This window comes from Pyrobaculum organotrophum (assembly GCF_055384425.1).
Genome location: NZ_AP042430.1, coordinates 1,544,762 through 1,597,827, shown reverse-complemented (window position 1 = coordinate 1,597,827; position 53,066 = coordinate 1,544,762). Strand labels below are relative to the sequence as shown.

General features: G+C 56.2%; 62 protein-coding genes, 1 tRNA gene, 1 rRNA gene and 1 CRISPR repeat array (2 of these 65 running past the window's edge). Of the genes, 30 read left to right on the top strand and 34 right to left on the bottom strand.

Annotated features, from left to right (window positions below):
• Positions 1-307: the 5' portion of a signal peptidase I gene (locus ACZ49R_RS09755; protein WP_053240517.1), read on the bottom strand. It extends 236 nt beyond the left edge of the window; the window shows 307 of its 543 coding nt (coding positions 1-307); its start codon is at positions 305-307; its stop codon lies off the left edge, out of view.
• Between the two features lie 85 nt (positions 308-392).
• Positions 393-1,300: a CRISPR direct-repeat array (repeat unit 25 nt; unit sequence GTTTCTACTATCTTTTGATTTCTGG).
• 274 nt (positions 1,301-1,574) lie between these two features.
• On the opposite strand from ACZ49R_RS09755, the gene ACZ49R_RS09750 reads away from it, so the two are divergent.
• Complete coding sequence (locus tag ACZ49R_RS09750; RefSeq protein ID WP_464732935.1) at positions 1,575-1,940, top strand: hypothetical protein; 366 nt, start codon at positions 1,575-1,577, stop codon at positions 1,938-1,940.
• Here ACZ49R_RS09750 and hemB read toward each other — a convergent pair.
• Both hemB and ACZ49R_RS09740 read right to left on the bottom strand, forming a co-directional pair.
• The gene (gene hemB / locus ACZ49R_RS09745) at positions 1,937-2,947 is read right to left on the bottom strand and encodes a porphobilinogen synthase (protein WP_464732934.1); all 1,011 of its coding nucleotides are present in this window, start codon (positions 2,945-2,947) and stop codon (positions 1,937-1,939) included. The two genes, ACZ49R_RS09750 and hemB, sit on opposite strands and share 4 nt — an antisense overlap.
• 20 nt (positions 2,948-2,967) lie before the next feature.
• Complete coding sequence (locus ACZ49R_RS09740) at positions 2,968-3,393, bottom strand: hypothetical protein (RefSeq protein ID WP_464732933.1); 426 nt, start codon at positions 3,391-3,393, stop codon at positions 2,968-2,970.
• 136 nt (positions 3,394-3,529) lie between these two features.
• Between ACZ49R_RS09740 and ACZ49R_RS09735 the strand changes: the two genes are divergently transcribed.
• Positions 3,530-4,264 (top strand): hypothetical protein, encoded by a 735-nt coding sequence (locus tag ACZ49R_RS09735; protein ID WP_464732932.1) that lies wholly within the window; start codon positions 3,530-3,532, stop codon positions 4,262-4,264.
• Here the strand turns inward: ACZ49R_RS09735 and ACZ49R_RS09730 are convergent, their stop codons facing one another.
• Positions 4,265-5,167 carry a fumarylacetoacetate hydrolase family protein gene (locus tag ACZ49R_RS09730; protein WP_464732931.1) on the bottom strand — a complete coding sequence of 301 codons (903 nt, stop codon included), beginning with the start codon at positions 5,165-5,167 and terminating at the stop codon, positions 4,265-4,267.
• Positions 5,168-5,257: 90 nt separating this feature from the next.
• On the opposite strand from ACZ49R_RS09730, the gene ACZ49R_RS09725 reads away from it, so the two are divergent.
• From ACZ49R_RS09725 to ACZ49R_RS09695, 7 genes are all read left to right on the top strand, one after another.
• Positions 5,258-5,683, top strand: a complete 426-nt coding sequence (locus tag ACZ49R_RS09725) for a PadR family transcriptional regulator (protein WP_011761799.1) — start codon at positions 5,258-5,260, stop codon at positions 5,681-5,683.
• Positions 5,684-5,726: 43 nt separating this feature from the next.
• Positions 5,727-6,413: an ATP-binding cassette domain-containing protein gene (locus ACZ49R_RS09720; RefSeq protein ID WP_464732930.1), complete on the top strand. Its 687-nt coding sequence runs from the start codon at positions 5,727-5,729 to the stop codon at positions 6,411-6,413.
• A complete protein-coding gene (locus ACZ49R_RS09715; protein ID WP_464732929.1) occupies positions 6,391-7,587 on the top strand; it encodes a SufD family Fe-S cluster assembly protein in 1,197 nt (398 codons plus the stop codon). Before ACZ49R_RS09720 ends, ACZ49R_RS09715 begins: the two co-directional genes overlap by 23 nt.
• 219 nt (positions 7,588-7,806) lie before the next feature.
• Positions 7,807-8,235: a hypothetical protein gene (locus ACZ49R_RS09710; protein ID WP_464732928.1), complete on the top strand. Its 429-nt coding sequence runs from the start codon at positions 7,807-7,809 to the stop codon at positions 8,233-8,235.
• Entirely contained in the window at positions 8,232-8,882 is a 651-nt protein-coding gene (locus ACZ49R_RS09705; RefSeq protein ID WP_464732927.1) for a 7-carboxy-7-deazaguanine synthase QueE, read from the top strand. Before ACZ49R_RS09710 ends, ACZ49R_RS09705 begins: the two co-directional genes overlap by 4 nt.
• Positions 8,883-8,910: 28 nt before the next feature.
• Entirely contained in the window at positions 8,911-9,045 is a 135-nt protein-coding gene (locus ACZ49R_RS09700; protein WP_464732926.1) for a hypothetical protein, read from the top strand.
• On the top strand, positions 9,045-9,968 hold the full coding sequence (locus ACZ49R_RS09695) for a dipeptidase (protein ID WP_464734121.1): 924 nt from the start codon (positions 9,045-9,047) through the stop codon (positions 9,966-9,968). The genes ACZ49R_RS09700 and ACZ49R_RS09695 overlap by 1 nt, the downstream gene beginning before the upstream one ends.
• Here ACZ49R_RS09695 and trm10 read toward each other — a convergent pair.
• Both trm10 and ACZ49R_RS09685 read right to left on the bottom strand, forming a co-directional pair.
• On the bottom strand, positions 9,960-10,895 hold the full coding sequence (gene trm10, locus ACZ49R_RS09690) for a tRNA (adenine(9)-N1)-methyltransferase Trm10 (protein ID WP_464734120.1): 936 nt from the start codon (positions 10,893-10,895) through the stop codon (positions 9,960-9,962). The two genes, ACZ49R_RS09695 and trm10, sit on opposite strands and share 9 nt — an antisense overlap.
• 333 nt (positions 10,896-11,228) lie before the next feature.
• Positions 11,229-12,383 (bottom strand): cobalamin-independent methionine synthase II family protein, encoded by a 1,155-nt coding sequence (locus tag ACZ49R_RS09685; protein ID WP_464732925.1) that lies wholly within the window; start codon positions 12,381-12,383, stop codon positions 11,229-11,231.
• 72 nt (positions 12,384-12,455) lie between these two features.
• On the opposite strand from ACZ49R_RS09685, the gene ACZ49R_RS09680 reads away from it, so the two are divergent.
• Genes ACZ49R_RS09680 through ACZ49R_RS09670 form a run of 3 tightly spaced genes read left to right on the top strand, consistent with a single transcriptional unit; the run spans position 12,456 to position 15,369 of the window.
• Positions 12,456-13,664, top strand: coding sequence for an acetyl-CoA C-acetyltransferase (locus tag ACZ49R_RS09680; RefSeq protein WP_464732924.1), 1,209 nt, complete (start codon positions 12,456-12,458; stop codon positions 13,662-13,664).
• A 29-nt stretch (positions 13,665-13,693) separates the two neighbouring features.
• On the top strand, positions 13,694-15,094 hold the full coding sequence (locus ACZ49R_RS09675) for an ABC transporter substrate-binding protein (protein WP_464732923.1): 1,401 nt from the start codon (positions 13,694-13,696) through the stop codon (positions 15,092-15,094).
• Positions 15,095-15,153: 59 nt separating this feature from the next.
• Positions 15,154-15,369, top strand: coding sequence for a hypothetical protein (locus ACZ49R_RS09670; RefSeq protein WP_464732922.1), 216 nt, complete (start codon positions 15,154-15,156; stop codon positions 15,367-15,369).
• Here ACZ49R_RS09670 and ACZ49R_RS09665 read toward each other — a convergent pair.
• The 3 genes from ACZ49R_RS09665 to ACZ49R_RS09655 are packed head-to-tail and all read right to left on the bottom strand — an operon-like array spanning position 15,366 to position 17,328.
• Positions 15,366-15,623, bottom strand: a complete 258-nt coding sequence (locus ACZ49R_RS09665) for a winged helix-turn-helix domain-containing protein (RefSeq protein ID WP_464732921.1) — start codon at positions 15,621-15,623, stop codon at positions 15,366-15,368. The two genes, ACZ49R_RS09670 and ACZ49R_RS09665, sit on opposite strands and share 4 nt — an antisense overlap.
• Positions 15,596-16,138 carry a hypothetical protein gene (locus ACZ49R_RS09660; RefSeq protein WP_464732920.1) on the bottom strand — a complete coding sequence of 181 codons (543 nt, stop codon included), beginning with the start codon at positions 16,136-16,138 and terminating at the stop codon, positions 15,596-15,598. Before ACZ49R_RS09660 ends, ACZ49R_RS09665 begins: the two co-directional genes overlap by 28 nt.
• A complete protein-coding gene (locus ACZ49R_RS09655; RefSeq protein WP_464732919.1) occupies positions 16,135-17,328 on the bottom strand; it encodes an ABC transporter permease in 1,194 nt (397 codons plus the stop codon). The genes ACZ49R_RS09660 and ACZ49R_RS09655 overlap by 4 nt, the downstream gene beginning before the upstream one ends.
• A gap of 81 nt (positions 17,329-17,409) precedes the next feature.
• On the opposite strand from ACZ49R_RS09655, the gene ACZ49R_RS09650 reads away from it, so the two are divergent.
• The gene (locus tag ACZ49R_RS09650; protein WP_464732918.1) at positions 17,410-19,491 is read left to right on the top strand and encodes a COG1361 family protein; all 2,082 of its coding nucleotides are present in this window, start codon (positions 17,410-17,412) and stop codon (positions 19,489-19,491) included.
• On the opposite strand, the gene ACZ49R_RS09645 is transcribed toward ACZ49R_RS09650, so the two are convergent.
• Positions 19,466-19,696 carry a hypothetical protein gene (locus ACZ49R_RS09645; protein WP_464732917.1) on the bottom strand — a complete coding sequence of 77 codons (231 nt, stop codon included), beginning with the start codon at positions 19,694-19,696 and terminating at the stop codon, positions 19,466-19,468. The genes ACZ49R_RS09650 and ACZ49R_RS09645 overlap by 26 nt on opposite strands.
• 160 nt (positions 19,697-19,856) lie before the next feature.
• On the opposite strand from ACZ49R_RS09645, the gene amrS reads away from it, so the two are divergent.
• Positions 19,857-20,939 (top strand): AmmeMemoRadiSam system radical SAM enzyme, encoded by a 1,083-nt coding sequence (gene amrS, locus ACZ49R_RS09640; protein ID WP_464732916.1) that lies wholly within the window; start codon positions 19,857-19,859, stop codon positions 20,937-20,939.
• On the opposite strand, the gene ACZ49R_RS09635 is transcribed toward amrS, so the two are convergent.
• Both ACZ49R_RS09635 and ACZ49R_RS09630 read right to left on the bottom strand, forming a co-directional pair.
• Positions 20,936-21,853, bottom strand: a complete 918-nt coding sequence (locus ACZ49R_RS09635) for an MBL fold metallo-hydrolase (protein WP_464732915.1) — start codon at positions 21,851-21,853, stop codon at positions 20,936-20,938. The genes amrS and ACZ49R_RS09635 overlap by 4 nt on opposite strands.
• A complete protein-coding gene (locus tag ACZ49R_RS09630) occupies positions 21,853-22,725 on the bottom strand; it encodes a helix-turn-helix transcriptional regulator (RefSeq protein ID WP_464732914.1) in 873 nt (290 codons plus the stop codon). Before ACZ49R_RS09630 ends, ACZ49R_RS09635 begins: the two co-directional genes overlap by 1 nt.
• An 84-nt stretch (positions 22,726-22,809) precedes the next feature.
• On the opposite strand from ACZ49R_RS09630, the gene ACZ49R_RS09625 reads away from it, so the two are divergent.
• Positions 22,810-23,796, top strand: coding sequence for a hypothetical protein (locus tag ACZ49R_RS09625; RefSeq protein ID WP_464732913.1), 987 nt, complete (start codon positions 22,810-22,812; stop codon positions 23,794-23,796).
• A 582-nt stretch (positions 23,797-24,378) separates the two neighbouring features.
• Here ACZ49R_RS09625 and ACZ49R_RS09620 read toward each other — a convergent pair.
• Positions 24,379-24,813 carry an RNA 2'-phosphotransferase gene (locus ACZ49R_RS09620; RefSeq protein WP_464732912.1) on the bottom strand — a complete coding sequence of 145 codons (435 nt, stop codon included), beginning with the start codon at positions 24,811-24,813 and terminating at the stop codon, positions 24,379-24,381.
• A gap of 15 nt (positions 24,814-24,828) precedes the next feature.
• Positions 24,829-25,008, bottom strand: a complete 180-nt coding sequence (locus ACZ49R_RS09615) for a hypothetical protein (RefSeq protein WP_464732911.1) — start codon at positions 25,006-25,008, stop codon at positions 24,829-24,831.
• A 39-nt stretch (positions 25,009-25,047) separates the two neighbouring features.
• Between ACZ49R_RS09615 and ACZ49R_RS09610 the strand changes: the two genes are divergently transcribed.
• Positions 25,048-25,962 carry a PP-loop family protein gene (locus ACZ49R_RS09610; protein ID WP_464732910.1) on the top strand — a complete coding sequence of 305 codons (915 nt, stop codon included), beginning with the start codon at positions 25,048-25,050 and terminating at the stop codon, positions 25,960-25,962.
• On the opposite strand, the gene ACZ49R_RS09605 is transcribed toward ACZ49R_RS09610, so the two are convergent.
• Entirely contained in the window at positions 25,885-26,823 is a 939-nt protein-coding gene (locus tag ACZ49R_RS09605; protein WP_464734119.1) for a pyridoxal phosphate-dependent aminotransferase, read from the bottom strand. The genes ACZ49R_RS09610 and ACZ49R_RS09605 overlap by 78 nt on opposite strands.
• Positions 26,824-26,875: 52 nt before the next feature.
• Here ACZ49R_RS09605 and ACZ49R_RS09600 point away from each other — a divergent pair, with 52 nt between their 5' ends.
• Genes ACZ49R_RS09600 through ACZ49R_RS09590 form a run of 3 tightly spaced genes read left to right on the top strand, consistent with a single transcriptional unit; the run spans position 26,876 to position 29,553 of the window.
• Entirely contained in the window at positions 26,876-27,874 is a 999-nt protein-coding gene (locus ACZ49R_RS09600) for a zinc ribbon domain-containing protein (RefSeq protein ID WP_464732909.1), read from the top strand.
• On the top strand, positions 27,871-28,713 hold the full coding sequence (locus ACZ49R_RS09595; protein WP_464732908.1) for a TFIIB-type zinc ribbon-containing protein: 843 nt from the start codon (positions 27,871-27,873) through the stop codon (positions 28,711-28,713). Before ACZ49R_RS09600 ends, ACZ49R_RS09595 begins: the two co-directional genes overlap by 4 nt.
• Before the next feature lie 39 nt (positions 28,714-28,752).
• The gene (locus tag ACZ49R_RS09590) at positions 28,753-29,553 is read left to right on the top strand and encodes a hypothetical protein (protein ID WP_464732907.1); all 801 of its coding nucleotides are present in this window, start codon (positions 28,753-28,755) and stop codon (positions 29,551-29,553) included.
• On the opposite strand, the gene ACZ49R_RS09585 is transcribed toward ACZ49R_RS09590, so the two are convergent.
• The 3 genes from ACZ49R_RS09585 to ACZ49R_RS09575 are packed head-to-tail and all read right to left on the bottom strand — an operon-like array spanning position 29,550 to position 31,731.
• On the bottom strand, positions 29,550-30,470 hold the full coding sequence (locus tag ACZ49R_RS09585; RefSeq protein ID WP_464732906.1) for a DUF1152 domain-containing protein: 921 nt from the start codon (positions 30,468-30,470) through the stop codon (positions 29,550-29,552). The genes ACZ49R_RS09590 and ACZ49R_RS09585 overlap by 4 nt on opposite strands.
• Positions 30,467-30,763 (bottom strand): hypothetical protein, encoded by a 297-nt coding sequence (locus ACZ49R_RS09580; RefSeq protein WP_464732905.1) that lies wholly within the window; start codon positions 30,761-30,763, stop codon positions 30,467-30,469. The genes ACZ49R_RS09585 and ACZ49R_RS09580 overlap by 4 nt, the downstream gene beginning before the upstream one ends.
• Positions 30,760-31,731: an SPFH domain-containing protein gene (locus ACZ49R_RS09575; RefSeq protein ID WP_011761771.1), complete on the bottom strand. Its 972-nt coding sequence runs from the start codon at positions 31,729-31,731 to the stop codon at positions 30,760-30,762. Before ACZ49R_RS09575 ends, ACZ49R_RS09580 begins: the two co-directional genes overlap by 4 nt.
• Before the next feature lie 47 nt (positions 31,732-31,778).
• Here ACZ49R_RS09575 and ACZ49R_RS09570 point away from each other — a divergent pair, with 47 nt between their 5' ends.
• A complete protein-coding gene (locus ACZ49R_RS09570) occupies positions 31,779-32,525 on the top strand; it encodes a ZIP family metal transporter (RefSeq protein WP_464732904.1) in 747 nt (248 codons plus the stop codon).
• Positions 32,526-32,684: 159 nt separating this feature from the next.
• On the opposite strand, the gene ACZ49R_RS09565 is transcribed toward ACZ49R_RS09570, so the two are convergent.
• Positions 32,685-33,029: a hypothetical protein gene (locus ACZ49R_RS09565; RefSeq protein ID WP_464732903.1), complete on the bottom strand. Its 345-nt coding sequence runs from the start codon at positions 33,027-33,029 to the stop codon at positions 32,685-32,687.
• A 10-nt stretch (positions 33,030-33,039) separates the two neighbouring features.
• Between ACZ49R_RS09565 and ACZ49R_RS09560 the strand changes: the two genes are divergently transcribed.
• Positions 33,040-34,293: a zinc ribbon domain-containing protein gene (locus tag ACZ49R_RS09560; protein WP_464732902.1), complete on the top strand. Its 1,254-nt coding sequence runs from the start codon at positions 33,040-33,042 to the stop codon at positions 34,291-34,293.
• Positions 34,294-34,359: 66 nt separating this feature from the next.
• Here the strand turns inward: ACZ49R_RS09560 and ACZ49R_RS09555 are convergent, their stop codons facing one another.
• The 3 genes from ACZ49R_RS09555 to ACZ49R_RS09545 are packed head-to-tail and all read right to left on the bottom strand — an operon-like array spanning position 34,360 to position 36,186.
• Positions 34,360-34,950, bottom strand: coding sequence for a hypothetical protein (locus tag ACZ49R_RS09555; protein WP_464732901.1), 591 nt, complete (start codon positions 34,948-34,950; stop codon positions 34,360-34,362).
• Positions 34,951-34,979: 29 nt separating this feature from the next.
• Complete coding sequence (locus tag ACZ49R_RS09550) at positions 34,980-35,261, bottom strand: hypothetical protein (RefSeq protein ID WP_464732900.1); 282 nt, start codon at positions 35,259-35,261, stop codon at positions 34,980-34,982.
• Positions 35,262-35,283: 22 nt separating this feature from the next.
• Positions 35,284-36,186, bottom strand: a complete 903-nt coding sequence (locus tag ACZ49R_RS09545) for an NAD-dependent epimerase/dehydratase family protein (RefSeq protein ID WP_464732899.1) — start codon at positions 36,184-36,186, stop codon at positions 35,284-35,286.
• Between the two features lie 44 nt (positions 36,187-36,230).
• Here ACZ49R_RS09545 and ACZ49R_RS09540 point away from each other — a divergent pair, with 44 nt between their 5' ends.
• Together ACZ49R_RS09540 and rrf are read left to right on the top strand one after the other, a co-directional pair.
• Positions 36,231-36,854 (top strand): hypothetical protein, encoded by a 624-nt coding sequence (locus ACZ49R_RS09540; RefSeq protein WP_464732898.1) that lies wholly within the window; start codon positions 36,231-36,233, stop codon positions 36,852-36,854.
• Between the two features lie 128 nt (positions 36,855-36,982).
• Positions 36,983-37,103 (top strand): 5S ribosomal RNA (rrf, locus tag ACZ49R_RS09535).
• A 90-nt stretch (positions 37,104-37,193) separates the two neighbouring features.
• Here rrf and ACZ49R_RS09530 read toward each other — a convergent pair.
• Together ACZ49R_RS09530 and ACZ49R_RS09525 are read right to left on the bottom strand one after the other, a co-directional pair.
• Positions 37,194-37,910, bottom strand: a complete 717-nt coding sequence (locus tag ACZ49R_RS09530) for an SAM hydrolase/SAM-dependent halogenase family protein (protein WP_464734118.1) — start codon at positions 37,908-37,910, stop codon at positions 37,194-37,196.
• Positions 37,911-37,995: 85 nt separating this feature from the next.
• Entirely contained in the window at positions 37,996-38,361 is a 366-nt protein-coding gene (locus tag ACZ49R_RS09525; protein WP_464732897.1) for a hypothetical protein, read from the bottom strand.
• Positions 38,362-38,860: 499 nt separating this feature from the next.
• On the opposite strand from ACZ49R_RS09525, the gene ACZ49R_RS09520 reads away from it, so the two are divergent.
• The gene (locus ACZ49R_RS09520; RefSeq protein WP_464732896.1) at positions 38,861-39,829 is read left to right on the top strand and encodes an Lrp/AsnC family transcriptional regulator; all 969 of its coding nucleotides are present in this window, start codon (positions 38,861-38,863) and stop codon (positions 39,827-39,829) included.
• Here the strand turns inward: ACZ49R_RS09520 and ACZ49R_RS09515 are convergent.
• The gene (locus ACZ49R_RS09515; protein WP_464732895.1) at positions 39,826-40,719 is read right to left on the bottom strand and encodes a substrate-binding domain-containing protein; all 894 of its coding nucleotides are present in this window, start codon (positions 40,717-40,719) and stop codon (positions 39,826-39,828) included. The two genes, ACZ49R_RS09520 and ACZ49R_RS09515, sit on opposite strands and share 4 nt — an antisense overlap.
• Before the next feature lie 32 nt (positions 40,720-40,751).
• On the opposite strand from ACZ49R_RS09515, the gene ACZ49R_RS09510 reads away from it, so the two are divergent.
• From ACZ49R_RS09510 to ACZ49R_RS09500, 3 genes are read left to right on the top strand one after another with little or no spacing between them, the layout of a single operon-like run.
• Positions 40,752-41,681, top strand: coding sequence for an ABC transporter substrate-binding protein (locus ACZ49R_RS09510; RefSeq protein ID WP_464732894.1), 930 nt, complete (start codon positions 40,752-40,754; stop codon positions 41,679-41,681).
• Complete coding sequence (locus ACZ49R_RS09505; protein ID WP_464732893.1) at positions 41,671-42,315, top strand: ABC transporter permease; 645 nt, start codon at positions 41,671-41,673, stop codon at positions 42,313-42,315. The genes ACZ49R_RS09510 and ACZ49R_RS09505 overlap by 11 nt, the downstream gene beginning before the upstream one ends.
• Complete coding sequence (locus ACZ49R_RS09500; protein WP_464732892.1) at positions 42,312-42,911, top strand: ATP-binding cassette domain-containing protein; 600 nt, start codon at positions 42,312-42,314, stop codon at positions 42,909-42,911. The genes ACZ49R_RS09505 and ACZ49R_RS09500 overlap by 4 nt, the downstream gene beginning before the upstream one ends.
• On the opposite strand, the gene ACZ49R_RS09495 is transcribed toward ACZ49R_RS09500, so the two are convergent.
• From ACZ49R_RS09495 to ACZ49R_RS09485, 3 genes are read right to left on the bottom strand one after another with little or no spacing between them, the layout of a single operon-like run.
• Entirely contained in the window at positions 42,897-43,232 is a 336-nt protein-coding gene (locus ACZ49R_RS09495; RefSeq protein ID WP_464732891.1) for a HEPN domain-containing protein, read from the bottom strand. The two genes, ACZ49R_RS09500 and ACZ49R_RS09495, sit on opposite strands and share 15 nt — an antisense overlap.
• A 7-nt stretch (positions 43,233-43,239) precedes the next feature.
• Entirely contained in the window at positions 43,240-44,145 is a 906-nt protein-coding gene (hemC, locus tag ACZ49R_RS09490) for a hydroxymethylbilane synthase (RefSeq protein WP_464732890.1), read from the bottom strand.
• Positions 44,142-45,275 carry a radical SAM protein gene (locus ACZ49R_RS09485; RefSeq protein WP_464732889.1) on the bottom strand — a complete coding sequence of 378 codons (1,134 nt, stop codon included), beginning with the start codon at positions 45,273-45,275 and terminating at the stop codon, positions 44,142-44,144. The genes hemC and ACZ49R_RS09485 overlap by 4 nt, the downstream gene beginning before the upstream one ends.
• A 90-nt stretch (positions 45,276-45,365) precedes the next feature.
• Here ACZ49R_RS09485 and ACZ49R_RS09480 point away from each other — a divergent pair, with 90 nt between their 5' ends.
• A complete protein-coding gene (locus tag ACZ49R_RS09480) occupies positions 45,366-46,712 on the top strand; it encodes a ribonuclease FAU-1 family protein (protein ID WP_464732888.1) in 1,347 nt (448 codons plus the stop codon).
• On the opposite strand, the gene ACZ49R_RS09475 is transcribed toward ACZ49R_RS09480, so the two are convergent.
• From ACZ49R_RS09475 to ACZ49R_RS09465, 3 genes are all read right to left on the bottom strand, one after another.
• A complete protein-coding gene (locus tag ACZ49R_RS09475) occupies positions 46,678-46,953 on the bottom strand; it encodes an ATP cone domain-containing protein (RefSeq protein ID WP_464732887.1) in 276 nt (91 codons plus the stop codon). The two genes, ACZ49R_RS09480 and ACZ49R_RS09475, sit on opposite strands and share 35 nt — an antisense overlap.
• 18 nt (positions 46,954-46,971) lie before the next feature.
• Complete coding sequence (locus ACZ49R_RS09470; RefSeq protein WP_464732886.1) at positions 46,972-47,868, bottom strand: homoserine kinase; 897 nt, start codon at positions 47,866-47,868, stop codon at positions 46,972-46,974.
• 420 nt (positions 47,869-48,288) lie between these two features.
• The gene (locus ACZ49R_RS09465; RefSeq protein WP_464732885.1) at positions 48,289-49,575 is read right to left on the bottom strand and encodes an APC family permease; all 1,287 of its coding nucleotides are present in this window, start codon (positions 49,573-49,575) and stop codon (positions 48,289-48,291) included.
• 59 nt (positions 49,576-49,634) lie between these two features.
• Here ACZ49R_RS09465 and ACZ49R_RS09460 point away from each other — a divergent pair, with 59 nt between their 5' ends.
• Positions 49,635-50,660, top strand: a complete 1,026-nt coding sequence (locus ACZ49R_RS09460) for a glycosyltransferase family 2 protein (RefSeq protein WP_464732884.1) — start codon at positions 49,635-49,637, stop codon at positions 50,658-50,660.
• 58 nt (positions 50,661-50,718) lie between these two features.
• On the opposite strand, the gene ACZ49R_RS09455 is transcribed toward ACZ49R_RS09460, so the two are convergent.
• The 3 genes from ACZ49R_RS09455 to ACZ49R_RS09445 form a co-directional block, all read right to left on the bottom strand.
• Positions 50,719-50,790 (bottom strand) — tRNA-His (locus tag ACZ49R_RS09455).
• Between the two features lie 112 nt (positions 50,791-50,902).
• Positions 50,903-51,556 (bottom strand): ATP-binding cassette domain-containing protein, encoded by a 654-nt coding sequence (locus tag ACZ49R_RS09450; protein ID WP_464732883.1) that lies wholly within the window; start codon positions 51,554-51,556, stop codon positions 50,903-50,905.
• The gene (locus ACZ49R_RS09445) at positions 51,541-52,242 is read right to left on the bottom strand and encodes an ABC transporter permease family protein (RefSeq protein WP_464732882.1); all 702 of its coding nucleotides are present in this window, start codon (positions 52,240-52,242) and stop codon (positions 51,541-51,543) included. Before ACZ49R_RS09445 ends, ACZ49R_RS09450 begins: the two co-directional genes overlap by 16 nt.
• A 223-nt stretch (positions 52,243-52,465) precedes the next feature.
• Between ACZ49R_RS09445 and ACZ49R_RS09440 the strand changes: the two genes are divergently transcribed.
• On the top strand, positions 52,466-53,066 hold the 5' portion of the coding sequence (locus ACZ49R_RS09440; protein WP_464732881.1) for an ABC transporter substrate-binding protein. It continues 401 nt past the right edge of the window; only the first 601 of its 1,002 coding nucleotides appear in the window; its start codon is at positions 52,466-52,468; its stop codon lies beyond the right edge, outside the window.

Here is a 53,066-nt window from a genome sequence, read left to right as displayed (position 1 = left end):
CCGGGTTGTTGTCACCCCACGTGATCAAGCCACAGCCACCACGGTCAACCTTTTGATACACCCTGTGGATAATCCAACTCCCCACCCACAGGGGGTTCCTAGCCACGTAGACCACAACATCCCCCGGAGAAACGCTCTGACAGCTGGCACCCACCAGAAAGATGAAGTCTCCCACTCTCAACGTCGGTTCCATAGAGTAGGAAGAAACAACCGCAATAGGCCACGCCACGCCAGCTACCACAGAATACACCACCAAAGCCACCACAATAGCGACAAGCCACAAAAACTCCCTAACCCAGCCCCCCATACCACCAAAGACACAGCCAGTATATAACAATAACTCCAAAAGCCGCAACACACCAAGCACCCCACAGACCAGCGTATCACTCAGAATTCTTACTATCTTTTGATTTCTGGATGTTGGCACCCTGCTGCCCAGAGAGCCAACTCGTAGCAGTGCTGTTTCTACTATCTTTTGATTTCTGGGCTGTGCTAAGACAAGCGCGACATATATCAGCGCGTACGCGAGTAGTTTCTACTATCTTTTGATTTCTGGAGAGGCACACTTGTCCTCGCTGGTGTCCACATGCCATTTGCAGGTTTCTACTATCTTTTGATTTCTGGTGAGATGATGTCAGTCATGCGCACTCTATACTGAACTCTCCATCTTCGTGTTTCTACTATCTTTTGATTTCTGGTAGGGTGACCAACAGCATTTTCGGCTCAAATATTGGAATGTTTCTACTATCTTTTGATTTCTGGGCCGGTAAGGACAACTGGGCTTATCAGATGCTGGGCTGGGAGGAGTTTCTACTATCTTTTGATTTCTGGGTCCCGACGACAAGACGGCAATACTTGACGCCGTCTTAGCGGGTTTCTACTATCTTTTGATTTCTGGGCCACCGGCGGCATGACAATGATGAGTGCTTCGTCCGACACGCCGTTTCTACTATCTTTTGATTTCTGGGCGAACCGCAACGGCGCGCGGTACGGCAGAAGACGAAAAGAGAGGTTTCTACTATCTTTTGATTTCTGGAGACCCAAACGCCTCTGTGACTCCGCTTATGCCGAATGTAGTTTCTACTATCTTTTGATTTCTGGAACTGTTATAAGCCTGGGAAAATAGAGGGGCATGGCAGAACGTTTCTACTATCTTTTGATTTCTGGCCAGACGAGCTGTACTACCGCCTGGTGGAGCTCGTGGCGAGGTGGTTTCTACTATCTTTTGATTTCTGGCTGTAGATAGTTGTCAATTCGTCTCTTGAGACGGCCGTAGTTTCTACTATCTTTTGATTTCTGGGGCTTGTTTGTATGGATCTTTTGGGTTTTTAAGTTTTTTCGTGGTTTTTTGTCTGGCCGGCGGTCGCTTTCCAGCCCCTCTTTACATTCATACATTCTCCTGTCTGGGTGTAGGCGTACGCCATTCTTCGCCTTTACGATTGTGACAACGCCTAGCCGAAGGGAGAACCCAACGCCATTCTTCGCGTTTGGCTGTCTAGCCCCTTGTCTAAAGTATATTGTGTTCTTTACCGACATATATGGGAATGTTTTAATGTGTGGGTGTTGTGGCTGGTGTGTATCTCTATTTTGGCCGGGTTAGGGTTGGGCCTCTCGTTGGCTACCTGTGGCTGTTGGGCCGTAGGCTGTATCTGAAGGTGGGCTGGCGTCCTCGCGATACCGTCTATCTGGGCTCTGTGGACGATCTTCTGGGCGTCGCCGTGAGGGTTAGGCGGCTCGTGCCGAGGCCCCTGCCCGTTAGGCAGCTGGTGGCTGCGCTGGTTGACGCCCTAAGGAAGGCGTATTACGTCGCCAGCCGGTGCCGCGACTCGCCGCGTTGGAAAATACGCGCCTGGGAGGCGGCAATGGCCATAGAATACGCCGCCTCCGCCCTCGCCATGTACTGGCCAAGCGCGGCGAAGAAGATACTAGACGACGGCTAGAATGGGGTGCCGTCTTTTAGCCATTTTGCGGCTTCTGGGGCGTGGTAGGTGAGGATTAGGTCTGCGCCTGCTCTTTTTATTGCGGTTAGGATTTCTAGTGTGACGACCCTCTCGTCTATGTATCCGGCAGCTGCGGCGGCTTTTACCATGGCGTATTCTCCGGAGACGTTGTAGGCGGCTAGGGGGGCCCAGGGGTAGTGCTGTTTTACTAGGCGGATTACGTCTAGGTATGCGAGGGCCGGCTTTACCATGACTATGTCTGCGCCCTCCTCCAGATCCATGGCGACTTCTTTGAGGGCTTCGTGGGCGTTTCTGGGGTCCATCTGGTATGTCCTCCTGTCGCCGAATTTGGGCGCTGAGGCGGCGGCCACGCGGAAGGGGCCGTAGAAGGCTGAGGCGTATTTGGCGCTGTATGCCATGATCCCCACGTGGTGGAAGCCGTGGGCGTCTAGGGCTTTTCTAATCTCGGCCACCTGGCCGTCCATCATGCCGCTTGGGGCGACGAAGTCAGCGCCGGCGTCTGCGTACACGAGGGCCTCCTTGGCGTATAGCTTTATAGTTTCGTCGTTGTCAATGTGCCACCTGCCCCCCGTGGTCTTTACTACGCCGCAGTGTCCGTGGTCTGTGTATTCGCAGAGACAGACGTCTGCGAAGAGGAGTATCTTGTCACCAAAGGTCTCTTTTAGGAGGCGGAGGGCCTTGGGGACGGGGCCCTCTGGGTCGTAGCCCCTGGAGCCGTGGGGGTCTTTCTGCTCCTCTGGCACCACGCCGAATAGGATAAACTTGTTGACTCCTAGGGCGAGGGCCTCCTCTACGTGTTTAATTAGCTCCTCGCCGACGGGCCACCGGTGTTGGCCGGGCATGGTGGGTATGGCCTCTCGGCCGGGGCCCTCCTTGACGAAGATGGGGTAGATGAAGTCGCTGGGGTCGAGGGCAGTTTCGGCAACGGCGTCTCTAATGATTTTGTTTGTCCTGAGGCGGCGGGGTCTGACAGTTGGGAATTTCATATCGTAAGTGGCGTGCGGCCTTATATCTTTTTGCCTTCGCAAAGCGCTTTGAGTTTAGCCGCCGTCTTTCCGTCTAATTTTCTATAGCTGGGGGGCGGCCTCAGGCTTATCTCTGTCAGTTTGACAGGCGTTAGACAGCGGGCTGGGCCTCTGGCCTCTATTAACATAGAGTAGCGGGCGCCCTCGACGTATTTTAAATCTTCTTCTCCAACGCCGCAGCCCCCCAGCTCAGAGAGTAGTTTAGATAGGTTGTGGGTGGGGACTATGAAGACTAGGCCTGCGGTGAAATATCCAACTACAGCCGCCGTGGGTTTTGTAAAGTATAGATACACCACGTCGTTTGGCTGTATCAAAGGCCCCACTAGCTTCCTCAATTCACATTTTTTCGCCCCGCCGAGTATCTCTTCGCCAAATTTCGGCTTGATAGACATGAGATACACTGCCATAAATAACATCGGCCTCTGGGTTATAAAGGTGGGGCGGGTGTTCCTCAACAGTCGGGGGTACTCCGGCTCTTCACCTATCTGACGTATAGATCTGCCCACTTGCTTATATTTTTAAAGCCGCGTAGATGAGGCGGCTGTGAGGTGTTTCTGTGGGAGGCCTGCAAGAGAGAGCGGCTTTTGTCCATACCACGACCCCAACTGTGTTAAAGACCCGGCTTGCCGGCGGAAGTTAGTTTTTACAGCCGACTGCGAGAGGTGCCACCTGCCGGGGGGCGAGGTGTCAGATGTCGCGCCTAGGCTGAGGGAGGCTAGAGTCCACGGCCCGCTCTTTATATACTATGTAACTGGCGACGTAGACCTCCGTGGGGCTGGGGGCATAGATCTTTTTATCTACAGCGTGAGGGGGAATATATATCTCGAGGGGGCTAGATTCCGCCATGTATACATAGACCAAGTCGTCGGCGATGTAGATTTTAGAGGGGGGAGGGCTGAGCTCTTCGCCGTGTTTTCAGTACGTGGCGAAATCTCGGCGGCTGGCGCAAAAATTGGGGGCCATCTACAAGTGGTAGAGTCCTCGGGGCGTCTTGATTTAACTGGGGCGGGGGTGGTCGGCGAAATTATTGTCGAGAGGTTTAGAGGGGGTGTTGTAGCTAGGGCGGGGGCCTACTCTATAACAATATGTGGGTCTAGGGGAGATGTAGATCTGTCGGGGGCGCGTACTACTGGAGATATAGCGCTTGTAGAGTCGGAGGGGGGCCGTCTCGATTTGTCTGGAGTAGAAGTGGGCGGCAGGGTGTTTATCTTGGCCTCTAAGTTTGGCGGAGTTAGAATCGACCGGCCTGAGGTAGTGAAGAAAATTGTCGTGTTGTAGCTACTCCTCAATTATATACGCTCTGAGACGGCCTATAGACTCCACCTCGGCCTCTACGATGTCTCCCCCCTTTAAGAACTTCCCCTTGGCCCAGCCCACTCCGGGCGGCGTCCCTGTGAAAATGAGGTCGCCGGGGCGGAGGGTTATGCCTTGGGATGCCCAGTATATCAACTGTTGGATGTTGAAGATGAGCTGGGAGGTGTTTCCCTCCTGTTCTAGCTGGCCGTTTACCCAAAGCCTCAGCCCCAGTCTGTTGGGGTCTGGCACCTCGTCTCTTGTCGCAATGTACGGGCCCACAGGCGCTGCGGTGTCCATAGTCTTGCCCCATATCCAGTTCTTTCCGTACTGTCTGGCGGTCTTCTCGTCTGGGTTCTGCCAGTCGCGCATAGACATGTCTAGCCCGACGGTGTAGCCGAAGACGTAGTCCAGCGCCCTCTCTGGCTCTATGTATTTGCCGGGGCGCCCCATTACGACGACGAGCTCTACCTCCCAGTCTAGCTTCTGTACCACCCTGTGTTTCACTACATAGCCCTCGTGGCCCACTAGGGCGTTTGGGAACTTGGGGAAGAAGTAGGGCTTGTCGGGGGGCTCTATCCCAGTCTCGGCGCCGTGTGCCCTGTAGTTGACGGCTACGCAGAGTATTTTCTCTGGGTTTGGCACAGGCGGCTCCCACTTTATCTCCTCTGGCTTGTAAAACGGCCCACTGGCTTTCTCGTTTAACTTCTTAACTATCTCAAGCGCAGGCTCGCCTAGTGCAATAAGACGTCTCATGTCGTATAGAAAATCTGGCGCCTCCTCTGTGTTAAACGCCGCTTTGTACGCCTCGGGCAAGTCTAAAATCCTGCCGTTTTTAAAAAGCCCAACTTTTCTAACCTCCCCCCTTCTAAATGTAAGTAGTTTCATAACGTAACGTTGGCCGTCGTTTATATACATTAGCATTTCGATTTCGATATCGAAATCGAAAAGTTTAAAAATACGAGAGGTGTTATACACATGGCGCCTCCGCCCTGGGCGTTTATATCGAGGAGAGGGCTGAGGGAGGTAGTGCTCTGGTTGCTCTCAGACAAGCCTATGAACGGCGCCGAGGTTATAAGAGCTGTGGAAGAGCTCACGTGGGGCTTTTGGAAGCCGTCTCCCGGCTCGGTCTACCCGCTGTTGAAACAACTTGAGGCGGAGGGTCTGGCCAAGAGGAGAGAAGACGGGCGGTACGAGCTGACGGAGGCCGGCAGACGCGCCGTCAAGCTCATACCCTGGGCTAAAATACCTAGGCCCGGCGCCCCGCGGAATATCGAAGAAGTTGTCGAAGAGTTGGAGAGCTGGTCGATGTATCTCGCCGACGTCGCTACTACAGAGCCTGATAGAATAGCGCCGTATAGAGAGCGTATTAGAAAGATAGCTGAGATTCTCCAAAAGGTGTAGATTTTGCACCAAGAGAATTAAAACTAGTTTATTTTTTACACATGTGTTTACTGTAGAAAATCTCTCGGTGGCTGTAGGCGGGCGGGCTCTCCTCGGCGGAGTCTCTTTTTCTATTTCGCCGGGGGAGGTGTTTTACATCTTGGGGCCCAACGGCGTTGGCAAATCAAGTCTTCTCAAGGCGATAATGGGGATCCCGGGGTATGAGGTCGTGGGGGGCAGAGTCCTTTTAGATGGCGAAGATATTACAAAACTAAAGCCGTATGAAAAAGCCAGCCGGGGCCTGGCCCTCGCTTTTCAAATCCCGCCGCGGCTACAGGGCGTTCGCGTAGGCGTACTTCTGTCGAATATATGTAGGAAGACTAAGTGTGACTATAGAGAGGTGGCTAAGGTCGTTGAGGTAGATCATCTTCTTGATAGAGAAATAGGAAAGCTCTCCGGCGGCGAGGGGAAGAGGGTAGAGCTCGCCACTGTTTTAGCCCAGAGGCCTAGAGTCGCTCTTATAGATGAGCCAGACAGCGGCGTAGATGTAGAAAGTCTTGTAATTGTGGCTAGGGCGTTGAAAGAGCTTGTAAAAGACGCCGCGTTAATTATTGTAACACATGGCGCACATATAGCTAGACATCTCCCCCCGGATAAAGTCTGTGTTCTCTACGGCGGCGGGTTTAAAAAATGTGGGGGTAGAGAGGTTTTAGACGCCGTGTTTACCTATGGCTTCGCAGGGCTGGTTTGAAAAAATAAGAGAGAGAGCTAAAGCGGCGTTAAACAAGCCGGCTCCCCACGGCCCAGATGTCGATGTTACACAATTTGGCGACGGGAGGACGCCCACTAGTGAGGAGGCTGTGGCTGCAGTCGCGAATAAAGTCGGCGTGTCTATGGGAGCGCCGGCTTACTACATACAGGGAGATAGTGCATATTTCAGATACTTAAGTAGGATCCCGGGGGTCGAGGTGTATAGAGTAGAGGAGTTTGCCGACGCATATCCAGACCTCGCCAGGGAGTACCTCTGGCGCCTTGTGCCGCCTGACCTTGATAAATATACAGCTGTGGCAGCTCTAAGGGGGGTTGGGGGGTATGTGATTAGAGTCAAGGCGGGGGCTAAGGTGAGAGATCCTATCCTCGCCTGTCTCTCTATCGTCCGGGGGGGTCTCCAGGCGCCGCACAACGTCGTTATTGTAGAAGAGGGGGCTGAGGCGGTGGTCTACACTGGGTGTGTAATTGCGCCGGAGGTCGTGGGGCTGCACGTGGGGATTTCTGAGTTTTACGTATTAAGGGGGGCCAAACTCCGTTATATAATGGTACATAACTGGACGAAGGCGGCGCATGTAAGACCTCGCACTGGGGTTCTCGTAGAGGAGGGCGGAGAGTACGTCGGATATTATGCCAATCTCCAAGAGGTGAACTCCCTCCAGACGAGCCCGAGGATTGTGTTGAGAGAGGGGGCGAAAGCCCACGCGACTTCTATACTCCTGGGGCTGGGGAGTGCGCAGATTGACGTGGGGACGACGGCTGTATTAGAAGGCGACGGGGCTGCAGTTGAGTTGACCACGAGGGCGCTTGCGGCAGACAGATCTAACATCACCATGAGGGCTTTAGTCGAGGCGCATAAGCCCTCTAGAGGCCATGTTGAGTGTAGCGGCCTTTTACTCTCTGGCAGTGCCGACATAGTCACCATCCCACAGCTGGCGGCTTATCACCAAGACGCGATGTTGACACACGAAGCCTCTATTGGGAGGCTGGCTGAGGAGGAGATAAACTATCTACAGGCCAAGGGCTTTACCTACGAAGAGGCTGTGTCTCTATTAGTGAGGGGGTTTGTCACTACAGATATATACAGATATCTGCCAGAGCAAGCAAGGCGGTATGTAGAGAGTATTGAAAAGGTTATAGTTGAGAAGGCAATGTGAAACTTGGCTCCCCTAATGTCACGCCGGCCTTCCCCCGGGGCTCGGGGCCCGCCCCCGCCAGACGCCCTGGCGGGCGGGCTCGACAGACGCAACAGCCTTGACCGATAGCGCGATGTGTTGTCTTTGACCCCCGACGTTGTAACAACTAACGTAGAGAGTGTGTATGGATTAAATAACCCCCTTTTTATTGACTAGATGAGTCGGGTTAATGGACGGACTATGAAACTTAAACTGCCGCCTAGGATAAAAGTGCTTGAGGCCCTCGGCGCTGTGGCAGATGGCAGAGTGAAAATGTTGGGGCCAGGCCGTTGTGAAGTATTGTCTTCAGAGGGGGACAGAGTGTATCACGTTGAAATCTCCGGCAGACGTGTATATAGCGATGACAACGGCACTGTGTATAGGGGGTATGTGGGCTATCCAATAATTGCCTGTCTAATGGCGGAGGGCAGACTGCCGACAGACCCGCAGCTCGCGGAAAAACTAAAGACAATCCCCTGGAGGAAGTTAAACGAGCAGTATAAAAAATATGAAGAAGTCCTCCGCCATATATACACAGAGAGGGCTATCGATAGAGCTGAGGCAGAGCGGTATATAGACGCCGTGTTAAAACAACTGGCCCAAATGCAATTGGAGTATTCTCCTCCGTGAAATTCCGCGTAGTTGAGATCTTCGCCTCTCTCCAGGGCGAGGGGGTGAACCTCGGCAAACCTGCCGTCTTCATCAGGCTGGCGGGCTGTCCAATACGGTGTCGGTACTGCGATACAAAATACAGCTGGGACCCTCTAGGCGGAGTTGAGATGGACGCCGAAGAGGTCGTCCAGAGGGCTGCGGCATACGGCCAGCTGGGTCATGTCGTCATCACAGGAGGGGAGCCGTTGATCTGGCGCAACCTCCACGAGTTGGCCTGCCCCCTCCGGCGGCTGGGCACTGTCGAAGTCGAGACCAGCGGCGTCTACCCGCCCACTCCACAGTTAGACGCTTGTGTTGATTTCTACGACGTGTCGCCTAAGCTCTCTAACGCAAGAGTAGACGCCCCCCTCCACCCCCATTACCCAAAGAGCCCCAAGGCATGGTTTAAGTTCGTGGTGGGGAGCGAGGAGGACGTGGAGGAGGCAGTCCGTTACGTTGAGAAACACGGCATACCCCGTGAGAGAGTTTTCCTAATGCCGCTCGCCGAGACGCCGGAGCAACACGCCGAGGTGCTCCGCCGCATATGGGACGCCGCGGTTAAACACAAGCTCCGCGTCACCCCCAGGCTCCACGTAGAGGCGTGGGGCAATGTCAGAGGTAGGTAGTGTTATAAGGCTGTGAGAACTTGGACGTATGTCTGAAAAATTGGCTAGACGGCTTCGCGAAGTAGTAGATCTCTTAGAGTCTGCCGTAGAGGAGGGCGATTGTAAACTAGTTGAAGAGGCGTTAGACGAACTCCGTAGTATAATCGATGAGTTAGAAGAGTGATGTTTATAGATCTACACGAAGACATAGCCCACTATTTTCTCACCTCTCTCAGCCCCCAGCCCTTCGACGTAGACGCAGAGGGGAGACAGAGCGATTTGCCAAAGCTGAGGAGGGCGGGGGCAGAACTCGTGGTCGCGGCTGTCTTCCCATTTGTCAACTCCTACAGCGGCTGGTCGCCGAGTCTCCAGCTGGCGCTGGAGGGGTTCAAGGTGTATTACGCTCTGTCTGAGACCCACGGCATAAAGATCGTGGAGAGAAGGGGCGATTTAGCTGCGCCGGGGCTGAAGTTCCTCATTGCACTTGAGGGAGCCGACGTCCTCTCGTCGGCGGACGACCTAAGGCTCTTCTACAGGCTGGGGCTACGGGCCTTGGGCTTGACGTGGAATCTTAGCAACCGGTGGGGAGGGTCGTGTTGCGGGGGGAGAGACCGCGGCCTTTCTGAAGAGGGCTATGGGCTTGTGGAGGCGGCGCAGAGGGTGGGGGTCTTGGTGGATCTGGCACACGCCGGGGAGAGGACCGCCTTGGATGTCCTAGAGACGGCGAGGAGGCCGGTAGTGGTGAGCCACGCCAACGCCGCCGCGGTGCATAGCCATAGGAGAAACGTCGGAGACGAAGTGCTCAAGAAGCTGCGCGACGTAGGCGGAGTGATAGGCCTCACCTTTATACCGTCTACTATATCCAGCGACCCGACCCCTAGAGATTTGGCAAAACACGCGAGATACATAAGGGATAAATTCGGCGTGGAGGTTTTAGCCATAGGCACGGACTACCTCGGCATATCTACAACGCCCCGGGGCTTGGAGTCGGTGGATAAGATCCCCCGCCTGGCAGAGGCGCTGATAGAGGCCGGCTTCAGACGTGAGGAGGTGGAGGCAGTCATGTGGAGAAACGCCGCCAGAGTGCTCAGAGAGGTCTTACCCTAGAACCACAGCATGGGTCTTCCTGAGGGCTAGCTCCACCTCGCCGGGGGGTGCCCCCAGCCAGTTGGCCTCGGCGAGGGCGTCTCTCGTGATCGCCAGTCTGCCGTCTGGGAGCCGGCGGGCCCTTTTCTGGATCTCCCACATGAGCCTGTAGACTCTGTCTCTCTTGGCCTGGGCCCTGAGGATGGCCTCCTCCAGGGGTACGCCGGCGAGAACCGACAGCACGATCTCGGCTATTTTGTTTATCCTGTCTGGCACCCCCACGAGAGACCCCCTCAGCTCTATCCTACACCTCTTCTCCACGCCGAGTAACTCCGCCAGCCTCCTGGTGCCCGACTTAGCCGTCCTCTCCTTGTCCACAATCCCACCGATGATAAACTCCGAGTGGGACCGCGCTGTCTCCTCTGTGAAGAGACAGTCTCCCTCGGGGTCGAGAACCACCGGCTTCTCCAGAGGCGGGGGGCCGCCCGAGATGTTCATCCGGTGGACAAGCCCCCTGGCATGTAGGCCGAGTAACTCCAGGAACTCGCCGGGGGCGTTCGTCACCCAGAGGTTGCCGTCCCAGAGCACCCTACGGACTGCGTCCAACGTCGCGAGGATCTGCTCCACCAACTCGTGCTTCTCCCCCGGCGTGTGCTCTCCCCACAGCGACAGGTCGACAACAATCCGCGGTCTCTCCGGCGGCGAAAAACCGACCTCCAGCCGCTCCCCCACGCACCGTTTTGCCAAAACCCAACGGCAGACTCCCGCGCCGCGGCCTCTCAAAACCTCAACCCCCTCCCACCTACACACGGCGTATCTCCCCACAAGTACTCCCACAGCCACGCACTGGGGAATCTCCCACCTACATTTAAAGTGCGGAGGGAGACACAGAGAGTCCACCCCCCTCTGGGCTAAGAACTGGAAAAATATCTTCCAAAGCGGAGTCACCACGCCATTTCAAACAAGCCCAACATAAAAACTTGAAAACACCCTACAGAAGGCCCTCAGTGTGGCGGCGGATAGGGTGGTGGAGAAGCTTAGGGATGGAGCTCTCCGCCGAGGACATCTTCTTATACCTCAACATTAGGAGTAGCGCAACTAGAGAGGGTTGACGACGCCAATAGACTGGCGGCAGACGGCCTAAACAAGCAGATTGGTTCGTTAACGACAACGCACTTATAAAAAGCCTAGCCAAGAGGATGCCTGTATAGACGACATGCAGAAGATGTTACTAGAGATCTGACGTCTGTTTGTAGGAGTTGCGACAAAAATTGTATGTTCCTAGGCCCACCAGTAGCGCTGGCGTAGAATCTGGGCGGCTTTTACCATCACCTTTAGCTTTTCTATGGCGACGGCGCGCGGGAAGGCGCGGTACATGCCGGGGGCGAAGCCGCAGTCTGGGTTTAGCCATATCCTGGTGGGGTCTACGTACTTGACAATCTTCTCTACGTGCGCCACTACCTCGTCGACAGTCTCCACCCTCTTGGGGTCCCGGACGTCGATGGAGCCCAGCCCTATCTCCTTGTCTGTAGGGAGTATCTTGGCGAACTCCTCGGGGTTGCCCATCCTCGGGTGTTTATACTCGACTACGTACTGCTTCACTTTCACGTCGAAGAGCTGGGGGGCCAGGCGTTCGTAGCCAACTATGGGGGACTCCTCGGTGGGCCAGCGGTCTAGGTGCATGCCTATCCTCACAGAGGTGGTGTAGCCCTTGACTGTCTCGTTGACGAGGTCCACCGCCAGCTGTATTTCATCTCTAAGGCCTCTGTACTTCTGGCCGTAGAGCTCGGAGGCCACCTGTTTGTACCTATCCGGCTTGTCTTGCTCCGCCTCGATTAAGTCGCCGAGCATGGGCTCGTCCAGTTGTATGAAGGCCACGCCGGCGTCTATAAGCCGGGCTATCTCGTTCCTCAACACTTTGACGTAGGCTTCCGCGGCGTCCTCCGGCCTGGGGTAGTAGGGGGCGGAGATCTTGGCGTGCCAAGCCTCCCACATTATGAGGTAGGGGGAGGGGAGGGTGACCTTGAGAGGCTTCTGGGTGACCTTCTTGGCGTATTGCACTTCATCTACGGCGAGGACGCTGTCTTCTATATAGCCCGCAATGACAGGCCTCCAGAGGGTGAGGGGGGCTTTGTATCTCTTCATGATCTCCTTGGCGTTGGGGTGTAGCTCCTCCACCCTCACGATCTTGAACCCCCTTATCTTCTGACCGACGAACGCCACGAAGGAGGTCCTCCGCTGCTCTCCGTCTGTGATCACGTCTAGGCCCGCCTCCTCTTGGTCTTTTATAGCTAGTTTGACTGCATCGTCGAGGTATTGGTTGAAGGTCTGTTGGTCCATCTGGCCCTTTTCGAACTTCTCGAAGGCCTCTATTAGCCAAGTTGGCCTAGGCCAAGAGCCCACTACTGATGTTATAAACGCCCTTGGCAACGACATTAGTGAGATGCAAAAGACCTCTATAAAAATTTTGAGAAGTAATAGTTATTAACTTAGGAAATCCGCTCCCCTATGTCTGCAGTAGGTAAAAGACTTGAAAATGTCTATATAGTGGCGTTTGCAAGAACAGCCTTTACGAGATTTTCTAGGAAGGAGCCTCAGAAAGACGACTTTTGGGACGTAAGACCGGAGGAGTTGGCGGCGGCGCCTGTGAGGGCGATTTTAGAAAAAACTGGCGTCAAGCCGGAAGATGTAGAAGATCTCTTGACAGGGACAGCTCTGCCGGTAGGCGAGCAGTGGCTCTACGGCGGCCGCCATGTTGTTTTCGCCGCCAAACTGCCTTACACAATTCCGGCGGCGCATATAGATAGACAGTGCGCCTCTTCAATTACTACAGTGGCTTTTGGAGCTATGGAAGTGGCCACAGGTATGGCCGACGTGGTAATAGCTGGCGGCGTCGAAAAAATGTCTAAGACCCCTATGTATGAAAATCCACATATTGAGATAAATCCTAAATTTCTTACAGACGAGGAGTATGTAAGACTATACAATCTGCCGATTGGCTACGTCATGGGGCTCACCGCCGAGAGACTAGCCGAGGTCTCGGGCATAAAGAGGGAGGAGATGGACATGTGGTCTCTTAGAAGCCACAGGAGGGCGGCAGAGGCGTATGAAAAGGGCTATTTCAAAGACGAGATAGTGCCCGTTGCGGTGGAAAAAGACGGCCAGAGGAAAGTTGTAGATAGAGACCAGTCTGTTAGGCCAGACACAAGCCTCGAGGCGCTTGCCAAACTCCCGCCTGTGTTTAAGCCAGATGGCGTAATAACCGCGGGCAACTCCTCGCCTTTAAACTCCGGCGCTGCATATATAATGCTTGCCTCTGGCGAAGTTGTGAAAAAACACGGCCTTCAACCTCTGGCTAAGATTAGGGCTGTGGCTTTCGCCGGAGTGCCGCCTGAGGTTATGGGCATGGGCCCCGTGCCTGCGTCGAAAAAGGCGCTTGAAAAGGCCGGACTTACGGTCAAACAGATAGGGAGGTGGGAGATAAATGAGGCTTTTGCCGTAGTTACGCTATATGCAATTAAACAACTCGGCCTAGACCCCGAGATTGTTAACACAAGAGGCGGCGCCATCGCCATAGGCCACCCGCTGGGGGCCACAGGCGCGAGGATAATAGGCACGTTGGCTAGACAGATGCAGATAGACGGCGTTGACTACGGCGTGGCTACTCTTTGCGTCGGCGGTGGGCAAGGCGCCGCCGTAGTTTTAGAAAGAGTATAAGTTTTTAATAAACTACAAACAAGCCCATTATGTGGCGGCTGGCGGCGTCGCTATTACTCCTGGCTTTATCTGTCTCCTCCGCCACGGTGTTGACTAGAGCAGACCAACTCTCTATTGACGCGGCGTATCCAATACTACGGAAGTATATACCAGACATTAGGATAATCCCCGCAGACCCCACCCAATGGAGGGGGCTCATAGAGAGGGGAGATGTAGACTTCCTCTGGGCCGGCGCGCCGGTGCTTTACGAAGCCCTCCTGCGGGAGGGCTACCTAGCCCCCATGCCAGACGTCCCAGAGCTTAGACAAATGCCAGAGAGGGCGGGGGGTATTTTACTCAAGCGGATGGGGCCAGATGGGAAGACGTACTACGTGGTCTACGGTCTCTTAGGCTATGTAATTGGCTATAGCAACGAGGCCCTCGCCAAGGCGGGAGTCCAGCCTGCGTGTAGCTGGGCGGCCCTCGCCTCGCCGAATCTCACTAAATACTACCTACAGACAGGCGCCAAGCCCGTCGTCCTCGCGCGGCCTACCAAGTCCACCTCCACAGCCGCGATGATGCAACTGGTGACAGAGATATACGGCTGGGAGGAGGGCTGGAGACTCCTCACAGCCATGGCGGCTCACTCTAGATTTGTTGACTCAAGTGGCGCAGTACGAGACGTCGTAAAGAGAGGCGAGGCTCTCTTCGGCCCCATGGTTGACTACTACGTCTTTATCGCAGGGCTTGACTACTGTATTCCGGCAGACGGCACAGACATACTCTTTGACCCCATCGCCGTGCCTCGGGGCGCCAACGCCACAGCAGCGGCTTTACTAACCAGAGTCTTCCTCACCGAGTTAGAGAAGAGACTTATAGATAGGTATATACTGCCCGGCAATCTAGCTCTGTTAGACTCCCCAGACGTAAACCAGACTAAAGCCGCAGTTTTAAAACGCCATTTAGACAAGCTCATGAAGGCAAAGGTATTGGCAGTGCCGCCTGAAAAAAGCGCGTCGTATTACTACTCCTTTATCTACTACTACGAGGCCACTCTAGTAGATCTCCAAGACCAGCTCACCTCTGTCTGGGCGAAGCTAGTAGACGCCTACTACTCTGGCAGAATATCTAGACAACAGTTTGAAAGACTGTGGCGCCTCTTGGGAGCGCCAGTGAACTACACAGACCCCGCCACAGGCCAGACTAGGGCCTTTACATATCAAGACGCCGTCGCAATAAACGACAAAATAGCGGGAGACCCCACCTATAGAGATAGACTTGTCCAGGCGTGGAGGGAAGCCGCCAGGGCGAAGTACCAGAAGGTAGAAATTGAGTTAAATAAACTACTCGCCACTCCTCAGCCATTCCAAACTATGTCTCTAGCCGCCGTAGTTATAGTTGTAGCGTTGTTATTAATAGCGTTTCTTCTCGTAAGAAGGAAAAGAACGTAAATATATAAATGCGTATTAATGTAGAAAAATTTATTAATGTTCAAAATTGTGTAAATCTTATGAAAGTTGTGTTCGTAGGAAGGGTTCCAGAGCATTATGCCAAAGTCTTAAGAAAGTTTGGATTTGAGATTTCTGAGTCATTTCCACCGGAGGATTCTGCCCTTGTGGTATTCTATGAAGATTGTAAAACAGCGGAGAAGACAGGGTATACTTGTTTCTCTGAGGAGGAGTTAAAGAGATTTATAGAACTTCTTCCTTTTTTAGGGGGATCTTAAATACCTAAGGTATCTAGAAAATATCTCCACTGACGGTATGCTTCTAGAAATTTATGTCCATTCTGTGTGATACAGAAGACGCCAGCGTCTTCTTTTACAAGATCTCTCTCAATAAGGGCTTCCACTATTTTCATCATGCGGTCGTATGCTAGATTGGCCTCTGTGGCTAGTCGCGTTGGTGGTCTACATCCAGTAGACAAAATCTCTAGTATGTCGGCAATTATCTCTAGCCTGGTGCGCCTCTTCCGTGCCATATGCCCAACGCGAGGAAAACTGCCGTTAGTAGTCTAGAGACGGTGGCCATATTGCTTGAGATTGGAAATAGCAGAGAGATAGTTAGAGCTGTAAAGGCAAGTGGTACATACGGCGGGGCCTTCCGCTCTGCCGTTTTGATAAACATTACGGCGGCGATATAAATGGCGAGAATTGCGTTTACCGGCGCTAGTATAAACAACGGCGCTATGGCGTAAAACATGGCGGGGGTCACCGCTATTGCGATTGGCGTTAATGCGGCTAGGAGAAGGAGGTTTACGACGGCTCTAAACACCGCTTCTTGTCTCGCCACAAATCTGCCTGGCTCTGTCTCTCTAAGTAGGCCTAGATATATATCGACTACAGCTTCTAATACCAAGGCGGCCGCCAGGAGGATCATGCCAAAGAAATATAGAGAGAGTCTGCGGTCGTAGAGAGATTGCCACGCTTGAAATACGCGATATGCTATGTATGTAGCAAGAGCTGCTGTGGTTAGATCTGCCACGAATAATATCATTCGTAACGGAGGGCAGCCACTATGTTTATTCTACTGGCTCTATAGGCTGGGAGAAGGGCGCCCAGTAGGTTTATCCCAATGACAAGCGCGGCTGTTGCTACGACAATAAGCGGATCTACTTCAATGTGAGATATGTTGAAGGTGGGGTGGGGGGCCGTGCGGGGCGTGGCGGCAGAGGCGCTTTGGCTACCGAAGGGCAACCCCATCTGCGAGAGGGGGAGCAGCAGAGCGACTCCGATGGCGACGCCGATGAGGGCGACTATGGCGGCCTCCCCGAGGAACATGGCTAGCACGTGTCTCCTCTTGTAGCCGAGGGCCCTCAGAACTCCTATCTCCTTGGTCCTCTGGACTACGCTTATGGACATAGTGTCGTAGAGCCAGAGGGCGGTGATGATTGTACTCACCCCAGCTATTAGGCCGAGGAAGAGCTGGAAGGAGGTCAAGAAGCTGTTTATAGTCTGGAGCACCGCCTGGGGGGATATCACGTCTACGTTGGGGAAGGCGGCTCTCACGTCGTTAGCCACTTGCTCCACGAGAGAGGGGTCTCTAAGCACGAGCACAACCACGCTGTACGTCGTCACGCCAGTGGCCTGGCGGAAGGCCGAGATGTCCATCACCACCCCCCTGGCGGTGTCTATATAGCCCAGGGCCCCCGTGGCGAGTATCCCCGAGACGATGGCGTTTATCGACCTCCGGCCTATGGAGAGGGAGAGGGGCGACCCGACGGAAACCCTCTGTTGTCCCGTAGATCTGTCAAAGGCTACGTAATATCCAATTAACACCATGCTAGAGCCGATGACCATCTCCCCCTCGTAGAGGGCGGTGGGCGGCAGAAGGAGCCGCAGGAGGGCGGGGTCGACTCCATATACCGTGACCGGGATGGGCGTGGCCTGGCCCGAGATCCTGACGACGCCTCTGGCGTTGGCTATGGGGATAGCCGTCTCCACGCCGTCGATAGTCGACAGAGTGCCGACGTCTGCGTCTGTAAACTGTGTCCCTGTGACATACACCACATTAGTCTGGAAGTTAGAGGTGAAGTAACGCGTGGTATAGTCCTTAAAGGTCTGGCCGAGGAGCAGGGCGTAGCTCAGCGCCGAGAAGGCAATAACGACGCCGACGATAGCCCCCACCGTCCTCCCCTTCCTCTCCCAGAGGGCTTGCCAAGACAGCCTAAGGATCTCTAGTAGCACTTCCACCCCAGTTGTGTAGGTAATAAAGTTAACTCACTAGTTCGTGAGTTTTGTATATATAGGGGGTATCCCCCCATGGCTATGGACAAGAGGATCCTCCTGGCCGCCGCCCTGGCTCTCATCGCCTACGGCCAGACGACGGTGGCGAGCCACGCGGTAGACTACCTCTGGCTCGGCGCTAGGTGGACGCAATTGCCCAAATTCCCAGGTGACGTAGGCGTGTTGAGTTTCTCTTTCTACCTCTCGGCACAGTACGTCGACGTTTCTGTCTCTCTGACGCCCCAGTGCCCCTACCTCGTCCCGCTTGAGACAGTCTCTCTGCCGTCGGCAGGGCCTGGCGTAGTCACTATAGCGCTCCGGGCCTCGGCCTCGGCCCTCAACGTGACGTGCCCCGTAAACGTGGCGATACGCGCCACATATAAGACAGCCGGTTCAAGTCTCACCACCGGCATAGAGAAGCTGGAATACGCCGAGGTTTACATACCGCCCTATCCAACGGCTAATGTGACAGCCGCAGGAGTTACATACTTAGGTCTCCCCAGCCAGATTAACCTAACTATCTCCAGTCCCTACGCCCTTGTGGGTGTTTTGACCATACAAGGACAGGGCGCCAGAGTTGTATCCCCAACGGGTCCCGTGGCTATCAGCGGCAGACAGGCGGTCGTGTCTGTAGTCGTCGCGGCCGACAGCCCCAGCGCCTCTCTACAAGTGACAATCCAGACGAGAGACTGGCTGGGGAACCCTGTGGTTTTAGCCTACACTGTGCCGTTGTCCGTCACGCCTCCCCCACCGCCCCTCCTCTATATAACCCCAACCGTACTCTATGCAAATAGGTATAACCGCGTGAATCTCACAGTCGTCTTGCCAACGCCTGCCGACGGCCAAGCAGTTATAACGGCGTCGGGGGCGGTTATGCCTCAGTCAAGTGTGTCGATTCCCATCAGAGGCGGTCGCGGCTCCGCGTCGCTAGACGTCTACCCCGTCTCCTCTGTCGTCACTTTCACAGCACAGGTGATGTATCAAATCGCCGGCGTGTCGAAGATAGACCAAGTGCTGGCCTCCGCCGCCGTACAACAGCCGGCGGGCGGTGCCTCTAGGCTAGACGTGAGGCCGACTCGTCTTATTGCCGGCGTTGCCAACAACGTAACTCTCTACGTCTTGGCGCCGGGGCCCTTTAACGCCACGGTATCTATATCTAACGCCGCCGTAGACAAGCCCATGCCATATACCTTCGGCGGAGTGGACAAGGCGGCTGCTAACCTCGTCGTGACGCCCCTCTCCAACCAGCCCGTCGTCATCGCCGTCACAATCTACCACAGACAGGGCACAGACCAGTATACGGTAAGTCTCCCTGTTTCTTCGTCTTCCATATTTACAGTAGTGCCGAGCCCCTCTCTCGTCAAATCTGGCGGCAATAGGACAGTTGTCGTTACAATTATCAACAGTGGAGACGTAGTAGTACAGAAGGCGGTGGTGACAATATCGCCAGCGACGTCAGCCCTCCTGGCACCGACCTACACCTTCCAGATAGACAGACTTGCCCCCCTGGAAAGCGCCCAGCTACCCATCTCTTTTATAGTGCCCGCCACCTACAGTGGCGCAATAGCCTTTACCTACAACATTATATACACCACCGAGCTGGGGACCGCAGGCACGGCGCAGGGAAACTTCTACCTCCAAGCCCTCCAGACGCCTGTTGTCAACATCACAAGCATATCTGTCGTCCCCCAGATAGTAGAGCCGAGGAGGGCCTTCTATATCTCTATCACTGTAGTCAACAAGGGCTTCGCCCCAGTTACAAACCTCCAGGTAGAGGCGAAACCGCCGCGTGGCATTAGGCCGATAACTGCGCCGATATATTTCGCGGGACAGCTAGACCCGCAACAGACCACCACCATACCCCTCAGCTTTAACGCCACGGCGCCCGGCAATTACGACATACAGCTCTTGCTGAGCTATACAGATCAATACGGCAATCTCTATACTATGCCATATACAGTGACGGTATCTGTGACAAACTCTACGAAACGGCCACCCCCAATTCGCGAGTTTCCACAACGAGAGACAGCCGCGCCGCCGGCCGCCTACGTTATTGCAATAGCAACAGCCGTAGCAACTGCAGGCGGGTATCTATATATCAAGAGGAGGAAAGCCTCTGGATGAGGAACTTGTAGAAGTCTTCTGCCTCCTCCTCTGTCATATGTCCAACTTTTAACCTCTCGGCTAGTTCTCTATCTCCCACAACCACTACAAACTTCCCCTCCAACGGAGGGAGGCCCTCTTTCAACGACTTCACCTCCAGCCCCTCTGCCTTCAGGCTTTTCCAATGCGGCGGCACATCGCCTTTAAAAAGAATCAATAGCGACATGCCTTGTCAAAATCCTGGGGTATTTAAACATTACGTCGTTTTTAGGAGAGCCATTGCGTACAACCGGCCCGGCGTCGCCACCGGTCGGACTCGCCCTCGCCAGTCACAGATCCTCACTCTGGCTTAGAAACCTACTTAAAACTTTTACATGGGGCTATATGTGATATACTCCTGGCCAGAGGTTGTCTATAAAGTCGACGAGAGTCTCCTCCGTCTGCCCAACGTGAGGCCCTCTCCCTACTTTGAGACTGCCGGCGGGGCTGTCGTATGTAAGCTCTGCCACCGCCGCTGTAGGCTGAGAGACGGCGCCGTGGGGGCCTGCGGCATGAGATTTAGTCTCGGGGGCAGGCTCTACACAGCGGCATATGGCTTACTGACGGCGGCTGAATCTAGGCCCATGGAGATAAAGCCTCTCTACCACTTCTACCCCGGCACTTCGGCCATGACCATAAGCACGTGGGGCTGTAACTTCCCCTGCGCCTGGTGTCAAAACTGGTATATAAGCAAAGTGGCGTCTCCCGTAGGCCGCTACGTCCAGCCAGAGGAGGTAGTTAAGTGGGCTGTGGAAAACGGAGACTCTGGCGTAAACATAAGCTTCAACGAGCCCACCCTTCTGGCGGAATACGCAGAGGATTTGTTCAAGCTAGCGAGGGCCGCTGGGCTACATACCTCTATAAATACCAATGGCTACCTCACTGAGGAAGTTCTAGCGAGACTAGCCTCTGCCGGCATGGAGGGCATGAACATAGACATAAAGGGGGGCAGGCAGACGTATAAAAGGTGGCTCGGGGCGGATTTAGACAAGATGCTCTCCACGGCCAGAGCGGCGAAGAGACTCGGCATCCACATAGAATTCACGTACTTGGTGATCCCGGGGGTAAACGACGACGAGGCAGACGAAGTAGTAAACGCCGTGGCCTCTTTCGGCCGAGAGACACCGCTACATATCACGGCCTACCACCCGGCGCATAGGCTCTACAACCCGCCCACCCCGCCCGACCTTCTCGAATCTATATGGCGCAAGGCGAGGAGAGAGCTAGACTACGTATACGTGGGCAACGTACCTGGGCACCCGGGGCAACACACCTACTGCCCCAAGTGCGGATACCCCGTCGTCAAGAGACGCGGCGACAGAGCTGTAAGAATAGAGCTAAGAGAGGGGAGGTGCCCCAGATGTGGCCACGAAATCCCCGTCAGAGGTGAGCCAGGCCGCTATGGCAACCTCTACCGCGCCTATCTCTAGTCCTCCTCTTCCCCCTCCCCCGTCTCCACAGCCGCGGCGGGCTCTTCGGCATAGAGCTCCCTCCTCCTGGCCTCCAAAAGCTCCTCGGGCCTCCCGGCGAGACTGGCGTAGGTGGCCACCTCCACCCCCCTCCTCTCGGCCAGCTCAAAGAGAGGCGCCACCTTCTCTCTCCACTGAACGTCCCGGAGGAGGTGGTGGGCGAGGACTAGGGTGTGGGGTCTTAGCTCCACTAGCTCGGCGAGGTTCTTAATCGCCTTCTCGAGATCCCAGCCGAGGTAGGTGGGCGGCCCCCCGACGACTACCACAGTGGGCCTCGCCTCTCTGGCGAAGGCGATGGGCTCCGGCTCCAGAGGCCCCTCTACGTCTGGGAGAAACACGAGCCTCTCCTCGCCGTCGCTGACGGCGAAGCCGAGGACGCGCCCCGTCTTCGACCCGGCGGGGCCGTGCCAGAGGGGCGGGGAGGCGGCGACCCTCGTCTCCCCGAAGGTCCACTCGCCGCCGTCTGCGTAAACCGCCTCTGCCCCCGCCTCCTGGAGGGCCTTGGAGAGGCCGTAGTGTCTCCTCCTCTGGGACCAGTTTAGGTCTTGGGGGCTCTTCATGAGGACCTTCTTCCCCCCGTACACCCTCTTGTACATCTCGCCGTCTGTGGCCATATAGACGCTGGGGTACCAGGGGGTGAAGTGGTCTCGGTGGTAATGGCTGACGGTGACCACGTCGGCGGCCTCTGCAAGCCGCAGTATCTCAGCCCTCACCGCCCGGGCCCTCTCCAACTCCCGGGGGTGCGGCGGCAGCCCGAAGCGTCTCGGCGCTAGGGACACCCCCGCGTCGAAGAGTATCCTCACGTCGCGAGTCTCGACATAGAAACACATCGACCTAACCCCGAGGGACTCCTCCCCCACCGGGGAAAAATCCATCACCTACAGCCCCTAACCAGCTCAACCCTCTGGGACCCGCCCACCTGCACCAGTCTCACAAAGCCGTATCTGGCGAGCTTGTGTAGATGTCTGTGGAGGGTGGTCTTCGGAAGGCCGAGAGCCTCCTGGAGTTCCCCCCTCTCGGCAGAGCCGCCCCTCTTCTCAAGCTCCTTGAGGATGGCTATATCCGTCTCGTGTAAATCGCCGCAGTCGCCCCCGCCGCCCCTCCTCCTAGTCAACAGATAAGCCACAACCGCCACAGCCGCCACCGCCACAACAGCCACGCCAACAAGCCACATAGGCACCTGCGCCCCGGCGCCGGAAGGCGGCGTGGGAGTTGCTGTAGCAGTCGGCGTAGGCTGAGGCGTAGGCGTGGTTGCCGGGGGCGTTGTGGCAGGTGGCGTAGTTACAGGAGGAGTTGTAGCCGTTGGCGTGGCTGGAGTTGTCGGAGGCGGCGGGGTTGGGGGCGGCTTTATCTCTACCTTGAAGAAGTAGTACGTGACCGTGGCGGGGCCTGTGAGGTAGAGATATAGGCCTGTCTTGTTCAGCTTCGTCTGTCTAGGCAGGGGGTTTATGTCTTGTATCATTACCCCGGGAGGCGCTTGGATTATGATGTCGCCCCCGCCTAGGCTTACTTTATACACACCACTGGAGTTTTCAAACCGAGGGACGTATATAGCTACGGCGGGGTCTCCTCCCTGTAGTATATACAGGTTGCCGCCGACTACCCAGGTGGGCAAGGCGGCGCCGCTCGGCGTAAAGGCCGCCACGTCGGAGGCGGGAGGAGCGGGAAGCGTATAGTTTCCAAACATGGCGGCTGGGAGGAGGAGTATTAAGACTGGAGGCGCGGTGAGGTTTAATATCACCAGCATGGCTGTTGTTCCGCCTGTCTATTTTAAAGTTCCGCGCGTAGTTCCGCGGCGGGACTATTTATCCCCCCTATGTCTAAAAAAGCCATGGAAAAGAAACTAATCCCGGTAATTGCGCTGGCGGCGCTCGCCGCCCTGGCCCAGGCGGCTTCGGTAAATGCGTCGGACTTCCACCTATGGCTAAAATGTAAAGCTATAGAACTATATGTAAATGTAACTGGGGCAAACTTCACCTTGCCACAATGCGACGTGTTACTATCTCAGTTAAATAAGACATTTATAATTACAACGCCCACGGCGCGGCCGCTCCCCATGATCGGCGTGGGAGAGCTAAAGATGCTAAATGTGTCAGACCCCAAGGCGGTGTTTCAACAGATTAGGGAGATTAGGCTAGCCGCCATAAAGGAGCTGGGCAAGCATTTAAACAGAACCGTGGATCGGGTCTACGCACACATCAACGCCTCCGCCGACATAGACAACGCCACAGAGAGAGGCCTTAGGACTCTGATGAGAGTTAGAGCCTTGCTTGGCCTTGTAAATGCCTCTCGTACAGCAATTGACGCAATAGATAGAAATATAGAGAGACTTAAGCTATTACGTGAAGTATATAGGTGGGCCAACGTCTCAGATCTAGTGAGAAATATGAATATGTCTGAGTTAGACAAAGCCATCGACCGCCTTGAGAAAGTAATGGAACGTCTCAGAGAGCTACAGAGCCACTTCGAAAAAATGAAAATGGCCCAGCTGTCTCAAATCCTAGCCCTACGCGCTCGTATAATCAACGAGACAATATCTATACTCCAGGAGTTAAAGACCCTAACTCCAGAAGAGAGAGGCAAGGTCGTCAGTAAAATTGCATCACAGAGGGGGGCAGAGATACGTGAAGTAATTAAAGAAATTATAAAACAACGTAAAGCTCCCACAGGAGGAGCCAGCGGAGAGGCCGGAGGCAGCGGACAGAGCAGTGGAGGCGGACAAGGTAGGGCGGGCGGACAGGCTAGTGGCGGTGGTAGCGGAGGCTGGAGCGGCGGCCAAGGATCCGGCGGCGGCTCTGGAAGCGGACAGAGCAGTTAGGGCGGCGGCGGAAGAGGCAGATAAACAACCTATCTTTTTCCTACTCTCTTTTTCAACATGCCTAACTCATAGGGATTAAATAATTTCTATTTGTAAAGTTTTGGTAGGTCATGTATTCGTCTCGTTGGTTATAGTGCCCAGCTACATCTTCCGGCTTTGGCCGCATTTCCGACCATATCCGCTTTGCTTGTCGGCGCTATACCGACCGCGTGTAGAACTAAATATGAAAATCCGCTTTGGTAATATACGCCTTGAGTTTGAGCTTTTTAAGAAGTGACCCTTTGGAATTCCAAGGCCTCCCTTACTTACAAGAAGGGTTGTATACACGATAGCTGGCTGTATCTGGAAGGCTCATCCTCAAAGACCTCTTGTATATCTTCTCAACGGTTCCTGCATTAGCGTTGGTTCCATCGACGTCTCTTGCAGTTGTCCTCGCCGCATTGTTGGCCTACCTGTTGGGTCTTTTGTTTAATAGGCTTAGGAGGCGCGTTGTAATGGCCCCGCCGGATTGTAGAAACTGGAGGCTCAGGGGGAAGGATAGAGAGGTGGGGGCCGGCGCGGTGTATACAGTCTGGTTCTGCGTTAGCAAATGGCCCACTTCTTCACGCAGGTAGGGGGCACGTAGGGGGTGAGCCTTATTTTTTCTGTGGCTTTGTAGATGGGGTTGCCGCTCTTCCGGACGCAGTCTGCATTAACCTCCACCACCGCCGGGTTTTGTCTTCTTCTTGCGTTGAGACAAGCCGTCTCCACGTCCACTGCCAAATGGACGTAGAGTCTCCTCATGGGGAGGATGCCTTGGCTTAGGATAGAGGGCAGGACATATAGGGCGGTTCCGTGGTAGAGAAGCTGCGTGTCTATGTCGACCTCGTATCTGATCTGCACCTTTATAGTGTGGCCGTAGCGCGCCCTCACCCGGCCGTCTCTGATCTCGAAGCGGCTTTTGTCGTCTAGCTGGGCCACGGCCTTCAGCACCTGTGGGCTTGCGGGGAGGCCGGCCCTCCGCAAGCCCTCCACCACTGCGTTTATGTCTGCTCAGCCTTCTACATCTAGTGTTATGCCTAAGACGTGGGGGCTGTGGCGCAGGGCGAGGGATAGGAGTTTGGAGATCTTGAGGCGTGTGGCGCCGTCTAACACAACCGCCGTCGGCACCCCGCAGTGGACTTCCTCCTCTACGTAAGCTCCGCAGACGGCGCAACGCCTGATGTCGCGCATGGAGATACAGATTTTTTAATTCTTAATATCTCACTCTCTGTGATTTCTATTAGAGTTCCAACGCGCGAAGTCGACTTAGACACATATAGGAGGAGAGTGTTTGAGACAATTAGGAGGTATAGACTCGTCGAGATGGGAGACGTAATATATGTGGCTGTGTCTGGGGGGAAGGACAGTTGTGCCGCCTTGGCCCTCTTGAAGGAGTACATAGAGGAGTATAGAATAGACGCCGAGGTGAGGGCGTTTCACATAAACCTCGGCTTTAGGACTTCTGCAAAGATCGAGGAGGCCGTTAGAAAGCTTGCGGAAGCCCTCGGCGTGGGTATCCACGTGGTTTACGCCCGGGACTACTTAGACATCGAGGCGGCGGCGAGAGCCACGGGGCGGCCTATATGTTCTGTATGCGGCGCTGTCAAGCGCTACCTTATGAACAAAGTGCCGAGAGAGCTCGGCGCTACTAAAGTAGCGACTGGCCACCACGCCTACGACTTCCTGACGTACTACATCAAGAACTTAGTTGGGCGTAACCACCTCTGGAATTTCAAAATTCTGCCCAGGGTGGAGGGCGGAGGCCTCCTAGTGACTAAAATCAGGCCTTTGATCTTCGCGCGGCCGGAGGAAAACGAGGAGTACTGCAGGCGGCGGGGCCTCCCAGTCAGCGCCGTTTGTTGTGAATACGGCCTCTGCGGCGCGGCCCACGCCGAGGTATACGAAATGCTGGCAGCGGCCAGGAGGAGAGACCCAGACTTCGACTTAAAGCTGATTGGGGGAGTTGTGGACTTCAACATGAAGTTTGGAAGGGCGGAGGTGGGGCAGTTACACAAGTGTAAGATCTGCGGCGAGCCGGCCAGCGGCGAGATATGCGCCGTGTGTAAACTACGTGCGGCAGTTGCCAAAAGCCTCGCCAAAGATTCCCAGAGCCTGCGCGAAGCGGGGCGGAGGCTCTACGCCTAGTCCAACTCTCACAGCCCGGGGGGCCTTCATAAAGGTCCCCGGCATGACCCTGACCCCCCGTTTTAGAAGCCCCTCGGCGAAGGCGACGTCGTCGCATCCCACCTCCACTAGGGCTATGGGCATGTGGGGGTTGTAGATGGCGTTTGGAAACGCGGAGAGCAGAGCCGCGGCGTTTTTATCTATCACGGCGAGGTTCCTCCTCTTCACCTCCTCCCTCCTTGATAGAAGAGCCGCTGCGGCTTTTTTCTCCAAGTCGCGGGGGCCCGGGTTTGCCAAGTCCTTGAAGACGCGTATCTTCTCCACGATGCGAGAGTCGCCGAAGGCCCAGCCGAGTCTGTAGTCGCTTGTGTAGAATTTGTCCGTGCTGTGGACGTAGACGGCGTTCTCCAGGGGGAGGCCGCCGAGGTCGTCTGTGACAAAATCTGAAAATATTATATCCACAATAAGGACGGCGCCCCGCCTCCGGGCCTCGTCGGCGAGCTCCCAGAGCTCCCCCCGGCCGAGGAACCTCCCCGTGGGGTTGTTGGGGTTTGAGAACACGAGGGCTGTCTCCGGCCCGAGGGGGGCCTCCCAGACGTCTCTAACCTCCACGTGCCTCACTCCCATGGCGCCGGGCAGCCTCCATATTGGCTCATACTCGGGGGCCACTGTCACTACGGCCTTCGGCCTCACGGCGTGGAAGGCGAGGAAGAGGCCCTCCTGGGCGCCTGCCGTGAGAGCAAGCTCTTGGGGAGATATCTTGTAGAGCGAGGTGAGGATCTCTTCTACGGGGGGCTCGTCCGCCGGCTTGACCTCTATCTTCGCCACTCCGCTACTGGCGAGGTCGTACTCGGCGGGCCTCTCTCTAATCCATTTGAACATCTCCACGACGGGGCTGCGTTGTATATTTATTAAGTTGTCTCCGTGAGATTTCGTGAGATGTAGCTACTGCGGAGCCCCCCTAGACGTCACTCCCGACTCAGTCGTCGTGGTGTGTAGATACTGCGGGAGGGCCAACTTCCTCGCTGGGGAGCCCCGGGACGTGCTGGCTGTGCCCACACTCCCGGCGTCTGAAATAGTGCGGAGGGCCGTTGAGAGGACGCGGCGTGACCTCAACCTCAGGTGGAGGATCTCTGAGATAAACTTCGCAAGCCCAGACCTCTACTACCTCCCCTTCTACCTCGTAGACGTCAAGCTCTCCGCAACGTATCAGGCTACGGTGGTGGTGACATACACTAAGACTGTGTATGTGAGGGGGCAGCCGCGGACTCAGATCGTGACTAAGGTGGTGAGGGTGGGGGGCAGGGTGGCTCTAGCAGACGTGGTGGCCGTCTTGGCGAGGAGGGCGGCTTGGGGCCTCTCCGTAGACAGACTTACAAGCCACTTCTTTAAGACTGGGCCCGAGCCCAAGCCCCTCGCCGAGGTCGTCTCCGAAAGCCAGGCCTCTGCCTTCATGGCTGGCGAGTTTACGGCAGAGCGGGCTAAGGCCAAGGCGGTTAGAGCCCTCATCCCCCGGCTCCTCGCCGCCGTCGACCGAGACGCCGAAGAGAGGGCCAGGGCTGCCGTCGGCGTATTCACTGCGGCGGCCCGCGTAAGGGATAAGACGGTGGACTACGAGGTGGAGAGACTTGTGGCCTCCCCCCTGACCTACCTCCCTCTGTGGGTCATGCCGTATTTCTACCGCGGCTCTAGCTTCCGCTACTACATAGCGGGTTGGGACGGCGAGGTTGTGTTGGCGGAGGAGCCTGTCTTCGTCGAGCATAAGGCGGCGAGCCTACTGGCTGCGGCTGCCGCCGGAGGTCTCGCCGGGGGGCTCGGCTACGCGGCGCTGGGGGTAGACCCCTATGTGGGGGCCGCCGTAGTGGCAGCCGGCGGCGCCCTCTCCTACATGGCGGCGGGGGGCTTCCTCAAGAGCCGTAGGGTAGAGAAATGATTGTCCAGTGCCCCTACTGCGGGGCTAGGTACGAGGCTCCCCCGGGGAGGAAGTTCTACGTCTGCCCCTACTGCGGCACTGTCGTCAGCGAGGGGAGGACCTACGAGAGGGTCTATATATTCAAGCCCTCTGTAGACAAAACCGCGGCCTTCCGCACTGCGCTAAACTTCAGGCCTGTGGGGGCGCCGGAGGACCTCCCCACAGCCTCGCCGACTGGCGCCGAGCTACACTTCCTCCCCCTCTACCTCTACCACATAACTTTCGAGCCTCTCCCAGAGTTAGAGACCTACGCCGCCGCTCTCGCTCTGTCAAAGCCGCCTTTCAGATTGCCCAAAGGCTACGTCTTCCCGGCCAGGTGGAGGACTCCCTTCAAGCCCTCTCTAGAGAGGGCGGGGGTCTTCCACCAGCCAGACCTAGAGCCCGAGGAGGCCTTTAGATCTCTCGATGAGGTTGTAGACGAGGCGAAGACCTACGCCTCTGTCTTTAAGACTAGGGTAGAGATAAACTGGAGCTTCGAGGGCATTGTCTACTACCCCTTCTGGCTACTCACATATCAATACGGCGGGAGGAGCTACAGCGCTTTAGTAGACGGCGCCGAGGGCTCTCTCCTCTATCTAGAGTACCCCCTCTCTAAGAGGGGAAGGGCTGGGGGCCTGGCCCTAGGCCTAGCCGCTGCTTTTGGCTCCGCGGCCGTGGGCGCCCTCGCCGCCTTCTTCCTAGGCCTCCCGCCGGAGCCGGGGGCGTTTGGCGGGGGGCTCGCGGGGCTTGGTGCGTTTATTAGACTAACTACTTTCGCCGCCGCAAGAAAAGGCCGGTATGAGGGAGAGACGAGGCTATAGGTCTAGTTACCCTTATATATGTGGCCTCAGTTGTTCTATATGAGAAAAACAGCGTATATAGTGTTGACAGTTTTAATCATAGGGGCGGCGCTCTATTTTATACACACAGCGCCGAGACACGGGCTTGAGACAATTTCGACGTCACAACCGCCTACTACAACTACGACGCAGACAAGCCCGGCGGTCAACACGCCTGCCGTCGGCGCCGTGCGGCCGTCATTCAACATTAAAAACTACGAGGTTAACTACACTGTTGTAATCACTGTGGCAGTAGGCGACGTGTCGATAAGTATGAGGGGCTGGTCTGTAGAGGGCTCTGGGGCCCTCGGCAATTATAGCTTCGGCGAGCTTTATGCAACTGTCCCGCCGCACGGCCCCATCAAACTTGTGTTTAAAGTTGCAACAGAGGGGAGGGTCGCCTATATTGTAACTTGCGCAGGGGGGCAGTGTCAAACTGAAGTCAGGCCGGCCAATTACTCTACGATTTATTTACTGAGGGGAGTTGAAACGTCTAGAGTCGAGAAGGGGCCTTGTACATATTTAGGCTACGGCGGGGTTGAAGTAGAGGAGCGCGGCCGTATATCACAAGAGGCCGTGGCCCAGATTTTGGGAAATCTCGCTGGGAATGGCACAGGCATATATACGACAAAGATATGTGAAGTAAATGGAGTGCCTTTAAAGACGGCGGGAACTGCCTATTTAAATATCACTGTATACGGCCAGAGGCTAACGCTCACAATTTCTATAGAGTCCGCCGCCGTCTCCGCAGGCCCCTTTAATGAAGATAGATATAGACAGGTGCTTAAAGAGACAAAAGCCGCCCAGACCGCCGAGGCTTAACACCTCTTGTATTTTCTCAACTCCTCTATCGCCTGCCGGGGCTCAAGCCCGCTTGCCAAAAGTCTCTCTAGATGTAACTCAGTGGGGATCCCCTCTTCTAAAAGGACGTCTGCAGCTTTGTCTATGGGCAGATCTCCCTCGTATATTACCCTCGCCGCGCGGTTAAACTTCAACAAGACTCTAGGCTCAAGCCGGAGGCCTACTGCGGCGCATATATCTACTTCAACTCTCCTAAGGCCGCCCCTCAATGTATAAACGCCATACTCGCCGCGGAGAGCCCTCAGGGCGACGGCCGACGCCTCTGTGACACACCTCTCTACAAGTCTTTCTAAAACCGCGGCTTGCTCTCTAGAGAGGCCGACTACGCCAAGTAAGCCGCCTTCTCTTGCCACTTCGGCAACTCTCTGCATTATATACCTCCTGTCGAGTTCTCCGTCTGCCCCAGGAGACATCACTAACAGCTCGGCGGCGGCGCCGGCCTCAGCCAGTTTAGCCAACACAGCTAAGCCATAGGCGTCTGCCAGCGGGCTCCCCAACGACTCCTCACAGCCGACCCCCAGTACGTCTCCGCCGACGTCTACGCCCACGACTTTGCCAAAACGCGCCAGGGCCTTGGCTAACTCAGAGGGTTTTCTATACGGGTCTACAATATAGATAGATTTTCCCAGAACCCCCGCGGCGCACATGCCCTGGGTTTTAAACCTCCTGCCGCCTCTCTCTACGTAACTCCTAGGCGTAGCTAAGTAAAGCCCCCCGCCTAACTCAACCACCTCCCGCAACGCGTCTGGAGGCACAGGCCCCGGCGTGGGATCTACTACATACCTCTCCCAGGGTATTTGGCCAACTGCGTCGTCTCCGGCGACAGCCGCCGCCATTATTACATCTCCGCCGCCTCCAATAGCTAAGAAAAGCGTCATCTCCGCCCGGCTAAAATTGCAAAAAGCGAGATAAAAACAAGCGCCACCCCAGCGACTAAGAGGGGAGGGGCCGCTCCGCCAGCCGCCGTGGCGACCCCCGCTATGGCCAACACGCCGCCCCAGAGGAGGGCCTCTCTACTTCCTCCAAACGCGGCGTAGACTACTCCAAAGACGGCCAGAGGGAGCCCGACGGCTATATTTAAAGCCAGCGGAGCGGCGCCTAGCGACGTTGCTATTAGGTAGAGGCCGAAGGCGAGTGTAGCCAAGGCGGCAGCCCTCTCGCCAGGCGTCATAACTTGGCTCCACAGTTCATACAGAACTTGGCCTCCGGCGGATTTACGTAGCCGCACTGGGGGCACTTCTTACCCAGCATATAGCCGCAGTTTATACAGTATTTAGCCCCCGGCGGGTTGACATACCCACACTGGGGGCAGACCACGCCTTGCTGAGCGGCGGGCTGCGCCGGCTGGGGCGGCGGCGCGGCTTGTTGTTGAGGCCAGAGGAGGGGCGGTATGAGGACTATGCCCGTCCCGGCGGCCGCCCCGGGGCTTTTGCCCAACTCCGCCGCGGCCTTCTGCACGGTCTCCATCCTCAGATACTCGGCGGGGTTTACCCCCGTGGCTCTGATGAAGAAGAGGCGGTCTCTCCACACCTGGTCGGTCACGTCTAGGCCTTCAAACCTGACGTCTACCAGCTCTAGGCCTAGCCTCCTGAAGTGGGGGTCTATGGCGTTTTTAACGATAAAGCTGACTTGGTCGAGGTTGCCGTATATAGTGAATATGGACTGGCGGGAGAGCTCGGCCATTAGGAGCTCGTTGAAGTAGCCTCTGAGAAACTTCTGGAGGTCCTCCGTGGTGTATATATTCTGGCCCCCCACCACCTGAGTCACAAAGAGGGCCGGGTCGGCGACGCGGAACCACGCGGAGCCGTAGAACTGTATGGGGGCGAGCTCCGCCGTCTGCCCCCGCCCGCCGAAGGGGAGCTGGTGTTGCTTCAGCGAGACGTATATAACGACGGCTACAAAAGGCGATTTGTCGAAGCCGGCGACCCTACTCAAGGCTTGAGTGAGGAGGGGCAGGTTGAGGGTGGTCAAGGTGTGTCTCCCTGCCCTAAACACGTCGTAGACCTTGCCGTCCCGCATGAAGACAGCCGCCTGCCACTCCTCGACGATAAGCTGGGCCCCCCATTCGATCCTGTCCACGGGGTATCTCCATATGATCTCGCCCTCCTTGGGGTTAACCCATTGGATTACTTGTGGCATTGTAGAAGTTAGCGCGTTAGTATATAAAGTTGAAACGGCCGTCTGGCGTGGATCCTCTAGTTCTAAATGCGTTAATATTGATAATGGGCACTCTGGCAGGCGTGGCGGCGGGGGTACTGCCCTTTAGAAAATGGGGCGAGGGCCTTGTGGACCTCGGCCTTGGTTTTACAGGCGGCGTCATGCTTGTGGCTAGTTTTACAAGTTTAATACTCCCCGCCGTAGAGAGGTGGGGCTTTTGGCAAGTCGGCTTAGGCATTGCCGGAGGCGTCGCGTTTATACGTCTACTAGACGTCTTACTCCCACATGAACACTTAGTCAAGGGGTATGAGGGGCCTGCTGTCCTCGCGGGGAAGTTGAAAAAGAGCTGGCTTATAGCCCTCGCCATTACAATACACAACATACCTGAGGGACTTGCAGTCGGAGTTGCGACAATATACAACGCAGAACTTGGTTTTGTCACAGCCCTGGCTATAGCAATTCAAGACGTGCCAGAGGGGGCGGCGGTGGTAATGCCGTTGTTAAAATTCAGACTTTTAAAAACCGCAGTTTTAATTGGCGTAATCAGCGCCGTAGTAGAGGGCGGCGCTGCCTTGGCCTCCGCCCTCTTTTTATCAGCCGTACCTCTGGCAATGGGGGCGGCTATGGGCCTTGCGGGAGGAGCCATGATGTACGTCACGGCGGCTGAGCTATATCCAGACATATATGCAGAAGACAAGAGAAAAGACCTCCCAACCTACGGCTTTGTCGCAGGCGTACTCACAATGTTATACCTAGACGTGGCTATGTCCTCTTAAAAAGCCTGTCTAAAAGCCCCCTCTTCCTCCCGCCGGACTCCCACTGGGGCTGCGGAGGCGTCTGCAATGTATGTGACAACTTCACACATCCCCCACCACTACAAAAAGTCAGAAGCGCTCTTTTAACTATTTCGATTCACCTGCCTGACGTCGTCGCTGTCAGGCAGGTGAACAGAGGGAGTAGAAAGTGGTGTGTGGTTGCGTTAGAGGTGTGGGTGGGTTAAGAAACGGGTTTATGGCGGTTATCACGGCCAGCGCCGCGGTGGGTATCGCCAGTATGGACAACGCGAGGGGTGGCAACGGCGGCGTATGACGCCGGCGAGGGGCGGCGGAGGTCAACAACATGTCTCTCAACGCCGTCTTCACGACGGCGCCAGGGGAGAGGAGGGCGGGTTTCGCCAGCTCTGAGGAGAGGCGGGGCACGGCGCCGTGGGTTTGTCTTGTGAAACTTTCGGCCTGCCCCCATGCGCCTCCCATAACCAACAGAGATTTCAGCCACTCCACATATACGCCCATGTACGCATACAGAACGCTGAGGATAGAGATACCTTGGCGTCTCGTCGAAGAGCGGCCAGACGTCCTAAACCTCGTCACGAGGATGCACTTGGCCGTTGAGGAGTACGTCAGAAGGCTGTTAAAGGAGATTGTGGGGCAAGAGGAGCCCAGACTCACGGCGGAGGAGTTGGACAGCCTCCTCACGCCAGACAAGAGAGAGTTGGCGCGCCAGATTATCGAGGAGGTGTTTCCCAAATACGGTCTCAAGAAGTACTTCGTAAAGCAAGCCAAGATGTTCTGGCGCGATGTAGCGTTCCACCGGGCAATTCCGCTCGACGCCCAACTTAGGATTGAAGACGAGAGAGACGTGAGTAGAGCCGTCTTCGTCGACCTAAAGAGCGGCGTAGTCAGAGTGCGGAAGTTGGGCATACCGCCGTTTGTTGTAAAATTGAAGAAGAGCAACATCATTTGGATCAAAAGACGGTTGGAGGAGGGGGCCAAATTGAAGTTGGCACTCCTAGGCGTAGAGAGGCGGAGGGGCAAGAAGGAGCCGACCTACGGCAAGCTATATGTCGCCCTTGTCTTCGCCAGAGAGGTGACGCCGGTAGAGCCCAGGGCGCTTGTCGTTGTCGACATGAATCGTCTCGACCACGGCATAATGGTGGGCGTTGTAAAAGACGGCAAGATCGTAAGGCGGATGAGACTTCCCGACGAGCGCGCAGTCAAAAAGTTGAGGAGACTCCACGAGGAGATAAGCCGCCTCGACGAACAAGCCACTAGGGAGGCGGACCCCGTCAGAAGGAGGCGGCTTGAGGAGAGGGCGCGCCACCTTGCATCAAAGCGGTATAGGAAGATAAGAGGTGTCGTTAAAGACGTCGTAAGCGAGATAATTAAGCTAGCGAGGGAGTACCAGGCCGCGATCGTGGTGGACACGATGGAGGAAGAGAGCTACCGGGAGCTGAAGGAGGGCAACGGGAACGGCGAAAAGAAGCACTTATTAGACGGTTTGGGCCAGCTGAGGAGGAGGTTGAAGGAGCTCGCCGAGTGGTACGGACTGCCGTATCTAGAGGAACGGCTGTATTCGACCATCTGCCCGAGGTGCGGCGCGAAGATGGAGGAGCTGAGCAACAGGCGGATGCATTGTCCTTCTTGCGGTTTCAACGACAACAGAGACAACGTGCCGTTGCTCTGGGCCAAAAAGAGGTACTTGGAGCTACTCCAGAAACAACCTTTTTCCTCCGTCTCAACGACCACCACATTTTTAAGCTCGTAACTGTTTCACATTCATGAGCCACGTCCCCGGCCCTGGGGCCCGGCGACTAGGGGGCACAGCCAGTCCCTAATGACCCGGGCCCTCTCGCCCGCGGCCGCCCCTCCGGGCGTCTCCGCGGGCGGGCCCCGCGCCCTCCCGGGGAGGCCGGGAGCCACAAAGGGAGGGCTCTAGTATCCTATTGCGCTCGTCTACCGCCGAGTCGAGACTCTGGAGCTGGGCGAGGATCTGCCTAAGCGCGTCGAGCCATTCCTGGGAGAGGGGCCTCAGCGCCTTTAGAGAGGAAACTGCCTCAGCCACTTTCTTCGCCGTCTCCACAAGCGTTAGGTCGTGTCTGTAGACCTCCTCGAGGACAGACTCGTCTACCTTAGCCAAGTCGAAGAAGCCAGAGTAGCCGTGTTGCGCCTTGTCTATCTTCTGAGTCACTTTGTCGAGAGCCGCCTTTACGGAGTCCCAGAGGAACCTCGCCTCTGGGTTCGCCGCCACGGCCCTAGCCTCGACGGGGCCCAGCGTCAGTTGAGCCGCGGCGGCAGACAGTATAGACGCGACGTGTCGTCTAACAAGGGCGTCTGTCTCCCTCCTCACCTCCTTCTCCTTATACCCTGCGTACCCCGGTATATAGGAGGCGATTCTCTCCAGGAGGTTTTTCTCAAAACTCACGCCCCACGGGAGCCACTTCTATATAAAAGTTACTGGAGATATGGCTTAAAGACCAGCGGCACCTCCCGCGAGAGCCAAGCCAGAAACCTCTCTACCTCTTCTACCGTGGCGTGCGCCACGCCGAGTCTCTCGGCCAGCTCTCTATCGCCAACTAAAATTACAAACTTCCCCTCTATATAACGCTGTAGGTCCAACACCCCCTCAACGCCGGGGCAGTCTGAAAGAGAGGCGATGGCAAAGCCCCACCACTTAAGTCTAAGGAGGTCGGGGGGAGGACATCTCTTAAAAATAAAAACAACTTGAAAAGCCATGCTTTAGTATATATACTATGATTTAAACATTGATACTTTCTACCATCTCCCTTACCTCCGTCTCGAAGTTAGGCCTGGGCTCTAGGCCGAGTAGGCGTCTCATTTTTTCACAACTAAAGGCCTTGTCTAGATAGGGGAGGTGTCTCTTAAACTCGGGAGGCGCCGCTATGTGCAATACAGCGGTGGGGATTGGGATTGGCACCACACGCCTCCCCAAGGCCTTTGCGATAGCTCTTACGAACTCCGACAGTGGCCTCGGCTGGCACTCTGTCGCGAAGAAGTACTGCCTGGCCAAGGCCAGCGACGCCTTCACCATCTTGGCCAGCTCTCTGACAGATATGGCAGACACCCTGGCCTTTAACATGGGGGTGACCCCCCTTTTGACAAACCGCGTGAGGGTCGCCCACTCGGGGTGTGTGTTAAACCTGCCGTATACTAAGGCCGGGCGCACTATCACCCAGTCGTCGAAGCAATTTGCGACGGCCTCCTCGCCGGCGGCTTTCGACCTGTCGAAGTCGTTGTCTGGCGCCACGCCGTGGAGGTGGGGCTCTTCCTCCTCGATTACGGCCCCCACGGGCCCTCTGACAGTAGCCGCTGAGAAGTGCACCACCTTGCCGCGCCAGCCCGCCCTCCTCGCGGCGTCGCAGAGGAGGCGGGGGAACTCGGCGTTTGCTTGCCACAGCTCCTGGGACCTACCGTAGTACTGCCCCACGAGGTTTATAACGACGTGGGGCCTTGTCTTTTCAAACGCCGTCGCGGGGTCAGTATACTCCAGAAGGGTGGCGTACTGAGCCACGAAGCGGGCTATTTGCGGCTTAGCCTCTCTAGACCCAGGCCTGTGGGCTACGTACAGCTCATACTCTGACAGAGCTTCGGCTAGGTTTGCCCCTATAAAGCTGAGGCCTCCGAAGATAAGAATACGCATGTCACATAGCGGAAAGATATTTTAAAAAGTGGCGGGGAGGTGTTGTGAAACATCTCCTAGCCGCCTTGTTTTTAGCCATAGCCGCGGCGGCTCTTGGAGTTAGAGATTGGAACGACAGACCTCTCGCCTACGGCACCGCGGCCGTATTTGACGAGGAGGGGTCGTTAGTCGCCCTAACTTATATATTCGGCGGAGAGACGCTATATGGCCTCCCCTGGCGGCCTGGATATGTGCTTAGAGTAGCCTGGGGGATCGCGTCGCCTAGAGAGATAGCAGCCGGCCAGGTGATTTGGATATACGACAGCGCTGTGTTACGCGATATAGTTGAGCTAGGCGAGCCGACAGGCGGAAAAATTAGGACTTGGGCCTACCCCGTCACTGTCGTAGTAAAAGAGGCCGGGGGGAGGCCGGCGGCGGGCTGCTACGCCAGAGTTATAGATGCCGCCACCAGAGGCAGATGGGTCGACGTGTTTACCTCTACTGCGTCAGACGGCTCTATAAGACTGTACCAAGCCCCCGCCACAGACTACCTAGTCAATATATACTGCGGAGGCTATCTGACGGCGTCTACAAAATTTTCTATACAACGCGGCGCCCCGTCTACAGCTTGGAATTATGAAATTACAATAGACTATATAACTAGCGTAAGAGTGGAAAACGCGCCTTAGCCACTGGCGTACGCGGAGTCTTCATAGTGGCCCAGGCGGGCCGCTCAACTCCAACACAATAGACGCCCCCCTTTATAAACATTAAGGCAAAAAATTTATAAACAGCCAGATACTATGCCACCGGCCCCTAACCCGGCCATAGGCGCCGGTGCTACACCCGGACTCATCAGAACCCGGAAGTTAAGGCCGGCGCCGCGGACGGGAGTACTGGGCTCCGCGAGGGCCCGGGAAACCGCCGTGCTGGGAGGGGGCCGTTTGTTATCTTTAAAAGCCGGCAGAAGGTTCAGTCTCTATCCCTTCTTCACTTGTCTGTGCGGCGGCGTAAGTTCATCACGTTTTTTAACACCTGTAGATTTTTATCTCATCTCCCGGCCTCAAGCCGTATGTAGCGGCGGCGTTTCCCATTGCGACCGCAAGCTCTAGATACCCCTCGCTGTTTATAAGCAAAACCGCCTCCCCCGGCGAAGCTCTGCCATAGGTCTCTACATATCTAGCCCTGAGGACGCCCCTAGGCGTCTCTACACACATAACCTCTCCATACGACACGCCCTGGAGACTTCTCGCAGATGTATATACATTGCCAAACCTGTCTATATACACAACGCGGCTGTACACAACGCCGTCTACAACACGCGCCTCTGGAATCTCCAACCTCTTCCACTGCGAAATAGGAGACCCAATGAGGCGCGGCTCTACGCCAAGCGACAGATAGGCCGCCGCAGGCGCAAAAACGTCTCGGCCGTGAAACGTCGACGAGAGCTGTGGAAGCCTCACCTCAATCCTATACGCCTCTAACACGCCGTCTTCCTCAGCAGCAGGAGCCAAAAGGCCGTTGTCAGGACCTACGAAGAAATACCTCCTCGTCTTTAAAATAAGGGGAGCTCTCTCAGTGCCAACCCCAGGGTCTACCACAGCGACAAAAATCGTGCCAGGCGGAAACCACCTATAAGCCGCCTTAAGGATAAAAGCGCCGGTAAAAACATCTTGCGGAGGCACCTCGTGAGTAATATCGACGATACGCGCCCCAGGATTTATAGAAAGTATAACCCCCTTCATAACAGCCACAAAATAGTCCCTAAACCCAAAATCCGTCAACAAAGCCACAACAGCCACAATAAAACAAAAACCCACATATAAAACCCTAGCCGTCGTCTAGTATTTTCTTGGCTGCGCTTGGCCAGTACATGGCGAGGGCGGTGGCGGCGTATTCTATGGCCATTGCCGCCTCCCAGGCGCGTATTTTCCAACGCGGCGAGTCGCGGCACCGGCTCGCCACGTAATACGCCTTCCTTAGGGCGTCAACCAGCGCAGCCACCAGCTGCCTAACGGGCAGGGGCCTCGGCACGAGCCGCCTAACCCTCACCGCAACCCCCAGCAGGTCGTCCACAGAGCCGAGGTAGACAGTGTCCCGAGGACGCCAGCCCACCTTCAGATACAGCCTACGGCCCAACAGCCACAGGTAGCCAACGAGAGGCCCAACCCTAACCCGGCCAAAATAGAGATACACACCAGCCACAACACCCACACATTAAAACATTCCAATATATGTCAGTAAAGGGTGTAATATACTTTAGACAAGGGGCTAGACAGCCAAACGCGAAGAATGGCGTTGGGTTCTCCCTTCGGCTAGGCGTTGTCACAATCGTAAAGGCGAAGAATGGCGTACGCCTACACCCAGACAGGAGAATGTATGAATGTAAAGAGGGGCTGGAAAGCGACCGCCGGCCAGACAAAAAACCACGAAAAAACTTAAAAACCCAAAAGATCCATACAAACAAGCCCCAGAAATCAAAAGATAGTAGAAACAACAAGCGAAAAGCGACCCCCACCGCTCCGACGTCTTCTACGTCGCCAGAAATCAAAAGATAGTAGAAACATATTATATGCAGTGTCAATTGTGTGGCAAAGAGTTTTTCCCTAAACGCCCAGAAATCTAAAGTGTAGGCTTGTTGGTGTGGTGGGGGTTGGCGGGTTGATGTTTTTATGTGCCAGTGGTTTTTTCTGGTATGGATTCTCGGTTGGTGGATGTGTTGATGGAGGTTCAGTACGATTTTCCTCTGGTAGAGCGGCCTTTTGCTGTGGTGGGTGAGAGGGTTGGGCTTGGGGAGGGGGAGGTGATTGAGGTTTTGCGTGGGGCTGTGAGGGCTGGGGTGCTTAAGAGGATTGGGGCTATTTTGAACTACAGGGCGAGGGGGATGGAGGCGGCTTTGGTGGGGATGGCTGTGCCGGAGGACGTCGTCGAGGTGGTGGCGGCGGAGGTGAATAGGGACCCCTACGTGAGCCATAACTTCCAGCGGGATTTCAAGCCGTACAACCTGTGGTTTGTGACTAAGGCGCGTAGTAGGGAGGAGCTGGAGGGGAAGGTGGCGGCTGTGGCTGGGAAGTTCGGCCTTGACTACGTGATCCTCTACTCGCTTAGGTCCTACAAGGTGGATGTGAGGTTCGACCTGAGGAGGGGGGTGTCGTGGACGAAGGGCGAGGTCATGCCGGAGTCGCCTCCCTCTGTGGAGTCGCTTGGGGTGCCGCAGGCCTTCTTCTCCAGGGTGAAGTCTCTGCCGCTGGTGCCCGAGCCGTTTAGGGAGGTGGCCGAGGCGCTGGGCACCTCGGTGGGGGAGGCGCTGGCGAAGATCAGGGAGCTCATTAGGCTGGGGGTGCTCCGGGACCTCCACGGCACTCTGGACGGGGAGGCGGTTGGGTTTAGGGAGAACGCCATGGTGGTGGTTAGGGAGCCGGTCTGCGAGGCGGCGGCTAGGCTCAACATCACCACCCACGTGGTTCTTAGGAACACGGTGCCGGGGAAGTGGGAGTATCCCTGCTACTTTATGGTCCACGGCGTGTCTAGACAAGTGCTTGAGGACTATATTAGAGACGCGGTTAGGAAACTGGGCGTCTCTGACTACCGCGTTTTATATAGTGTGCGGGGTTTTTTAAGTGGGCGGGAGATGGGGAGGAGGGTGGAGCAGGTGGCGGACTAGGGGCAGACCACGCGGCCTATATTTTCCTTCGCCTGGCTTCCAGGACCTAGCTTGAGATTGGCGGCGAAGTTTGCCGTCTTGCCGCAAGCCTCTGGCTTGCAGACAAAGTCGAAGTCCTCCTCCCAGAGCTTCTTGAAGTGTAGGCCGTATCTCTCCGCCGTTGATCTCGTCGTCACTGTGTAGTCTGCCTCGCCGGCGGCTACCTTGGCGGCAGCCTCGTCGTGTGTTAAGGCGATGTTGTAATAGCCGGGGGCCTCCCTAGGGGCGAGGCCCAGCTGGCGGAGTAGCCTATCTATATGTATCCTAGTGCCGGCGCCTGGCGGTCTGTTCACCAGCCTCATGTTCGCCAGCTGGGAGAGGTCGGCGATGGGGCGTCTCGTGGCCACCCCCACCTCTCTCCTGAAGCCTTGGACTAGGCAGAGGTGCGGGGCGTAGGCGGCGACGGCCTGGAGGTTGTCGCCTAGGTGGACCCCGCCGAAGTGGGCCAGCCCCCCGGCTACCATCAGAAGTCCCTGTAGCGACCCGACGAAGTAGGCCTCGCCGCCGCGGAGAGCCTCCTCTACCGCGGGGTCGTGGCTACCGGCGTATATAAAGTCGGAGAGACCCAGCACTATCCCCCTCCTAGCCGCCTCTGCCATATAGAGACGGAGGGACCTCCGGCCCTCCTCCGTGAGCTTTGTCCCGCCTTTTCTTGACGTCTCCACCAACCTCGCCCCCAGGGCCCTCTCGGCGCGGGCTACCAGATTCCAGAGGGTGGTGTAGGGCATCCCCAGCGTCTGGGCGGCCCTCTTCATAGAGGCCGTCATGTCTATAGCGAGGAGCGCCTTAAATACGTCTACCCCCAACGAAGCGCCTCCCACCTCTACCCTCAGCTCGGCCACAAAGCGCACAACAGTTATAAAGCTCAGTTATATAGCTTCTTATGTCCAAAATTGGATATCTGATAATTGTAGTAATGTTAATTGCCGCAGCGGCGCTTTACATCGCCAGCCAGCGGCCGCAGGCCGCCGCGCCGCAACAGACGGCGACTACAATCGCGGCGCCTAGGCAACACGTCGTCCTCTATATGGCCACCACCACCAGCGTCAAAGACACGGGTCTCCTCGACGTAATGATCCCAGACTTCGAGAGGTGGGCGGCGGAGAGGGGGTACGACGTGGAGGTTAGGTACTCCGCCGTCGGCACGGGGCAAGCCCTCCTCATGGCGGCTAGGGGGGATGTGGACGTGGTGCTTGTGCACGCCCCCGACCTCGAGAAGAGGTATCTGGAAAACGGCACCCTAAAGTGCCGAGACGTCGTAGCCTACAACTTCTTCATCGTGGTTGGGCCCAGGGGCGACCCAGCTGGCGCAAGGGGGACTTCTGCGGCTGAGGCCTTCAGGAAGATTGCGGAGGCGAAGGCGCCCTTCGTGTCGAGGGGCGACAGGTCGGGCACCCACATCAAGGAGCTGTCTCTCTGGCGCGAGGCCATAGGGAGGGAGCCCGACCCCAGGGTGGACACGTGGTACATCTCGGCGGGGGCCGGCATGGGGCAGACACTGCTTCTCGCCAACGAGAAGAGGGCCTACGCCCTAACCGACGTGGGGACTTGGCTGAGGTACAGAGATAAGCTAGACCAGCTAGAGGTGGTGGTGCCGGCGGCGCCCGACTTGATAAACATATACAGCTTCGCGATTGTCAAGCCCTCCCCCGCCGCCAGGCTCATGGCTCAGTACATACTGACGAGAGGCCAGGAGGTCATCGGCAATCTGACGGTGGCCGGCCAGCCCCTCTTCACCCCCATCTCCAGAGCCGACCCCAAGGCTCTGGAGTGGATAAAGCCGGCCGTCTTCGGCCCCAGCTGTGTCGGCTGAGCTAGTCGGCATAGTGCTGAACTCGGTCTACGTCTCCGCCGTCCCAGCCCTGGTCTCAGCTGTCGTGGGCACCCCAGCCGCCCTGTGGCTACACATGAGGGGCGGGCGGCTGGCGGCCGTGCTCAAGGCCCTCTTCAACGGCCTCGTGGGGATCCCCACCGTCCTCCTCGGCCTACTCCTCTACCTCCTCTTGGCTAGGTCCGGCCCCCTAGGCGGCCTGGGCATCCTCTACACCCTAGAGGCGGTGGTGGTGGGCCACACCCTCCTGGTCCTCCCCCTCTACCTTTCCTATGCCCTAACTGCGCTTGAGGGCGTCGACCCAAGGGTGAGGGAGCTGGCAGAGATGTTTGGCCTTGGGAAGGCGACTCTGCTCAAGATATATATCAGAGAGGCGGCGGGGGGCTTGGCCGGCGCGGTCGCCGCGTCGTATGGAAGGGCGCTGGGGGAGCTGGGGATAGCCCTCATGCTAGGCGGCGACATTAGATATAAGACGCGGGTCCTCACCACGGCGGTGGCCCACGAGACTATGTTGGGAAACTGGGACGTGGCCATACAGCTGGGGGTCATCCTCTTGGCCATGGCTGTCGCAGTAAGCGCTGTCGTGACGGCCCTGGGCTTTAAATACAGGGGATGATAAAGGCCGTCCATCTCGGCAAAAAATACGGCGGTGTGTGGGTCTTCCGTGGGGTAGATCTGGAGCTTCCAGAGGTCGGCATGGCGGTTGTCGTGGGGCCAAACGGCTCTGGCAAAACTACTCTTCTTAAAATTCTAGCCGGCCTGTTGGAGCCAGACGAGGGGGAGGTGTATATAATGGGGGTGCCGCCGGCTGTAGCAATACGGCGTATGAGACGCGCCGTGCTTTATGCACACCAAGAGCCGCTTGTGCTCGCGGGCGCGGTGGAAGACAACTTGTTCTGTCGTAACGACGAGGTACTTGACGCGCTGGGGCTAGGGGGGCTTCTGGGTAGAAAGGCGAGAGAGCTCTCTGGCGGTTATAAAAAGCTTCTTACAATTGCCAGAGTGTTGTCTTGCCGGCCGAAGGTCGCGCTTTTAGACGAGCCGACGGCATATTTAGACGCGGAAAAGAGAAAGGCGCTTATGGAATACCTATGGCAATACTCCAAGAGAGCTCTCGTTGTTTGGACTACGCATTATATAGCTGAGGTGCCGCCTGGAGTGCCGCTTTATGAATTGAGAGATGGGCGCCTGAGGAATTTAGCCACGCCCTAGCAACTGGTATATTGCCTCACTTATCAACTCGGCGCATTTTATACAAGTTGCGCCGTCTCCAGAAAACGCTTGTCTCTCAAGACAGTAGGCGCATTTTTCTACATCTCTAGGCGGCTGGCCTCTAAACGCCTCTCTTACAAGAGCGGGGAGTCGCTTGACGTTATGAACTTCGCCATATGGGTCAAATCCGAGGACTCCCTTTATAAGAGCCTCTATAGACACATAGGCGTTATAACACGCGGCGGCTTCATCGCCAGTTTCAAAAGCGGCTAGCGCCTGTTGGAAATGTCTAGTATGTCTCTCAAGCCATTTTATATGCATAATGCCGTTAGTCTCTCTGTTTAAATTTTTGACGTACTTCGGCAATCAGCTGTGCGGCCCTCTTCCCCACCTCGACGGGATCCTCTCCGAAGACCTTCACTACATATTTAGCTCCGCCTGCGGCGTATCCTGCGGTAAACTCCAGAGACCCCTGGGGGGTTAGTTTCGCCACGCCGCCGATTGCGACGTGGCAGCCGGCGCCTACCCCCGCCAAGAAGGCTCTCTCTGCAGTTGCCTCAATTGCCGCAGTTTTGTCACTAGCTTTTTTCAAAAGGTCTATCAGCCAGCTATCTTCCTCTTTCGCTACAGCGACGACAATGCCTTGGCCGGGGGGCGGCGGCACCTCCTCTACGCGGAGCGGCACTATAGAGACGGGGGGAGAACTCCCATATAGCCTTTGGAGCCCCGCAGCTGCCATAACAGCTGCGTCGTATTGACCAGACAACACCTTCCCCACTCTTGTATCTACATTCCCCCGGAGGGGTTTAACTTCTATGTCAGGTCTCACAGCCTTTAAAAACTCTGCCCTCCTAACGCTAGAGGTCCCCACCACCGCGCCTTTCGGCAGAGTCTCCAGCGTGTAGCCCCCGCGGCTTATAAGTACGTCATGCGGCGGAGCTCTCTTAGAGAAGCCAGCTAAGACGAGGCCTGGGGTGAGCTCAGAGGGGAGGTCCTTTAGACTGTGTACTGCCATGTCAGCCTCGCCCCTCAAGACGGCGAGGTTCACCTCTTTTTCGAAGATGCCCTTGACCCCTATCTGGAAGAGGGGCTTGTCTTGTATCAAGTCGCCAGTGGTCTTCACCACCACGATCTCGAACTGGACGTCTGGCTCCACTGCCTTTATCTGCGCCAAGAGCTCCTCCGTCTGGATAAGGCTGAGCTTCGACCCCCTAGTCGCAACTCGGATCTTCATTTAAACAGGTGGGGGATGGGGCAGAGAGGGTCGTCGCCAAACATATCGCCAGATAGATAATAGGCCCTCGCCCTATCGCCGCCTTTACAATACTGTTTAAACTTACACGTCGAGCACTTCGGCCCTCTGAGGTACCTCTCCGTGTTTATAAACGGCTCTAGCTTCTCGGGGGTGAGGATCTCTCTGAGGGGCTTCTCTCTGACGTTGCCAAGCTTGTAGAAGTCTATGAACTGGCAGGGATATACGTCGCCGTTTGGGTAAATGGAGATTATCTTCCTCCCGCATCCGCCTGTCGACTCTACGAACTTTAGGTGTCTCTCGTCCCCTCCGCCGACCGTCTGGGCGATGTATATGCCGTCGTAGGGAGCTAGGGTGGTCTCTATCTCCAGTCTCCCGGCGTACTGCCTGGCCTTGGAGATGAGCGTCTCTATGAACTCTCTGTATTGCTGGGGGGTGTACCACCAGTCGGGGGGGAGCTTCTGGGCTCTGCCGGCGGCGGAGAGGTGGTAGAAAGTTATCCTCTTGACCCCCAGCGAGGCGGCGAAGTCCACGTAGGCCCCCACCTCGTGTATGTTCTTGGCGGTTACGGTGAAGCGGAGCCCCACGTCGAGGCCGGCCGCGATGGCGTTTTTTACCCCGGCGAGCGCGGCGGCGAAGCTACCCGGCGTCCCCCTGAACTGGTCGTGGAAGGCAGAGTCTATAGAGTCTAGGCTGACTCCCACGTAGACCACCCCCACCTCCCTCAGTCTCTTGGCGACTTCGGACGTGATCAAGGTCCCATTTGTGGAGAGGACGAGCTTGATCCCGGCGTCTCTAGCCCTCTCGGCGATGTCGAAGAAGTCCTGCCGGACGAGGGGCTCGCCTCCGGTGAAGAGGATGAGGGGGACTCCCACCTCGGCCATCTGGTCGACGAGGGCTAGGGCCTCGGCGGTGGTGAGCTCGTGGGGGTCTTCGGCGCCGGCGTCTATGTAGCAGTGTAAACACTTCAAGTTACACTTCCTAGTTAAATTCCAGCTAACGATAGGCCTGAGGGGGGCCGAGAATTCACTTGGCCTATCTACACCGAAGTGGCCTTTAACTCTAAAGGATGTTGTCCCCACGCCGGTTACCATCACACTTATGGGAATCACAGAAAACAAAGCGTTGGTATATATATCATTTTTCATCAGCGGAAGGACTCATCAAGAGTCAGTCTTTTAAAACTGGCTCTATCTATATAAGTGTTTAAGGCGAGGATAAGAGGTATCTATGCCACAGCACTTACAAAACTCGCCCTTGACTGGGGTTTTGAAATTGTACAACCGACTCAACAAATTATAAACCGCTTTGGCCTAAAGCCAGACTACTCACCGCCGGACATTACAGTAAAAGACCACGAGTCAAAGACAGGAGTTGTGACAATTGGGGAATGCCAAGCCGTCGACTACTTTTTGGAGAGACTTAGGCAATATGTAGACCCGGTGATAGCTAAGGCGTCGGCTGGGTTGCACGACGTTTTTGTAGGCCGTGTAGTTGGAGAGGGGCTTGTGGAGGTCCCTGGCGGCCAGCTTATGGAAGTGCCAAGGCGCTATGTAGTCCAGCCAGGTAGTACGTCTGTCTTTACAGTTGTAAAACCTCCCATGGGCCCCCTCCGGGGCGTCGCCGCTCCGGAGATAGTCGTCGAGGGGAAGCTTTTGGAGCTCAACACCACGGGGAGGGTCTCCTACAGTAGATATATTGCAGAGCAGGAGAGACTTAGACTGAGGATACTGGCCGAGACGAAGTTAAAAAACTACGCCTCGATAGGCCTACGTTTTAAATCTTCGGCAAAATACGCCAGTGAAGACGAGTTGGCCAAAGAGGCAGAGGAGCTTTACAAAGAGATGCTTAAGATATCGCAGGGAGGGCCCCCCGGCACCTTGTTGAGGAGAGGCAAATGCATAGCCGTGGTGCTATTTGACAGACAGGCGAAGTTTAAACTTGACGAGGCTAGGGCGGCAGTTGTGCCGACGATACGGGGCCACCACGCATTGAGGGGGCAGGGCCTCGGCAAATGTCTAGATCTGCTAGACTACGCAAGAGCTGACGTCTATGAGAAAGCCGTAGAGTTCTTAGCCAGGGGAAGAGTCGTCATCTACCACGTCAAGCCCTGGGGCGAGGTGATCAAAATGCGGGGGGAGGTGGTAAAAATATCTGACGACGTCCTCGTGGTGAAGAGGCCGCTGAGGCCCGGCGGCGTCCTCGACGGGATCGGCGTTAAGATCGAGCCGGGGACCTACGCCCTCACTTGTGTGCCGAAGTCCGGCGGGTATGTGGTACACAGTTACTACAGCGCCTCCGGCGTCTATCTGGGGACCTATGTGAACATAAATACAGATCCCGAGTGGGGCCGCCGCATTATATACATAGACCTCCTAGTGGACAAGGCCTATGGCCCCGACGGCGTTGAGAGAGTACTAGACGCCGACGAGCTCCAGCGCTACGCCCACATGCTCCCTGAGAGACTGAGGAGGCCCGAGGCCCCCGGCGGAAAAATATGTACTTCCGAGGGACTTACTTCAGCTCTTCCTCAGTCCTCCTCCGCTTGACCGCCTGATCGAAGATTATCCAATTTCTGTACCACTGTTCATTTATCTTTTTGAGCTCCGCCAGTATCATCCTCGTCAGCTCTTGGGCTGTCACGTTTTCCCTGTCCATCACGGCGCACTCTACTTTCTTCGCGATTTTCCTCGCCACGTCTGCTGGCGCGCCTGCCTTCAAGACGCTGACGACAACTTTCTCAGGGATAAACTCCTCTACTCTCCCATCTCTCTTTACAACCTTAACCATGTACCTACTGGAGAGGTGTTATATAATTTGCGCCAGAGCGCCCTCCGTTATTGATGCCACCTTGACCTCTGCTCTCAAGCCCTCCTCTATGTAAGCCCTCTCTACAGCTGCCTTTACTACGTCGCTATTTTTCTCTTCCACAAGGGCGATTATGGAGGGGCCGGCCCCCGATATGGACACGGCCAACGCCCCGGCCTCTAGCGCATATCTCTTGACTCTGCCGTAGGCTGGTACATAAGGCGCTCTAGCCGGCTCGACTACTTCGTCACTCATTCCGAGGGCCACAAGTCTTGGATCTGATTTTGCAAAGCCGGCGACTAGCGCAGAGACTCTTGCCAACTGCGCCACGTAGGTTCTAAAAGACACCTCTCTGGGGAGGACGCTCCTCATGACTTTTGTCTTCTCTGGCATAGGCGGGACGTCTGGCACGCCGATTACAAATATGAGCTTTGGCATAAATTTAACCAACTCCAGAGGCTTGACGGAGGCGATAACTACAGCGCCGCCCAGCGCCGCCGCCGCCACGTTGTCAAAATGCGGACTGCCGGCCGCCGCGACCTCCCCCAGCCCAGCTGCCTCTACCACAACGGCGGGCTCCACCCTAAGGCCGGCCTCCCGTATAAAAGCCGCCAAAGCCGCCACTGCCGACGCGCCGCTACTCCCCAAACCTCTGGCAATGGGGATGTTGTTTACCACCTCCGCCTCAACCCCCCAACATCTGCCCAGTCTCTCGAAGAGGTGTTGGAAGGCCCTCTTCACTGTGTTGTCACTCCCTGGGTTAAACCCCCGGAACTTTATATCTACGCCGCATCCAGACGTCAGTTTTATATACGCCTCGGCGAAATATGCGTCGTGAGCCACAGCCACTACATCAAATCCAGAGCCTAAATTTGCGCTTGTAGACGGCGCCTTCATACGTCATAAGTCTGTTTGAGACGCATCTCAAGGGTCGCATCGCCGCTGCTGTAGTTCTTTTGCCAAGTCGGGTAGAGAGATAGCGCCGCGCCCACTATGTACATACTCCCGCGGTTGTATATGTATATAAGCTTGGCGGCTCTAGCGCCAGAGGTATTTATATATAGACACTTTACAAATATTAAAGCAATAAATATTACATAAATATTGCGAAGTTACTGTTAAATTTATGTAGACCTATAGCTACAGCCCACGGCGTCTAACCGCCCCCAGGGCCCAAGTCCCCGGAGGCCCCACCTCCGGGGGCTCGGGGGATAAACCGACGGCGCTGGACGGGCCACCCCGCCCGGCGCTGTCGGCCAAATCGGCGCCGACGGTTAGACGCCGTGGGCCCCTTCTCTATTGTTTCAATAATAAGGTCTACCTCCTCTTTCTAAAGTAGAGTAGGGCCAGGCCTGCCGCTAGCCACAAGAGCAACGCCCATAGATATCTATACTTCTCTAATATTGTAAGGCCTATGCCCACAGGGAGGAGGGCCATGGCTATGGCAGAAGACAGGGGGACGCCGGCTACGACTGGAGTTTTAAACGCGCTGTAGAGAGTGCTGCTTCTAGAAAACTTAGCCAGCGCCACGGCGACCATGAGGTAGTTTATTAAAGAGCCGACGGCGTATATGGCTAGGATTATCTCTATTTCTCCCGGCGCTATTAGAACTAGAGATATTATATAGACCAGGAGGAGAGAGAGATGTGGAGTTCTAAACCTCTTGTGTAGTCTTCTAAATATTCCAGGGAGGAGGCCCTCCTCGGCTAGCATATATGTCAGTCTCGAGAAGGACACATAGCCTGCAAGAGCCGCCGTAATCATTACGAGAAATAGGTTTATAGCCACGGCGTATGTCAAAGTCGGGTTTATCTCCGCCGCAAGATACAGCGGCGCAATAGCTGGGTCGACAAGTTCCTCTGGCCTCAGCGCCGACATTAAAGCAGCTGTGAGGCCCAGGCCGAAGAAGGCTCCTATGGCGACGACAAGCGCAGTCGCCTTGGGCACTTGCACAAGGGGCTCTCTGGCCTCTCCAGCCAGCTGTCCAATGGCGTCTACGCCTGTGAAGCCGCGGGAGAGGAGAGAAAAGGCGAAGAGGAGACTCGCCCCCTCGACGCCGGCCCAGTTGAAGTAGGGCGGCCAGGAGGGGTGGGCGGCTAGAGCCCAGATTATCAACGCCGGCATCACTACGAGGTCGACCACGGCCACAGCCTTTGCGAAGTTCGCCGACTCTCTTATCCCCAGGACTGTCAAGACGAAGAGAGCTGTGGTGATGGCGGCGGCTAGGGCGACTTCCTGTATCCCAAGCCCAAGCGTCTTGTTTATAGTTTTGGCGGCGTCTATTGCGCCATATGCAACCATGACAATTTGGTCAAAGGCGATTAGCCACGCCGATATATACGCCAGCGTAGAGCCGAAAGCCGATTTAACGTATAGATAAGAGCCGCCTGTCTCGGGGAATCTAGACCCCATTTCGCCGTATGTGACAGCTATCGCTGCCATTAACAACACGCCGTATATAGCGCCGAAGAAAGCATACTGCCCAGCGTAGAGGGCAATAAAGCCAAGGAGGAAGTAGTAGGTGCTCTGGGAGTCAGAATGCACCAGGGCATACATGTCGAACACCCCAAGTCTCCGCCTGAGCCACGCTCTAGTAAGTACCACGGCAAAAAAGTGGCAAGGGTATATAAGGCATTTTTAAAAACCTAAAATCCTGCATAGACATGTTCGACTTGGCCTACCTAATTCTCAATACAATAGGCGGCATTTATCTTTTTATCCTCGCCCTCGGCGCAGTTAAAAAGCCTGGGGGCCGCCCGGCGGGGCCTATAGATAACTACCTCGTAGTAGTCGTCACAGTAGGCAACGAGAGAGTCCTCCCGGCCCTTCGCGAAACTGTGGCACAGCTAGAACGCCTCGGCCTCCGCTACGTCGTCGTCTCCTCAAACCCCCTCAACATGAGAAACGTCCTCGTCGTGCCGCGGGAGGAAGACGGCACGAAGTACAAAGCCATCAGGTGGTTTGTCCTCAACTACGCCCGGCCCGACACATGGTACATATTTCTCGACGACGACTCCTACCCCCTCGACACGGAATTCCTCAGGGACATCGCCTACTACGGCGCCAGAGGCTATGTCGCCGGCAACGGCGTGATTGTGCCTAGGCCCGGCCGCTCTAAGTTGGCCTACGCCCTAGACTGGATTAGACACTTCGACGACCTCACCCGCTACCGCTTCGCCCTAGAGGTGTTGAGGAGGCCCATCTTCGGCATGCACGGCGAGCTCCTCATAGTAAGGGGAGACGTCCTCAGGGAGATATGGCCCGCCATGGGCGACACCATCACCGAGGACTTCCGCTTCGCCATGGAGCTCCTCAAGCGGCGCTACAAGACCTTCCAGACCAGGACAAGGGTCTCTATCAGAAGTCCCAACTCTCTGCTAGACTTCGTCAGGCAGAGGGCGAGGTGGGCCGCCGCCCTCGGCGAAGCCGTGAGATACAGAAACCCCATCCCGCCGGCCTCAGCAGCCGTCGCCATTTTTCTCGCCGCCGCCGGTCCCCTAACCGCACTCTACGGCCCCACCCTCGCCACTGCAGTAGCCGCCGTCTACGCTGCCGTGTATATATATGGTAGCCTAAGGGCGAGGAGATACATAGTAGACGTCCTCCTGGCGTCTACACTTGAGCTATTAGCCATGGTGGCAGGCGTGTTCCACAGACAGAGACACTTCTACATAATAGACAAGACCTAAAGAGCCGTCTCCCGTCGTGACAACCCCAGAGCCGGAGTAGAGGAATATATAGCTAAAGGGCCGCCGCCGGGATTTGAACCCGGGTCAACGGGACCACAACCCGCCATCCTAACCGCTAGACTACGGCGGCTTGACACATCAACAGCCGGAGTTTATAAACTTTAACTACACGGGCGACGATGTAGTACGCGGTTTATGACCGCGCCCTAAAGGGCGGGGCTTTTAGTTGTAACGCCACATCTCTAGCTGAACAGCTTTTTCACCACGGGCTCGGCCAAGTCGGCTGGCTTGTTCTCTACGCACTTCTTCAAGCGGCCCCCCTCTATGACGCATATGACATCGCCTATATAGGCGGCTTCATAGGGGTCGTGGGTTACGTAGAGGACGGGCTTGCCCAGCCGCCTGACGGCGTCGTTCACAAGCCGCTTGTTGAACCAGTCTAGGTGGGAGGTGGGCTCGTCCATGAGGAAGCCGCAGGCCCCCGCCAGGAGGCCCGCCGCGATGTTGACAAGCTGCTTCTGGCCGGTGGAGAGGCCCCTCCTGTCCAGAAGGTCCCCTATGCCCAGGAGGGCGGCCACCTCCTCCACATCCCGCTCCCCCTTGCCCCACCTCGCCGCCACCCACCTTAGGAACCTCCCCGGGCCGCCGGGCGGGTCCACCGGCGTGGACTGTATATAGACAAGTCCCCTCTCCTCCGGCGGGAGGCGCGACACCTCTCTCCCACACGCCTCCACAGACCCCTCCGCCGGTATGGCGCCGGCTATTGCGTCGAGAAGCGTCGTCTTCCCGCTGCCGTTTCTCCCGAGCACCACTGTGACAGAGTTGACGGAGAGGTGTTCCACCTCCAGCTGGAACTTCCTCCTCCTGGCCCTAAGCCCCCTCACCTCAATAGCCATAGCCTCAGTAGGTATGCCGTGGAGACCCCCAGAGCCGCGACAGCCATGGAGGCCGCCACCGTGGCGCCCAGTCCCTCCTGGAGGAAGGCCTGGTATATGTAGATAGACATGGTGGGCGGGTAGGAGGCGAAGATGAGGAGCACCCCCAGCTCTCCAAAGCCCCGGAGGAAGGACAGTAGGAAAGCCGCCGCGGCCGCCCTCTTCAGCGAGAGGAGGAGAGCCGCCAGAAGCCTAAGCCCCCCAAGCCCTAGCGACCTGAAGTAGAGCTCTGCCCTAACGTCCTTAAGCGCTCCGTCGAAAACTGCGTAAGACACCGGCAGAGCCATGACGAACATCGCCAGGAGGACCCCCGCCGCCTTGTTTACAAAAAAGCCGTAGAGCCACTCCGGCAGGAGGGGGTTCCTAAAGGCCGCCAGGAGGAGAACCCCCACCGCCGTAGGCGGCACGACGGCAGGCGCGTAGAGGATCTGCGCCGCGGCCGCCCGCCAGCCCCCACGGCCCCAGACAGCCACAGCCAGCCCCGGCAGCAGTCCAAGCCCAGCCGCCGCGCCGCTAAACAGAGCAGTGAGGAGAAACGCCTCTCCGAACCCCGGCGGAGGTGCCCCCAGGTAGGCGACAGGCAGTATAAATAGTAGAAGTGCTACAAACACGACGGCGGCCAATGCCAAAGCCACAAAAGACAACACCGCCAGGGATTTAGGCTTTACCCATACAAAAAATAAAAACAGAAAACTACATAAACTAGTTCAAATAAAAGACAAAAATAAACAAAATATACATAAACAAAGTAATAAGACAAAAAATTAAAAGAAGACCATTTATATAATACAAAAGTATAAAACTTTAAAAAATTTAAACTTGATATTTCGTATGTAAGTTATATAGATAAGCCACGGCTTTCATACAAACATGCGGCGGGCGGTCCTAATCGGAGCTCTAATCGTAACAATAGCATTCTTGTTGCAGATCCAACAGCCACCACAGAAGACACAAGAGACGGCGGCTACAACGGCGGCTCCTCTGAAGTCTACGGAGGCGGCGGGCCCCGGCGCCACGGCGACTAAGGCGTGCTCGGGCTCGCCTCTTGGATACGTGGCGCCTACGTTAGTTAAGGTGGTTAAAGACGCGGCGGCGGCCGCGGGCCTCGGCACGGAGGGGATACAGTCTGTGGGGTCTGTGGAGGGGCTTAGGAGGATACAGGGCGGCGCCAAGCCGGACCTCTTCGGGTCGGTGGATGTAGAGCTGAGGCCAGACGCCGAGAGGGCGGGGGCCCTCCAGACCTACTCTCTGGGGAGGTTCAAGCTGGCCTTCGTCTGCAGAGCCCCCACGGCGCTTGAGGAGCTGACCTCCGCCAAGACGGTCTTCGCAGACCCCAACAAGGCCCCCATTGGCTATAGGGAGCTCGCCGCCGTGTGGATGCTGTCTCGGGACCTCGGCGTCAACCTCACGGCGAAGTACACCGCCCTGGGGGTGAGGTTCGTGTACAACGGCACCCTCTACATCTACATAC

Bases quoted from the DNA above. Each gene is read 5' to 3' on its own strand.
- ACZ49R_RS09740 (WP_464732933.1), bottom strand. From the start codon at position 3,393: ATGGCAGTGTATCTCATGTCTATCAAGCCGAAATTTGGCGAAGAGATA.
- ACZ49R_RS09650 (WP_464732918.1), top strand. From the start codon at position 17,410: ATGGACAAGAGGATCCTCCTGGCCGCCGCCCTGGCTCTCATCGCCTAC.
- ACZ49R_RS09630 (WP_464732914.1), bottom strand. From the start codon at position 22,725: ATGCTGGTGATATTAAACCTCACCGCGCCTCCAGTCTTAATACTCCTC.
- ACZ49R_RS09615 (WP_464732911.1), bottom strand. From the start codon at position 25,008: ATGCGCGACATCAGGCGTTGCGCCGTCTGCGGAGCTTACGTAGAGGAG.
- ACZ49R_RS09560 (WP_464732902.1), top strand. From the start codon at position 33,040: ATGTACGCATACAGAACGCTGAGGATAGAGATACCTTGGCGTCTCGTC.
- ACZ49R_RS09595 (WP_464732908.1), top strand. From the start codon at position 27,871: ATGATTGTCCAGTGCCCCTACTGCGGGGCTAGGTACGAGGCTCCCCCG.
- ACZ49R_RS09500 (WP_464732892.1), top strand. From the start codon at position 42,312: ATGATAAAGGCCGTCCATCTCGGCAAAAAATACGGCGGTGTGTGGGTC.
- ACZ49R_RS09510 (WP_464732894.1), top strand. From the start codon at position 40,752: ATGTCCAAAATTGGATATCTGATAATTGTAGTAATGTTAATTGCCGCA.
- ACZ49R_RS09460 (WP_464732884.1), top strand. From the start codon at position 49,635: ATGTTCGACTTGGCCTACCTAATTCTCAATACAATAGGCGGCATTTAT.
- ACZ49R_RS09715 (WP_464732929.1), top strand. From the start codon at position 6,391: ATGGCTTCGCAGGGCTGGTTTGAAAAAATAAGAGAGAGAGCTAAAGCG.
- ACZ49R_RS09675 (WP_464732923.1), top strand. From the start codon at position 13,694: ATGTGGCGGCTGGCGGCGTCGCTATTACTCCTGGCTTTATCTGTCTCC.
- ACZ49R_RS09520 (WP_464732896.1), top strand. From the start codon at position 38,861: ATGGATTCTCGGTTGGTGGATGTGTTGATGGAGGTTCAGTACGATTTT.
- ACZ49R_RS09580 (WP_464732905.1), bottom strand. From the start codon at position 30,763: ATGACGCCTGGCGAGAGGGCTGCCGCCTTGGCTACACTCGCCTTCGGC.
- ACZ49R_RS09680 (WP_464732924.1), top strand. From the start codon at position 12,456: ATGTCTGCAGTAGGTAAAAGACTTGAAAATGTCTATATAGTGGCGTTT.
- ACZ49R_RS09685 (WP_464732925.1), bottom strand. From the start codon at position 12,383: ATGTCGTTGCCAAGGGCGTTTATAACATCAGTAGTGGGCTCTTGGCCT.
- ACZ49R_RS09605 (WP_464734119.1), bottom strand. From the start codon at position 26,823: ATGTTCAAATGGATTAGAGAGAGGCCCGCCGAGTACGACCTCGCCAGT.
- ACZ49R_RS09660 (WP_464732920.1), bottom strand. From the start codon at position 16,138: ATGATATTATTCGTGGCAGATCTAACCACAGCAGCTCTTGCTACATAC.
- ACZ49R_RS09695 (WP_464734121.1), top strand. From the start codon at position 9,045: ATGTTTATAGATCTACACGAAGACATAGCCCACTATTTTCTCACCTCT.
- ACZ49R_RS09635 (WP_464732915.1), bottom strand. From the start codon at position 21,853: ATGGATTTTTCCCCGGTGGGGGAGGAGTCCCTCGGGGTTAGGTCGATG.
- ACZ49R_RS09700 (WP_464732926.1), top strand. From the start codon at position 8,911: ATGTCTGAAAAATTGGCTAGACGGCTTCGCGAAGTAGTAGATCTCTTA.
- ACZ49R_RS09495 (WP_464732891.1), bottom strand. From the start codon at position 43,232: ATGCATATAAAATGGCTTGAGAGACATACTAGACATTTCCAACAGGCG.
- ACZ49R_RS09550 (WP_464732900.1), bottom strand. From the start codon at position 35,261: ATGGCTTTTCAAGTTGTTTTTATTTTTAAGAGATGTCCTCCCCCCGAC.
- ACZ49R_RS09590 (WP_464732907.1), top strand. From the start codon at position 28,753: ATGAGAAAAACAGCGTATATAGTGTTGACAGTTTTAATCATAGGGGCG.
- ACZ49R_RS09585 (WP_464732906.1), bottom strand. From the start codon at position 30,470: ATGACGCTTTTCTTAGCTATTGGAGGCGGCGGAGATGTAATAATGGCG.
- ACZ49R_RS09625 (WP_464732913.1), top strand. From the start codon at position 22,810: ATGGAAAAGAAACTAATCCCGGTAATTGCGCTGGCGGCGCTCGCCGCC.
- hemC (WP_464732890.1), bottom strand. From the start codon at position 44,145: ATGAAGATCCGAGTTGCGACTAGGGGGTCGAAGCTCAGCCTTATCCAG.
- hemB (WP_464732934.1), bottom strand. From the start codon at position 2,947: ATGAAATTCCCAACTGTCAGACCCCGCCGCCTCAGGACAAACAAAATC.
- ACZ49R_RS09670 (WP_464732922.1), top strand. From the start codon at position 15,154: ATGAAAGTTGTGTTCGTAGGAAGGGTTCCAGAGCATTATGCCAAAGTC.
- ACZ49R_RS09725 (WP_011761799.1), top strand. From the start codon at position 5,258: ATGGCGCCTCCGCCCTGGGCGTTTATATCGAGGAGAGGGCTGAGGGAG.
- ACZ49R_RS09730 (WP_464732931.1), bottom strand. From the start codon at position 5,167: ATGAAACTACTTACATTTAGAAGGGGGGAGGTTAGAAAAGTTGGGCTT.
- ACZ49R_RS09530 (WP_464734118.1), bottom strand. From the start codon at position 37,910: ATGAAGGGGGTTATACTTTCTATAAATCCTGGGGCGCGTATCGTCGAT.
- ACZ49R_RS09545 (WP_464732899.1), bottom strand. From the start codon at position 36,186: ATGCGTATTCTTATCTTCGGAGGCCTCAGCTTTATAGGGGCAAACCTA.
- ACZ49R_RS09665 (WP_464732921.1), bottom strand. From the start codon at position 15,623: ATGGCACGGAAGAGGCGCACCAGGCTAGAGATAATTGCCGACATACTA.
- ACZ49R_RS09575 (WP_011761771.1), bottom strand. From the start codon at position 31,731: ATGCCACAAGTAATCCAATGGGTTAACCCCAAGGAGGGCGAGATCATA.
- ACZ49R_RS09450 (WP_464732883.1), bottom strand. From the start codon at position 51,556: ATGGCTATTGAGGTGAGGGGGCTTAGGGCCAGGAGGAGGAAGTTCCAG.
- ACZ49R_RS09645 (WP_464732917.1), bottom strand. From the start codon at position 19,696: ATGTCGCTATTGATTCTTTTTAAAGGCGATGTGCCGCCGCATTGGAAA.
- ACZ49R_RS09710 (WP_464732928.1), top strand. From the start codon at position 7,807: ATGAAACTTAAACTGCCGCCTAGGATAAAAGTGCTTGAGGCCCTCGGC.
- ACZ49R_RS09470 (WP_464732886.1), bottom strand. From the start codon at position 47,868: ATGAAGGCGCCGTCTACAAGCGCAAATTTAGGCTCTGGATTTGATGTA.
- ACZ49R_RS09475 (WP_464732887.1), bottom strand. From the start codon at position 46,953: ATGGTTAAGGTTGTAAAGAGAGATGGGAGAGTAGAGGAGTTTATCCCT.